Source organism: Deltaproteobacteria bacterium (assembly GCA_013151235.1).
Taxonomy (GTDB): domain Bacteria; phylum CG2-30-53-67; class CG2-30-53-67; order CG2-30-53-67; family CG2-30-53-67; genus JAADIO01.
This window is the reverse complement of record JAADIO010000035.1, coordinates 1-57,671: the sequence shown is the minus strand read 5'-3', so window position 1 is coordinate 57,671 and position 57,671 is coordinate 1. Positions and strand designations below refer to the sequence as shown.

Genomic DNA, 57,671 nt, shown 5'->3' with positions numbered 1-57,671 from the left:
CGAACAGGAGTGAAATGTAGAGAAGCCCCCGGAGAAAGGGCCGCCGGGAAAAGAGACGGCCGGCTGCGGTGCCCCAGAAAATTACGTTGCTCAAGAGAAAGATCCGGACCATTTCCGGAAACGACATCCGGTAATACCAGAAGAAGAGTTCCCGCAGTATGCCGCCCGTCGCTTCGATCCGGTCTTTCCGTTCTTCCCGGGCGTAGCGGAGGTTGGCCTCCAGGTCTTCCGATCGCGGGATCCATTCCCTGGCCGAAAGGTAGTTCTCGATAGCTTTGCCGGTCCGGCCCAGCCGGTAATAGGTGTTTCCCAGGTTATAGTAAAGAATCCCATTCCGTATCCCCTGATCGAGAATTCGGGTATAGAGATCCCGGGCCGATTCGTAATCGCCTTTCTGATAGGATTCGTTTGCCTTGAGAAAGAGGGCGAGTGCGTTTTTATGCTCCGGACTTGCCGTCTGCGGAGTCAGCAGCAGAAGGGGCAGGAGAAGGATCAGCAGGAAAGGAATCTTCTTCATAGTTTTTTCTCCACCTTTTTGCAAACCTTTACGACCCGATCAAGGTCGGATGTGCCATCGTGGCTCCCCTCTTTTTCAGGTGCAAACTGCCGGTACTCCAGTTCCCGCAGCAGCCGATGAATCTCCTCCGGCAGGGACGGATCGTTCAGGCGGGAGGCCAGGGCCTCCTTCAGCTCGGCCGGCGTCCGGGCCTCTCCGGCAAGATTCATCTTGGCACCGAGATAGGACTGGAGGGTTCGGGCGAGATGGGCATGAAGCTTTCGGGAATTACCCTGACGGATCAAGGTCCGGGCTTCCTTGATACCTGCTTCAAAATGGCTCCAGGCCCGCTTGCTCCGGGCATAGCCGATATCCGTGGTTCGCCGCTCTTGTTCCCGCTTGATTCGGAAAATGACGAGAAACGCAAAGGGGGGGATAAAACAGAGACCCATCACTCCCGGAGAGGTCAGGGAAAACGAGCGGTCTTTGAAGGTGTCGAGGCCGGTGACGATTGGGAGGATGTCCCGACCGACGATTTTGATCCCTTTCCGGATGGGCACCGCCGGGGTCGCATCGGTCAGGTTGATTTCCTCCTTCGTCGCAGCCGGTCGGACTTTCAGGATAAAGGGGCCGGCTTTCCGTTTCTGGTACTGTCCGGCATCGGGGTTGAAGAAGGAAATCGAGACGCCTGGGATGGTGATCGTCCCCGGTTCCATCGGAACGAGAGCGGTTTTAAAGACCTTCCGGGAAAGGACCCGGTCCTGACGGGTCTCCCGGGTGAGGGTCGGTTGATCATCATAAGTTTTGAAATGCTGCAGGCCTTCGATCTTGGGTCTCGGTGCACCGGTAAGATCTCCCGTTCCCATCACCGTCATGGTCAGCGTTGCCGATCCTCCTTCCTCAATCTCTTCTTTCCCTAATTGGGCAATCAGACTGAAGTTACCGACCAGCCCGGAAAAGTTTTTCGGTTTCCCCTGTTCCGGCAGGGGACGGACCTGAAGGGTGATTGGTTTCGACCGGAGAATCTTCGTTCGGGAACGTTCCGTGCCGAAATTGAAAATATCGTAGGGACTGGGCTGTCCATAAGGAATATCGCACTTTAGCGTTGCGGTCGGAAGGGTCAAGGACCCTGCATGGACGGGATAAAGAATCCTGCGAAACTCCGTGACCTGGTAACGGATTCCATTTTTAACCGTTGTGTAGGATTTTTCCTTGCCGAGGTCTTCCACCTGAAGACCGTTGAAATCCAATTTTTCCAGGGACGCGTTGTCCACCTGGACCCGGCGGAAGAAGCGGAAGGTATAGATTACCTGTTGCCCCACGTAAGGTTTGGCGGTATCGACTTCCGTGGTGATAAAAAGATCTCGGTTCTCGGTTTCCGACTGGCGGGTCTTTTCAACACGGATTGTAATCGGATCGGTTCGATAGATTTCTCCTTGAAAACGGATGATCGCCGGTCCGATGGTGAGTCTCCCCGTTTTTTGCGGTGCAAGAAGATAGGTATAATCCATCCGGGAGGAGTAGGACCCGTTGATGATCTGAACCTGGGAGGAACGCCCCCGGGAAGCAATCTCAAAGTCGGGCAGGTCGGGCAGCTCCGGTTCAGGCGTTTTGCGGCTCCCCGAGACGCTGATGGTCAGACGAACCATGTCTTCCAGGGTGATCCTGTTCCGGTCGACGCCGGCCGTGACGGAGAGCTCCCCGGCTTGCGCCGGTTGATAGAGGAGCAGAAGCGACACCATGAGGAGTAAAATTTCCCCCATCTTTTTGAAATCGTTTTCTTTCATGCTTACCAGTCTTCCACGACGTTTTTCCTGTTGGGGGCTTCCCGTGCCGCCTGCTTCCGGAAGTAGGCCCGTTGATCATCACTCAGGGAATTGAGCAGCCGTTCCGCCTCCTCCGGGGAGAGGGGATGCCCCTCAACGGGATGGTCCGGACGAGCGTTGGTCCCGGTCCCTTTCAGCCCCTTCTTTTTTCCCCCTCCGGTTTCATGAATTTTCCCTTCCGGAGGTTTTTGTTCCTTGTTCTTCCCGGTTGTTGGTTGCGGTGATTTTTTCCCCGTTCCTTCTTTCTGCGCGGAATTCCGTGTCTCTTGTGTCGGTTCTGTTTTTTGATCTTCTTTCGGTTTTGCCTGATTCTTGGTTGTTTTCCCATTCTGCTTCCGTTTCTGCTGCTTCTGCTGTTTGATCGCTTTCAGGACGAACTCGAGATTTTCCTTGGCCTGACGGTCTTCAGGGTCAATGGAGAGTGCTTTACGATAGAATCCGGAGGAGGCCTTCAGGTCTTTTTCTCGGAAGGCCGTGTTGCCGAGGTTGTAGTAGGCCTTTGCCCGGAGTTTCGGGTCTTCGGTTTTCGAAAGGACTTGTCCGAATTCTTTTGCTGCGGATGCAAAGTCACCGGTGCGGTATCGGGCGGCAGCGGCATTGTAGCGGATCTTCGGATCGTCCGGTGCTTCGACTTCCGCTGCTTCAAAGTGGGTGAGAGCCTCTTTGTATTTTTTCGCGTGATAGGCCCGTATCCCCTCTTTCATCGCCCGGGTGGGGGATGCGGCCCAGAGGGAGTGCCCGGTGAGAAGCAGGGTACTCAGACAGCCAAAGATTACCAGAAAATGCCGGATCATGCCTCCTCCCGTCCCCCTTCCCGGAGAAACCCCTCTGCGATCAGGAGAAAAACCGCCGCCATGAGGGGCCATTCAAATCGCTCCGTCCATCGTTTCTTACGACGGGTCGCCAATTCGGTCTGTTTCATTCCCATTCGGATCCCCTTCAGATAAATCGACTGCAGGTCCATATCACCCGTGACAGAATGAACGTAGGCACCGCCCGTTGTCAAGGCGATCTTTTTCAGGGTTTCCTCATCAAGACGGGTCAGGATGAGATTGCCGGAATGATCCTTCTTAAATCCCCCGCCGGGACCGGCCAGGGGAATCGGGGCGCCTTCCCGTTTGCCGATGCCGATGGTAAAAATTTTCACCCCGGCTTCCTTCGCTTTCTTCGCAGCGCTGAGGGGATTGCCGCCGTGATCTTCGCCGTCGGTGATCAGGATGATGGCTTTGGAAGTCCTGAGTTTCGGATCGAAGGCGGTCAGGGAAGTCTCGATGGCCCGGGCGACAGCCGTACCCGGTACGGGGATCAGGTCCGGGGAGAGCCCATCGAGGAAGATCCGGAAGGCGCCGTAGTCGAGGGTCAGGGGGCACTGAATGAAACTGCTCCCGGCAAAGGCGACCAGCCCGATTCGGTCTCCCCTGAGCATGGTCAGAAGGTCCTGAATCTTCCGTTTTGCCCGTTCCAGGCGGTTCGGATCGACGTCGGTCGCCATCATGCTCTGTGAGACGTCGAGGGCTACGACGATATCGACACCCCGTCGCCTGATCTCTTCCCACCGGAATCCCCAGCGTGGGCGTGCCAAGGCTACGATGGAGAGTGCAATAGCGACGACGATAAGGGCCGCCTTCATCCGCTGCCGCTTCCGGTGGACGCCGTGCAGGAGGCGGGGCAGCAGGGCGGGATTATTGCAGAAGGTCCGAAGGCACCGGTCCCGACTCTTGAAGGACCAGAGATAGAAGAGCCCCAAGAGGGGAACGAGCCACAGGAGGAGCAGGAGTTGTGCGTTTTTAAAATGCATCGGTTTTTTTCTCTCTTTCAATCCCCCTTCAAAAGGGGGAGGTTATAAGGAGTAGAGGTTTTTTGGTGTCCCTGATTCTCTTCTCCCCTTTGGAAAAGGGGGGATGTACATATCTTTTTTCCCGATCCCATCGAAAGATGGAAGCGGGAAAAAGATCAGGGGATCTTCCTCCAAAATGTGTTTTCCAGTACGACCTCGAGTCCCAGAAAGAAAAGTCCCGGGATCAGGAACCAGGCGAACTCCTCCGTATATTCGCTGTATTCCTTGACCTTCACCTTCGTTTTCTCCATACTGTCGATCTTTTTGTAGATTGCCTCAAGTCCCTTGGTATCGGTGGCCCGGAAGTACCGGCCCCCTGTGGTTGCGGCGATCATTTTCAGGGTTTTCTCGTCGATGTCCACATTCTGATAGACATAGCGTTTCCCGAAGAAGGAATCGACCAGGAAAGGGGCCGGGCCTTTCGTGCCCGCGCCGATGCAGTAGACCTTGATGTTGTAGTTTTTGGCCAGTTCGGCTGCCGTCTCGGGATCGATCTTTCCGGTGTTGTTCCGGCCGTCGGTGAGGAGGATCACCACCTTCGATTTTGCCTTTGAGTCCTTGAGTCGTTTGACCGCCGTGGCCAGGGCGGATCCGATGGCCGTCCCGTCCCCGGCCGGTCCGATCTCGACGCGGTCGAGGAGGGTCAGAAGAACGCCCCGGTCGAGGGTCAGAGGACACTGGGTGTAGGCATTCCCGGCAAAGACCACCATTCCCATCCGGTCATGTTCTCTTCCTTTGATGAATTTTGCCACGACCTTTTTGACCACGGCGAGACGGTTGATCCGTTTTCCTTTAATTTCGAAATCGAGGGCCTTCATGCTCCCCGAGGTGTCGAGGGTGAGCATGATGTCGATCCCCTTGGTCAGGACCTCCGTGGTGGTTCGACCCGACTGGGGCCGGGCGAGGGCGACGATCAGAAAAAGCAGAGCAGCCGATCGCAGCAGCAAAGGCCCCCATGAGGCGGAAACCGTCCCCGTCCGGGGGAGAGATTTGGCGGTCTGCAGACCGGAGAAAAGGAGTGCTCCCCTCTGCCGTCGCTGATGGAAAAAGATCCGGATGGGGATGATCAGGAGGAGAATCAGATTCCAGGGATCGTCAAAACGCCACATGCTCTGCCTCCTTCTCCGAAGTCCCTTCCTGCGATGTGAGGGCCACAAAGGTTCGGACCCGTTCCGTTTCCCCGTCGATCTCTTCCCGCTCCGCCTGATGGCCGGCGTATTTTACCCGGTCTGTGTTGCGGAGAAAAAGACGCACCTCTTCTTTTAACTTCTCTTCCGCAGGGAGGGTGTTCAGGTTGTGCCGGATCTCCTCGGAGGTTGACTCCACGGCGGGAAATCGGAACCTTCGTTCCAGGTATCGCCGAAAGATCTCTGAGAGGCGGAAACAGTATTTTTTAAATTCCCCCTTCTCGATCAGGCCTGAAGCTGCCAGTTTGTTCAACGCCTCTTCCGCCTCTTCTCGGGGAGAGCGGACCGCTTCGACGAAGGGAAGATCGGCCCGTTTCTTTCGCCGCTGCCTCAGGAAGACGACAACGAGGAGGGCGAGGAGGAGAAGGCCTGCTGCGATGAGAAAAGGGATGGGAAGATAGAACCCCGCCGGTTCAAGCGGCTTGATCTCGTGGATGTCCTTCATCTTTGCCGGCAGCAGGGAGCGGACCGTCAGGGTCAGCGCCCGGGTTGCCACGGTGATTTCCTTGCCGTCGGAAAGACAGGTTCCTTTCAGTGCAGGGAATACGATCGTCCCCGTCCGGTCAACGCGGTAGAGGTAACTTCTGCTTTCGACGATCCGGTCCCCCTCCTTCTTCGGCGCCTTTTTCTCGACCTTGAGGAGAGTGACCCCGTCTATGGAACGGGGAGGCTCCGGCAATTCCATCAGAACCTTGTGCGCGCGGGTGAGGGTCAGGGAATAAGCAATCCGGTCGCCGATGGTCGCCTCTTCGGGAGAGAGGCGGGCTTTTAGCGTGACCGGGGCGGAAGGAGTCCGGGGAGCATCGGTTTCCGCCGGCGATCCGGCTGCTGTTGTTATTAGCAGGAGAACCAGCAGCAGGAAGAGCCGCCGAATCGGAATGTCCGACAGCAGGTTCTTCATTTTATCCTTGTCCTCCGTTTTTCCCGGAGACGGAAGAATCGCATGATATCTTCTACATAGGGACGGTCGGTGCGGATCTCGATGTGGTCGATCCCGAGGGAACGAAAGATCTTCACCGTTTTTTCCCGCGCTGCCCGCCACCGGTCGGTGTAGGTCCGCCTTGTTTCGGGATCCCGGGTGTTCACGATGAGGATCTCACCCGTTTCTGCGTCCAGCAGTTTCAGGTAACCCACGGCGGGGAGGACCGTTTCCCGCGGGTCGGTCAGGGTGACGGCAATCATATCGTGCCGTCGGCAGGCGACCCGGAGGGGGCGTTCAAAACCGGCGGCGAGAAAGTCTGAGAGGAGGAAGCAGATTGTCTTACGGTTCAGGACCCGGTTGATATATTCCAGGGGCGCCGAAAGATCGGTTCCCCGGTACTCCGGGCGGTACTCGAGGACTTCTTCAATGACGCGCCAGACATGGCTCCGTCCCTTCCGAGGGGGGATGTATTTCTCCACGCGGTCGGTAAAGAGGAGAAGACCCACCTTGTCCTGGTTCTTGATGGCCGAAAAGGAGAGCGTTGCGGCGATCTCGGCGGCGACTTCATTCTTCGTCCGGAAGGTTCCGAAGGAACCTGAGGCGGAGATGTCCACTAAGAGCATGACCGTCAGTTCCCGTTCCTCCTGGAAGGATTTGACGAAGGGGCGGCCCGTCCGGGCCGTCACGTTCCAGTCAATGGTTCGAATGTCGTCTCCCGGCTGGTATTCCCGGACCTCGGCAAACTCCATCCCTAATCCCTTGAAGGCGGAATGGTATTCTCCTGTCATAATGTCATTGACAAGGTAATTGGTGATGATGTGAATCTTCCGGATCTTCCGGATGGTTTCCGCATCGAGAGACATCGCAACCTCCCTGACTGCCGGCTGTTCAGAAGAGAAGGAGTAACGGTTCTTAAGGGACTTCAACTTTGTCCAGAATTTGCTGAATTACTTCATCCGGGGTCATCTCTTCCGCCTCGGCCTCGTAGGAGAGGATGACCCTGTGGCGGAGCACGTCGTGAGCGACGGACTTGATGTCCTCGGGTGTTGCATACCCCCGTCCCCGGAGGAAGGCGTGAGCACGGGCGGCGAGGTTCAGGTAGATCGAGGCACGGGGGGAGGCCCCGTACTGAATCATGGAACCGAGGGGGAGACCATGATCCCCGGGGTTCCTCGTTGCCTGGACGAGGTCGACGATGTAGTCGGAGAGCCGTTCATCGAGGTAAATCTTCGTGGTGGCCTCCTTCAGGTCGAGAATCTCCTCGGGGGTTAGGACGGGCTGGACGGTATATTCCGGCCGACCGGCAAAGCGTTTCACAATCTCCCGTTCCTCTTCCCGGCCGGGGTAGGTGATGGTGATTTTCAACATGAACCGGTCGACCTGAGCTTCGGGCAGGGGATAGGTTCCTTCCTGTTCAATCGGATTCTGTGTGGCCATGACCAGAAAGGGGCGGGGGAGTGCAAAGGTCTCTTCGCCGATGGTGACCTGCCGCTCCTGCATTGCCTCCAAAAGGGCGCTTTGCACCTTTGCCGGCGCTCTGTTGATCTCGTCGGCCAGGATGATGTTTGCGAAAAGAGGCCCTTTCTTGGTGGTGAACTCGCCTGTTTTCGGCAGGTAGATCCGGGTGCCGATCAGGTCGGCCGGGAGGAGGTCCGGTGTGAACTGGATTCGCTGGAAGGTCGTCCGGATGGCCGCTGCCAGGGTCTTGACTGCGGTGGTCTTCGCCAGGCCGGGGACCCCTTCCACGAGGATATGCCCGTCGGCCAGCAGCCCGATCAGGAGCCGGTCCAGCAGGTCACGCTGGCCCACGAGGACCTTCGAGATTTCTCCTTCAAGTCGTTTGACCAGCAGGGTTTTCTCTTCCAGCCGTGCGTTGGCTTCCTGTGCTTTTGCGTCCACGGTGTTGTTCTCCTTTTCAGTGGGTGATGTCGAAAAATTTTTGTCCTCTACTCATTCGGCATTCCGAATTTCATGAAACCAGTCGTGATGAAAGATCCTTCCAGGTTCGCCCGGACCCTTCCATGTGAAATTTCACCCCTGTAACGAATTCTTCCAGATCGACGGGTTTCAGGAAAAAGGCGGCGCGGCCGTCTGCTTCCAGTTCTCTTGCAAAGCCCGCATCCCACAGGCCGGAAACCACGAAGACGGGCAGTGAGCGGGTGTAGAGTCGGATTTCCTGAAACAGTTCGCGACCGGACATCTCCGGCATCTGGTTATCCGTGATCAGAAGATCATAAGGAATTCTTCTCCGCTGTGCTCCGAGAAGTTTCCGGAGTGCCTCCCGTCCGTTGGCGGCCTGAGATACTTCAAATCCGGCCTGCTTGAGGAAAAAAGTTGTACTCAGCAGGATGCCGGGATCGTCATCCACGACCATTATGCGTCGATTCATTTTATATTCCTCCCGTTGTTGTTCGGATCTGTAAAGCGCTTCCTGTTTGACTTGCCGACAGGGATCGGTTCTTTTCAGAAAAGGTTACTCAACCCCGGTTGCGTCCACTTGGTCCTCAACCGTCTTTGCCGGAAAAGGGCCTGACGGCCGGTACAGGAAGAGGGAAAATGGAAGATATGGATCCGGCAGGGAGATTTTAAATTCGAAAGGCCTGATTAAAAAGAAAGATTGCATTGGAACGGGCGGATATACAAAACAACGTCGGAAGGGCGCTTGTCTTTTCCCCGGGGAAAGTCCGGAAAGCCCGATGTGTTCTGGCAGAGGTCGGAAGATCATCCAGATTATCCGGGTCCCTTGAGGGAAAGGGAATCTCTGCGTCTCCCGAAAGAGCCGACGGTCTGGCGGCCTGATCATGCAGAAGAGGAAACTGCAAGAGCGTAAAGGCCGAAAAATCTTGTGCCGAGTCCGAAAGTCGGGAAGAGGAAAGTAAGGATTCCGGTGCTGATCTTCTCTCGCCGAAGACGGCTGCAGAAACCGCACCTACACCCATTTCTCCCGGAAAAGACATTCCAAGGAGAGCAGGCAGGGTCTGAATAAGAAAGAAAATGCAGACCCACGTCAGTGCCTTGCGAAACGTTTTGTTGTGTCCCTGTGTCACAGCCATTTTTTCCGCTCGCTACTGCAATGAAATATAACAAAGAACATCAGATTTGTCAATCTGCAACCTGATGATTTTTCGTCGGGGCATCCGGAACGAGTTTTCGGGAAAGTGCCAGCGTGGGGATCACGACGAGTGTGCCGAATGTGGCGGTGATCAGCCCGCCGATCACCGAGACCGCGAAGGGTTGAAAGATTCTGGAACCGGCGGAGAGACCGGCCGCGGAGGGGAGCAGCGCGGCGATGGTGGTCAGGCTCGTCAGGAGGATCGGCCGGAGACGCACGGAGGCGGCAGCGATGATGGCCCCGGCCATATCCTTGCCCGAGGCCGCTTCCCGGTTGGCGGTGTCGATCAGGAGAATGCCGTTGTTGACGGCTATCCCTGCCAGCGTGAGGGCCCCCATGCCGACGGACAGGTCGATTGCGTGTCCCGTGAGAAAGACCGCGGCCAGCGCGCCGGCCAGCGACAGGGGAACGGCCGCAAGGATGATCAGCGGCTGGAGCCATGACTTGAACTGCATGACCATGATGAGGTAGATAAGGAGAACCGCCGTGACAAGCGCCAGGATGATGTCGTGCATCGTTTTCATGAGTACCCGGTACTGTCCCGTGAAGCCGATGCTGTACCCTTCCGGCAGGGGGATGGAGCGGAACCGTTTGCGCAGCCGCCGGACCGCAGCGGGGATGTTCCCCTCCACCTCGGCGACGAGGGTGATCTCCCGGCGGCCGTTCAGTCGTGTGACGGCGGCCGGGGCGTGGTCGATGGTGATCTCCGCGAGTCGTTTCAGCGGGACCCAGCCGCCGCCGGCGGTTCCGACCGGCAGATCCCGGAGTTTCCGGAGATCCAGCGGACCGTGCGTCCTGATCCGGACCCTTACGGAGACCACCTCCTTCTGCCGGATGATCCGTGTTCCCTCTATGCCGAAGCGGGCGGCCCGGATCGTGTCCAGCAGAGGACCGGTGCTGACTCCGTACTGTTCGAGACGGCGGGGTTCGATCCGGACATGGATCTCCGGGACCTTGATCTTCGTGTTGTTTACGACATTCGAGATCCCCGGTTCTCCGGCGAGGATCTCTTCCACCCGTCCGGCCAGTCCGGTCAGGGTCTCCATGTCGTCCCCGTAGACCGTGACACCGAAGAGCGCCGGTAGTCCTGAAAAGCTTTCGTCGATCTTCTCCTGCGTCGGCTGGTGGTAGATGAAGACGGCTCCCCGCAGTTTCGAATAGGAGCCCTTCAGGGAACGGATGATCTCCGTGACCCGCCGGGTCCGTGCGGATTTCGGCTTCAGCTTGATCAGCAGCTCCCCGCGGTTGACCCCTTCGATCTGGTAGCCGATGCCGGGGGAACCCGTCCTCCGGTAGACGGACGAGACGTCCGGGTCCGCCAGGGCGATCCGTTCGGCGATTCCCCCGATCCGGTTGCTTTCGGAAAGGGACGTGCCCGGCGGCATGGTGTATTCCGCGAGGATGGCCCCCTCGTCGACGGGCGGCAGAAGGGAGACCTTGCTGTGGCAGGCGAGAAGCCCTGCGATGGCGAGAGAAAGAACGGCAAGGGCCGGGACCGTCACTCTGTGCCGGAAGGAGAACCTCAGGACGGTCTGGAGCATCCCGTCGAGCCGGGCGATCAGCCGGGCGCCGGGAAAGCCGTTCCGCCGGAAGACGGTCGAGGGGCTGCGGCCGGCAAGAACCGGCACCAGGGTCAGGGATAGAGCGAGGGAGACGAGGAGGGCGGCGCTGACCGTGATTCCGAAGGGCCGGAGGAAAAGCGCCGTGATCCCGGTGACGATCACCATCGGCAGGAACGCCGCCACGGTGGTCAGTGTCCCCGAGGCGTCGGGACCCGCGATCTGAAGCGTTCCCTCGATACTCGCATCCCGTGCCGAGGATGTCAGGCTGCCGTGCCGGCAGATGCTCTCCATCACGACGATGGCATCGTCCACGATCATGCCGACGGCGAGCGCCAGCGCCGTCATGGTGATCATGTTGAGTCCTTCCCCCGCCGCGCCGAGGACGGCGAGGGTGGCAAGAAAGGTGACGGGGATGGTCAGTGCCACGATCCAGGTCGGCCGGAACGATCCGAGGAAGAGGTAGAGGACCAGGATGACCAGCCCGGCCCCGATCAGGAGATCCCGCAGGATCTCCCCCTGCGACTCCCGGATGATCTCCGATTGATCGTAGAACTTCTTCACCCGGGTCCCCGGCGGCAGGAGATGAGCCAGGGCACGGATCGTTCTTTCAACACCCTCCGCCACCCGGACCGTGCTTGCCCCCGGCTGTTTGCGCACGATCATTGCAACTGCCGGGACACCGTCTCCGTGGACCGTGTAGTGTCTCGGCACGCGGCCTTCCCGGATCTTCGCGATCGACCCCAGCCGCACGGATCGTCCCCCCGGAAGCGGGACCGGGAGGGAGCGGATATCGCCGAGTGTCCGGATGCGCGCGTCGCCGCGGATCAAGTATTCCCGGCCGGACCGGTCGATATACCCGGCGATCACCGACCGGTTCGATCTTTTCAGGAGGGCGAGGATATCGTCGATGCCGATACGGAGACGGATCAGCGTCCCGGGTTCGATCTCCACATCGAAGGCCCGCCGGTCCCCTCCGAGGACCTCCACCGAGGAGACCCCGTCCACTTCCATGATCCTGCTCGACAGTTCGTGGCGGACGATACTTCGCAGGGTGACCGGGTCGCCGGCCCCGTAGAGGATGTAACCGCAGACCTCCTGGAGGGTGGTGCCGATGCTTTCGAGCCGCGGGATGACACCCGCCGGGAGGGCTGCGCCGACCCGTCCCAGCCGGGCCTGGATCAGCTGCCGGGCATCGCGGACCGTGGTTCCCCGCGTGAATTCCACGGTGACCCGGGAGATCCCCTGCACGGAGATGGAGGCCACACGTTTCACGCCTACGATGGACCGGACCGCGTCCTCGATCGGCCGGGAGACGAGCCGTTCCATCTCTTCCGGCGCCGCCCCGGGATCGTGGGTGATGATGTTGACGACGGGGATGTTGAGGTCGGGGAAGAGATCGACCGGCATGTGCCGGGCCGAGTAGATGCCGCCGAGACTCATGGCGGCGGCCGCCAGGATCACGGCCATGGGATTTCTGATTATGAAACGCAGGAAACTCCGCATCGGTTGCACCTCACGGACGGACTCATCCCGAATCCGTCAGTCCTCGACCTTGTAGATACGGTTGAAGTCACGGTAGAAGAGTTCATAGGCCCCCTCCACGACCACCCGGTCCTTCTCCCCGACCCCCTCTTTGATCTCCACCCAGCCGCCTTCTGTCTCACCCGTCTTCACCGGCTGCCGGTGATATCCATCCGGTCTCTTCACGAAGACGAAGGGCCGTTCCCTGTCGTCGTAGACGACGGCAGGGCGGGGGATGGCGAGGGCCTTTTCATGCCGGGCAAGGATCAGATGACCCGACACGGACTCCCCCGGGGCGAAGTGCCCGTCAACATCCGGGCCTTCCAGCCAGACCGTGGAGGCGCCTTCCTTCGTGCGTTGCGGCAATACCTTCGTGACGGTCACGGAGACGGACCCGCCGGATGCGGGCTCCGCAACGGCGGAAAGCCCGGTGAGAGCGACATTCCCGGGTGGAAACAGGGTGGCCGCGATCCTCAGGGATCCCGCCGGGACCAGTTCGGCCAGGACCGCTCCCTTCCCTACCTCCTGGCCGGGGTTGACGCGGCGCCTTGTCATCACCCCCTCCCGGGGCGCCCGGATCCGGATCATCCGCCGCAGGGCGGCCCGTTCTTCTTCGGCTGCCTTCAGCCTTGATCTGATGCGTGCGAGGGATTCCTCCGCGGAGAGGAGCTCTTCCCTGCGGGCCATCTTCCCGGCGACCGCCTCCCGTTTCAGGGTCACGATCTCTCCCGCCAGGGCGGCCTGCCTGCGGAGGGAGGCGATCCTTGCCCGCAGGGTCGCGGAACGCGCCCGGATCCGCGGTCCGCCGAGAGTGAACAGGACCGTTCCCTTCATTACGGTTGATTCATCGGGGGCATCCACGGAAACGATCCGTCCCCTCTCCGGTGCGATGATGGAAACGGCGGTCTTGCTCTCCACCTTTCCGAACCACGGGATCCGGACGGTGAAACTCCTCCGTCCGGGGGTGACCGTCCGGATCCGGCCCGGTCCGGCCCTCCGGTGGGGAGGGGCGTTTCCGCCGGGAGAGAGGCGGCTGTTGCATCTGTACCCCGTCACGGCGGCGGTGGCGAGGAGGATCATCGCGGCGACGGCCGGAAGGACCGAGATCTTCTTCTTCAATTTCATTCTCCTCTTTTCTTTCCCTCCATGAGAACCCGGACCGGTACCGGGAGAACCATCAGGACCAGGAACATCTGTACCGTAAGGTCTGAAATAGGGGCATCAGCGCCAGGATCGCCGCTGCGGTGGTCCTGGCGATGGGGCGCATACGGTTCTTCCCCGCCTGGATCAGTGCCTCCTCGGGGGAAAATCCTGCCCGGCCGTACCCGGCAAGAAGCGTTCTCATGGTTTCACCCCCTGTGCGGGACGGTGTTTCCTGAAGAGGGGAACAGGCCTGCCCAATGCAGATTCGAGGGCGACACCGAGATCGGTCATCTTCTCCTGCAGGTCCGCCAGTTCCAACTCCTTTTCCCTGAGCCTGTTTGCGGCCCCGTAGTAACTGAGGATATCGGCGTTCCCCTGGTTGAGCGCTGCTCCGTAGGTCCTGACAAGGTGCCTCTGGACCCGTATGGCCTCTCTTCCCAGTTCGATCATGGTCCGCAGGTTCTTCGCCATCTTCATGATCCCGGCGATCTCGGAGCGGGCCTCAAAGACCCGGGCCGTATATTCGTCGAAGAGTTTCTTCCGCGTGGCCTGCTCCAGCGCGATCCGTCCCCGGTTCCGGTCGAAGAGGGGGAACTCGAAGGTGACGGCCGGGCCGGTGGTGATCACGTCCCCCGTGTCCCGGGCGTGGATCAGGCCGATTCCGATCTTCGGGAACTGGGAGAGTACCGCCGCCCTCAACTCCGCCTCCCGGCTTTCGTATCCCATCCTCAGCGCGATCAGGTCAAGACGGCTCCGCTCCGGGCGTGGCTGCGCTGTCCCGTACTTCTCCAGCCATACGGTGGAGGGCGATACGTCCTCGATGGGGAGGACCCGCCCCGGCGGGAATCCCGCGGCCCGGTTCAGGGCGAGTCGCTCCTTCTCACGTTCCCCCTCCATCCGCGCCAGGCGGGTTTTGGTCCCGTTCAGCTCGGCCTTCGCCGCGGCGAGGTCCACCCCGGTCTTTGCCCCTATTGCCACCGCCGTCTCAACCGTTTTCACGGTCCTGAGAAGATCTTTGCGTGATGCTTCAAGCAGGGAGATCTTCTTCCCGGTCCAGTGGAGCCTCAGGCAGTGAAGCCTGGCCGCCTGGGCGACCTGCCATTCCCGCCACGCCACGGAAAGATCGACGGCCTTCGCCTTCGCCGCGGCGGCCTTCTTCCTGGAGGCGTAGGTGATGAGCGACGTGATCTCCCAGTCGAGCTGCGAGCCGTAGGCGTCCGTGGTTCCCGCCGTCAGACCGCCTGTCGGGTGCTCCATGCTGAGGGAAAGGACGGGGTTGGGCAGGATCCCGGCCTGGATGAGCTGTGCCGCGGCGATACCCCGTTCGTCCCGGACAGCGCGAAGGCCCGGGTTGGCGATCACGGCGAGGACGGCGGCCTCGTCTGGTGAGAGCCCGTCCCGTTCATCGAAAGCAATCGGTTTCAGGATCGGGTGTTTCAGTCTCTTTGCCAGGATGCGGACCTTGCCCATCTCCGGCGGGGCCAGCGCAGCCGATACACTCGCCGGGGTCAGCGGCAGCGGGTGGTAGAGGGCGCAGCCGGAGAGGATGAGCAGGACAGGCGCAATGTTCTTCAGCAGGCAGTTCATGATTTCACATCTTTCCGGAAAGGGCCCCGCCCGTCATGGGTCAGAACCCGGCGATGATGAATGTCCCCGTCACATCTTTCTCTTCACTGACCGGTTCGGGAAGGACCTTCCTCCAGGATTCGTACAGACGGGTCCTGCCGACCAGGACGACCCGGCGGCCCGTCCCGGAGGTTTCGCGCACGAGTTCGGCGAGCCGCCCGAGGCTTATTCCATGGTCTTCGGCATCGGGGTAACCAAGACCGTACTTCAGCTCACCCGCCTCGTCTTCGAGGATGAGGACATCGTTCCTTTTGTAGTACCAGCAAAGGGCCGGTGCGAGCCCTCCCTCCGAGACCAGGATGGTCCTGCCCGTTGCCTCCTTCTTGTGACTCAGCAGGAAAGGCCCCGGAGACCTGGCCTGCAGGATCCGGTCCGGGACCGAAAAATATATGGAAGCCAGCATGAGACAGGCGGCGATAGTGTAAAGCGCCGGCCGGTTCTCCCGCTGCCCTGATCGCGCCGAAAAGAGAAAGAAGAGGGCTGCGCCCAGTAGAAGAAGGGATGCGGCCGCCCATTTCATGGCCTCCCCGGGTCCGTAACCCGGCACTCCGGGAAGCCGGGTCCACCGGATGAAGACCGGGAACGCTGCAAGGAGTGCTGCAAGGCCTGCCGCGGCCGGTGCCGCCGCGGTGAATGCTTTTTTTTCTTCCTTTGCGGGATATGCGTGCAGTCCGGACGCTAACAGTACGGCGAGGGGCGGATAGCAGGGGAGGATGTAGGTGATCAGTTTGCCGTGCGAGGCGGAGAGGAGAATGAAGGGGAACAGGAGCCAGCACAGGGCGAACCGGGTGAGCGGATCCATGGGGCGTCTTCCCTTCAGTCCGCGGAAGGCGGCCGGGAAAAGCAAGGACCACGGGAGCGCTCCCGCCAGGAGTACGGGCACGAAGAACCAGAACGGCTGGGGATGTTGCGGGTCGCCGGAAAAGAATCGCCTTATGTGTTCCACCCAGAAGAAGTGCCTCCAGAAATCGGGCGCCCTGCGGAAGACGGCCAGGGACCAGGGGAGTGCGACCAGCAGGGCAGAAACGGCGGGAATCAGGAAAACCCGGAGCAGCTCTTTCGTCCTGCGTTCCATGATCATGTATGGAACGACAGCCGCGACCGGGATGGCGAATGCCAGGAAGCCCTTGGTCAGGAAGGCCAGCCCGCAGGATGCGCCGGAGAGGGCGAGAAGGCGGCCTTTCTTCCATGGGCCGGTTTCTCTGTGGGCGAAGAAAAATAAGACCATGGCCGCCGTAAGGAAGAGGCTGAAAAGACCGTCCAGGACATTGAAGGTTCCCAACAGGAAGACCTCCAGGCTGGTCAGGCAGATGAAGAATGCCGTGATTCCCGGCAACCTTCCCCCGCCGAACCTGCGGACAAGGATGAAAAGCATCCAGGCGGTCAGGAGGGCGGAGAGGGCCGAAGGAAAACGGGCGGCGAACCGGTTCTGCCCGAAGAGCGACTGTGCTCCCGCTTCGATCCAGTATCCCAGGACCGGTTTCTCGAAATAACGGAGACCGTCAAGGCGGGGGACCACCCAGTCCCCGGTTTGCAGCATTTCCCGGGGGATCTCCGCGTAGCGTGTTTCATCAGGAATCATGAGGGGACGGATTCCCAGGGGCAGGATGTAAAACATGATTAAGGCCGACAGGGCGACCGGGACCGCGCGTTTCACAGGCTCTTTCCCTCCGGATTATTCATCAAGGCCGTATCATAACAGTCTTCTTTGCTCCCGCCGTGACCCCAACATGACAATCCGGTCATACTGGATCATGATTTTCAGGATGATCCTTCCGTGCGGGGAGCCGGATGGTGAAGGTGCTTCCCATTCCGGGTGTGCTGGTGACGGAGATCTCCCCGTGGTGTCTCCTGATAACGGATCGCGCGAGGCTCAGGCCGAGCCCGTTCCCGGGAGTGGTGCGGGCCGGGGCGATGCGGTAGAAACGGTCGAATATGCGGGATTGCTTGTCCGGGTCTATCCCGATTCCGGTGTCGGTTATGTCGATCCTGACCGATCCATCCTCCCGGCGGGCCGATACGTTGATCCTCCCCCCCGGGGAGGTGTACTTTATGGCGTTGTCGAGCAGGTTTGCCACGGCCCGCTGGAGACGGCGCGGGTCGCCGTCGATAAGCACCGGTTCGCCGGAGATATTTGCTTCCAGCCCTATCCGCCTGTCTTCGGCCGGCGCCTCGAAAAGTTCGACGGCATCCTTCAGCAGGCCGGCCATGTCGACCCCGGCCATGGGGATCTCCGCAGCGCCGGCATCGTTTTCGGCTATCTCCAGCAGGGTCTGGATAAGACCGACCAGGCGGTCACACTCTTCCACGACCGTTCCGGCCATCTCCCGGTATGCTGCCGGGTCATCCGGGCCGGTCAGGGTCGTCTCGGCGATGCCGCGGATTCTCGTCAGCGGGCTCCTCAGATCGTGGGCGATGTTGTGTATGACCTCTTCCAGGCCTGAGACGAGGGAGTCGATACGTTCCAGCATGGCATTGAAGGCGCTGGCCAGGGCCTCGATCTCCTCTCCTTCGTTGCCCGGCGGGACCCTGCGGGATAGATGGCCCCGGCCGATCCTGAGGGCTGTTTCCGTGACCCGTGACACCCCTGCCATGGCACGCCTCGCTGCCACACCGCCGCCCAGTCCGCCGAGGAGGATCAGTACGGTCAATGTGGTTCCGAATATCTCCCTCAGCTTGCGCACGAGGATTTCGTTTTCTTCGCGGGTCCTCCCTATGCGGAGGATCTTGCCGCCCGGGATCTCCTTGCATACGGTGCGGACGGGATCTTCCCGGTCCGGAAGCGTGAGTGTGCGGAACCGGATCCGCTCCTGTTTATCCTTCACCGCGGTGGGCCGTGGAGGGAGGGAACCCCAGGCCTCGAGGTCCGATGCGGCCAGTATCCTCCCGTCCCCGGAGATCAGCTCCATGAATACGCGGTTCCTGCCGTCCGATTCCGATTCCCGGTCGAACTCCTTCTGCAGGGCGCCGAGTCCCTTTTCCATGTAGAGGGTTTCGAACTCTACGGTATCACCCTTCAGGTTGCGGTCTAACTGGTCGTTGAACCCGGATATGATCGCCATGTATGCCCAGCCGAAGGCGGCTACGGATAGGATGCTGAAAAGAAGCGCGTATCCCAAGGTGAGGCGGAAGGTTACGGTCCGGAAGGGTCTATGTTTTTTTCTCGAGGACATATCCGATACCCCGGATGGTGTGGATCAGCTTTTCCCTGAACGGACGGTCTATCTTGTCGCGCAGGCGGCAGATCCGGGATTCCACGACATTCGTCTGGGGATCGAAATTGTAATCCCAGACATGCTCCATGATCATGGTTTTGGAGATCACCCTTCCCGTGTTCCGCATCAGGTATTCGAGCAGGGCCATCTCCTTTGGCTGAAGTTCGATGGAAACTCCCCCGCGGAAGATCTTGCGACGTACCAGGTCCATTGTGAGGTCTCCGACGCTCAGGGTCATCGGAGTATTGACGGGTGCGGATCGGCGAAGAAGCGCCTGGATCCGGGCTGTTAATTCCGAAAAGGCAAAGGGCTTGACAAGGTAGTCATCTCCTCCTGCCTGCAGACCGCAAACACGGTCATGCACTGTACTTCGGGCGCTGAGAATGATCACCGGGGTTTGTACCCCCCGGTTGCGCATCTTCCGGATGACTTCCAATCCGTCCAGCTTCGGAAGCATGACGTCAACAACCGCTGCATCGTAGGGAGTGGTGCAGGCCTGGTGGAGCCCGTCCTCTCCGTTTGTTGTATGATCGACAGCATAATTTTCCTGACGCAATCCCTTCAGGATAAACTCTGCCGTTTTTGCGTCATCTTCGATCAGCAGGATACGCATTAACAGTGTATGTCTCCTTCCTTGAGGCAGGATACAGTCGGACCTCCTCCACGTCAACCTCCAATTTTTTCCGGGGCTTCCCCCGATTTTGCCGGAAACAGATGCAGCACTGTTCCGGTTTTTCCTGGCCGGGGAAGGTTCTTCTTTTTTTGTTGAACATCTGACGGTTGTCAGAATATTGATCCGACACGAGGGTTCTTCCCCGTTCGGTCGTGCCGGTACTCCGGGCTTTCTCTTTGATTCACAAGGCCTTCTTCCGGGTTTCTGGTTGCTGGAGAAGTTGGCATGTATTGTGCTTTTGAACGGATTGGAAGGAATCTGATTTCCGGTTCCGGAACCGTGGAGCGAATCCCTCTTTTCTCAATCATTCTTTATGAAAGGAGCCGATGATGAAAAAGATCCTCTCTATCCTTCTCCTGATGCCCTGCATTCTCTTTGCCTGGCAGCCCGTGGGTGCTGCACCGATTGATGGACCGGTGGCTTACTTTCCCTTTGATGGAAACGCCATGGATGCCACGGGAAATGGTTATGACGGGACGGTGATGGGGGGGACCTTTGTTGCCGACCGTTTTGGCAACCCGGCGGGTGCTCTTTCCTTCGATGGTGTCGACGACTATGTCCATTTCGATGATGTCCTGCAGCCGGCGGTCTTTACCTTCGCTACCTGGTTTCAGACCACTCAGACCTCGATCGGGACGATCTTCAGCTCCGATCCTGATGCCTGGTACGGGACCAATCATGGTTTCTCCGTCAGGATGGTCGACGGCAAGGCTCATGTGGCCCTGGACGAGAGCCCTCGTGCAGGTACGAAAGTGGCCGTCATAGAGTCTCCCTTTGCCGTCAATGACGGTCAATGGCACCATTTGACAACGGCCTTTCAGTTCGGGAACATGTACCTCTACATCGATGGGGTGCCGGTCGGCAGCCAGGGGTATGTCTTCAACTACAGCAGGACCGGTTCCCCGATGATCATGGGGATGACCCGCATGGAAGGGGGAAACAATCCCTGGTACTTCTCGGGGATGCTTGACGATCTTGAAATTTATGATTACTGTCTCTCCCCTGCGGAGATACATCAAATAAGTGCCGTTCCGGAACCGGCCAGTCTCTTCCTCCTGGGGATAGGTCTCGTCGGGATCTTCGGGATTCCCCGCCGGTCCCGACAACATAGATGAATGATTCTGTCTTCTGCTTGAACTTCCCCATGGAAAAAGATATAGTAGCATGCCGGAAACCGACGAAGGCGGGATGCCACCGAATCTTTTCCATGGAAGGGGAGCGAAATGGGATGCAGGATTGCAGAACTGGCGGAGGGACAAAAGGTCAGCGGAATCTATCTGGTACGGGCAAAGAGTTTGGCCACGACGCGGGCAGGCAAACCATTTTTAACGGTGAAATTAGGTGACCGTTCCGGCGAGATCGATGCCAAGGTTTGGGAGAAGGCCGACCGGGTGGCGCAGGAATTTTCGAAAGGGGACTTTCTTCAGGTGGCGGGGCAGGTTACGGAGTATAACGGAAAACTCCAGATGAGCCTGCAGTCCCTCGTCCGTGTGGAGGATGCAACGATTGATCCTGCTGATTTTCTTCCTTCTTCCGCCCGGGACCCGGAGGAAATGTGGACGGCGTTGACGGCGGCACGGGAGACGGTGGCGGATCCCGACTACCGGAAACTCCTGCAGTCTATCTTCGAGGACCCCTCCCTTGCAGACAAGATGCGCCGGGCGCCTGCCGCCAAGGCGATGCATCATGCCTACTTGGGCGGTCTTCTCGAACATACGCTCTCCCTCTTTGGATTAGGGGAACGGGTGGCCCCCCATTATCCCGAGCTGGACCGGGATCTCCTCCGGACCGGCATCCTTCTGCATGACCTGGGGAAGGTGGAAGAGCTTACCTATCTTCGCGGCTTCGATTATTCGGATCGAGGGCGGCTCCTCGGGCATATTTCCATCGAACTCGAGTGGATCTCCGAAGTGATCCGGTCTCTGCCCTCCTTTCCGGAAGAGAAGGCGCTCCTTTTAAAACATCTTCTGCTCTCCCATCACGGTCGGGAGGAGTTCGGTTCACCGGTTAAACCGATGACCCTGGAGGCCCTCGTACTCCACATGTTGGACGATCTTGATGCCAAGGTGCAAGTCTTCCGTCAGCTCATGGCCGATCCTTCCCCGGAACGATGGAGCAAGTATCATTCCCTTCTTGGTCAGTATGTTTTCAAGGGGTTTGACCGGAAACGGGAATCGGAGAAATCTCCACCGCTCTCGCTGGAGAAACCGGTGGAAGAAGAGAAGGCCCGGGCGGAGGACCCTCCGACCCTCTTCTAAGGGGCCCTATTCGTAAATACGGTGGCCTGTCTGCGTGCGGCCCGCCCGCACAGGCAGGCATTTGAGTGCCGCAGGACGGCTTCTTCCTCTACGTTGTGCTCTCTGCAGTACCACAGGGGTATGCCTTTGTTACACGCCCTGATGAGGCCATCCTGCAATCCTCTCGGTGCGTCACAGTATTTACGAACAGGACTACTAAGTTTTCACCGGACCTGAAACACATCTTTTCTCCCGGGAGAGGGGATTATGCCGGAACGTGAACGCTGCCGGATTGAGGCCCGCCTTACGGAACGGATCGGGAAAGCTTCGCTTCTGGGAAATCATTACCGGAAAAATCTTCACATCATTTCAAGGTTCCTCCCCCAACTGCTTGACCGAATGGAAAAAGGACGGGTTCTCTCCCTGGTTCGCCTCGACAGGATTTCTCCCTTCTGCGTGGAGGAAATGGAGCTGATCCGTCATCTTGCCCGGAGCCGTGAGGAAGCTTTAGATCTTCTCGGTTGTTATTACGCACTCCAGTTAATTTTCCTGAACCTTGACTGTCTCGCATTGCTGGAAAAAGATCGTCCCCGCGTGACGAACCGGACGGCTTCCTACAAGGAGGTATTGCTGCGAGCGGAAGCGAAGTTCTCCCTCCTCTATTCCGCTCTGATCCGGTCGTTTCTTGATATCCTTTCGGAAGGGGAGGAGAACCTTCCCGAGTTTGTGATCTGTCACGTGGGTGCCCGGCGGGACCAGGATGATATTGATGTCGGGATTATTCACCGTGCAGGCGGTGACCTGGCCGCGCTGAACCGCCTGGTGGGGAAGCTCAACCGGGAGATGTACCGCCGGGCGACGCAGATGCATTTCTATCTGTCGGAACACTCCGGCTCCAAGTGGTTTTCCGCCTGTATCGATGTCTATGAAGAACTCATGGATGTGGAACGGACGAACCTGGTTGTGATTACCCAGCTCTTCGGGGCCGTGCCGATTGCGGGAAGTATTTCTCTCTTCGAGGAGTTTCAGGAGCGGGTGGTGCGGAGGTATACTTACCGGGCCGGCCTGGATAACCGTTACTATGAAGGATTCATTCGGGGGGTGGTGGAAGAGATCCGCTCTCTGGCCGCCCACCGGACCCGCAGCGGGGAGATCGTCCCCAAGGTGGACGGTCTCCGGCTGGCCAAAATCCTGATTGCCGCCCGGCGGGCAAACCTTGGTATCGTGGGGGGACATTTCTGGAAGGTCTTCAAGAGCTTGCAGCGGATGGACCCTGCCATGCAGGAGGAGTATGCCTCCCTGGAAGAGTCTCTGGCCTTTATGGAACTCCTCCGTTTTCTTCTGCATCTGATCTATGCTCAGGAGGAGGGGGTCTTTTATACCGATGCACATTGCCGGGCGGCTCTGGACCGTGTGGCCCTCCTGATGGGGTACGGGGAACCGGAAGGGGTTCACCCCTCGACGGTCCTGCTCCGAAGCTATTTCCGCTATTCCAGGCGGATCCGGGAGGTTTCCGGCCTTTTTAAAGAGGAGTTCAAAAAGTATATTGAATTCATTCAGGTCTTTTGCAGGCGACGAATCGAAAGAAAGATCCTCCGTCTTGTCAAACGGGATGTTCTCCCCTCGGAAGGAATTCCCGATCCCGGGCGTTTTCGTCGGACTGCGGGAAGAATCTATGCCTCCCTTGCCGGGACCGTTGTCTTTCCCGATTGCTATGAAACCCTTCATGACTGTCATGACCTGTCGTTTTTGAGCTATGCCCTGCATGCCGTTCGGACGAAGCGTTTTGCCCGCGCCGGCTATATGGATCGATATGTCCGGTACCTGGTGCGGTTTGCCTGCCGGGAGGCGGGAATTACCGGGCGTTCCGGTTTCGCGATCTATGCAACGGGGGGCAATGCCGAGGGACGTGCTCTTGACAATGATTACGACATGTTCGTTCTCTGTGATCCCGACCGTCTGGACCCGGCGTCCCTGCAGGGCGCCGTTCACCGGATGCACCGGGAACTGACCCGTGTCGGGAATTTCCCTCATCATCGGATTGCGGAAAAGATCGGAACTTTTGTGATCCCCTTCAATGCGCTTGCGGCCTATCTCGATCGGCGTGAACCCGAGGACTATATTGAAAGGACCGAATTGTTGGGGGCCCGACGGGTCTTCGGAGATTCGGTGTTGCACCGGCGCTTTGAAGAGGAGATCATTGCGGGAAGGGTTTTCCGGGACAAGGAACGGCTGGTCCGCGATCTTGTCCGGGAATTGCAGGAACGGCATGACTATGCAGATACCCTGGCGGGGGAGTGTGACCTCAAGCAGGGCAAGGGCGGGATCTTTGATATTTCTCTGGTGATCTGTCTGTTGAAGGCCCGATTTGAGATTTATGAAACATCTCCGATCCGAACGCTTTTGCTCCTGAAAGAGAAGGACCCGGTGCATGCCGGATTGTATGATGTCCTCTTTTCGACAAAGCGTTTTTTCAATGATCTTAGGGGGATGCTCTGTCTTATCGGTTTGCCGGAAGAGGTTGGAACGTCCCTCGACGTTCCTTTGTCATTCTTGGAGAAAGGTTGGAGCGATTCTGCCGCTCTGGTTCGCCAAGTGGAAACGAAGATGGAACGAGTACGGGAGATTTCGGAGGTGTTGATCTCTTCCGGGAAATGCTGATCCGGAGTGATCGGACGATCTATTTTTTCATCCCTTCCATGATTTCTTTCAGCCGGGAGATGACGAAGGTCTCCTCCGTCGCACCGAGGGACTCCCGTGTGGCTGAAAGTTCCGCCGCCAGAAGGGCCTTCAGGCCGGCGAGGAGTCTTTCATTCCTTCCCCTTTCTTCCAACTGGCCAAAGTTTTCTTTCAGGACCTCCGTCGCCAGGGTTCCGTCGGGCATCAGAAAAATTCCTTTGAAGAGGACCGGATAGTCGCCCTTGATTTCCTCCAGATAGTGGGAGAGATTCTTGTCGCCTAGTTTTCCGACCTTTTCGCCGAGATAACGGTAGGTATAAGAGAAGAGACGGTTGTAGCAGTGGACGGTTTTTTCAAAGAAACGGCTTGTTTTCTTTTCCTCGACCACGGCGATCTCGGTATCGGAGATCTTCCGAATCAGGTTGGCACAGAGAAAGGCCATCAGGGTCCGGCAGGTCTCAAAGTCGTTACCATCTACAGCGGCACAGATCTCCGCGACACTTTTTTCTCGATCCACAAGTTGGAGGATCTTCTGCTCATCTTCCGAGAGTGGAACGTCGATCCGTTTTTGCTCCGCATTGGCCGACGGCTCAAGGATGGCATCGATGCCGGTCAGGGTCTGCAAAATCAGATCCCAGTCGGTAATCCGTTGGACCCCCCTGACGATCAATTCCTGTGTATTGATGTCGAGGGTGATTACCTCCTTCGGCAGTTTTTCCTGTTCCAGAAATGTATATTCCCCCTGGGACTCGTTGAAGAGACTGTCGATGATCTCCCGCACCTGTGCAATGATCCCTTCCTTGATCTCTTCCTTGTTCAGGACCCCCATCTCGATCAGGATCTGCCCGAGCCGTTTCGTTTCCGTGATCCGGCTGGAGGCCTGGATAAAATCGACGGCCCGAATCCGTCCCTGCCGGAAGAGGGATTCGCCGAGGCGTTCGCTGAGCCGGTTGGAGGTAGCGAAGACGATCCGCCCTTGGTGGATATATACCTTCTTTTCGACCAGGCCGAAGGACCATTGGAAAATCCCTGTGGTCCCGGAGATGGAGAGGGCGTGAAAGACCTGGGCAACGGAGATTTCGGAGAGATTCCCCCGCAGTTTTATTTCTTTGATCATGGAATGGTGTTCCCGGAAATGTTTTCGGTTTTGGACCGGGGAAGGGGGCTTCTCCCGGTTCTTGAATACCCTGGTTATTTATTCTAAAATATCACAGGAGAAGGAAGCTTGGCAACAGAATCCACTTGACAAATGTTTTTCGGGAGACTAATATAGACCAAACGGTCGGTTTTTGGTGTGGGAGGCGAGATGCAAACCAAAGGGGGGGTGACGCGGGAAAAAATACTTTCCGAGGCGACCCGTCTTTTTCATCAGAAGGGATTTGGAGCCACCAGCATCAATGATCTGGTTGCGGCCACGGGGCTGAAAAAAGGGAGTCTCTATTTTCATTTTGAAGGGAAAGATGCCCTGGCTCTTGCCATCCTGAAAAAGGCCAGGGAAGAATTCCTGGAGTTTCTCAACCGCTCCCTCTCCGGTACAACACCGGGTGCATCACTCCGCCGTTTCTTTCAATGTGTATTCAAAAAGCATAAAAGCAATGGTTTCGTGGGAGGGTGTATCTTCGGAAATACCGCCCTGGAAATGAGTGACAAGGAGCCTTTCTTCGCAAACTTTATCAGAGGGATCTTTGAAGAATGGGTAGAAAAACTTCAGGACGTTATCAAAAACGCACAGGTTTCAGGCGAAGTACGGAACGATCTTTCCGCCCACCTGCTAGCCCGTCATGTGGTTTCAACGCTGGAAGGCTGCATCATGATGGCTAGACTTGAAAAGGATGAAAGATTGTTCCAAAACTGTTTGAAATCCCTTGAGGTATTGATTGGTTTGAAGGAATAATCTCTTTTTTTTGCACATTATTATACCGGACGTTCGGTTTATAATTTGGGCGGTTATTTTGTTAACCTGTATTATAGGAGGTGTTCATCATGTCTAGGATTCAGCCGCCGGAAGCGCAAAACCTTTCCAGTCAAGTCCAGGAAATATTCAAGGAAGTTGAAGCAGAGTTTGGTATGGTGCCCAATCTGTTCAGGACCTACGCCCACTATCCCCCCCTTTTGGAAGCCAACTGGAACAAGGTCAAGGCGGTGATGGTGCAGGGAGATCTGAACCAGAAGGTCAAGCAGACCATCGCCGTTCTCGTCTCCAAGGACAACAGCTGTGCCTATTGTGTCGCGGCCCATACGGGTGCGCTGAAATCGATCGGCGTTTCGGAGGAAGAGATCCAAAACATCACGGAACAGATCGACAAGGCTGATTTTAATGCCCAAGAACAGGCCTTGATCCGCTTTGCACGGAAGGCGAGCCGGGAACCGTTGAAGATCACGGGGGACGAATTTGATGCCCTTCGCAAGACCGGCGTCAGCGATGCGGAAATCATTGAGGCCCTTGGTGTCATGGAACTCTTCACCTCTTTTAATAGATTTCTGGATGCCTTGCAGGTGGACATCGATTTTTAATCTTTACCTGACCGGATGATAGGAAGGAGACCGCAACCATGTCCAATCACTCCAAACCGCTAACCGGGCTTCTCACATGGGAACGGGCAGACGAACTGGTTACGAGAATCCAAACCCGAGGCCCCTGGTATATCCACTCCCCGGAGAAAGGGATGGAGACACTCTTTGTAGCCGAGGCAGGGGAGGCTTCAACCTTTCTGGCGGCAAGAATTGAGGATGTCAAAAACCGCAAGCGGGGCGCGGGCTGGGTCTATGTACATATACCGGATCAGCCGAGTTGGATCAAAATCTACGACCCCTATCAGTGTGCTTCCTGCGGCACCAGAAGCCCGAAGGCATGGTGGGAAATGAAGCTTGATGACCCGAGGGAAAAGCCGCCTACCATAGCTCCGGTTCAGGGAAGCAAGGGTCTGTTCCATTGGTTGAAGAACAGAAAAGAATAGGGGACAATTTCCGAGGTAGAGAACGATTTTTGAGAACACAAAGGGAAACATCCATAAAAATATTTCTTCGGGCAACGCGTGTTTCTTTGATCGTGGGGATCATGCTCGTGCTGATTAATCACACTGATCTTCTATTTGGAGAAGCCCTTACAAAAAGAAGTTTCATTCAAGTGGTCCTCTGTTTCATCGTGCCCTTTGGAGTTTCATTGCACTCACAAATCACAGCCCTCCGGGAACAACAATCTGATGATCCCAAGAGGTCCTGTTCGCAAATACTGTGACGCACCGAGAGGGTCGCAGGACGGTCTCATCAAGGCACGCGACTGAAGCGTACCCCCTGTGGTACGGTGTAGGGAGCGCAACGAAGACGAGGCCTGCCTGTGCGGGCGGGCCGCACGCAGACAGGCCACCGTATTTACGAATAGGGCCACTAAGCCTTCCGGAGAGGCTCTCGGTCGCGACGAAAGGAAAAGGAGTCAGTGAGTTTGAACTTCGCAGAGGTTGAAAGAGACTATATCCGAAGCCGTATCCTGCCTGATTTTGAATGGATGTACTTCAGCCGGCCGACCGATCACCATCCCGTTGGAAAACCGGTTGATCAATGCCGGGTTGCACTGGTCACCACATCAGGAGCCTATTTGCGCAATCGTCAGGGGCCGTTTTCCACCCGCAATAAGCTGGGAGATGACAGCTTTCGGGTTATCCCGAACGATATCGATCCGGAAGAGATCGCTTTAGCCCATCCCGGCTACGACACGAAGCGCGCATTGAAAGACCTGGACTGCGTTTTCCCCTTGGGACTGTTGAAACAGCTGCGGATCGAAGGGGCGATCCGTGAGGCGGCTCCGAGACATTTCTCTTTCATGGGGTATGTTCCTTTTCCGGAAAAACTGATCGCGGAACGGGTGCCTTTGGTTGGCGGCGCGCTTCTCGATGACGGAGTCGATCTCGTGATCCTGGTGCCCTCCTGACCGGTCTGTAGCCAGTCCGTGGGACTGATTCAGAGAGTTCTCGACCGGATGGGCCTGTGCACGGTCTCGATCTCCCTGGTGCGGGAGATCACCCTGCAGGTGAAGCCCTCCCTGGCCCTCTATCTTCGTCATCCCTTCGGCCTGACCCTCGGCGATGTGGGAGATTCCATTACACACGAAAATATCTTGCTCGACTGTTTGCGCTATGCGGCCGAAAAACTTCCTGCGGGAACGGTGATTGATCTTCCCTATGTATGGACCAAGGATGATCTGCGCGAACGTCAACGCCGCAAGGAAGCGCTTTAAGTCTCAGGGGCACCGTCCATCCATTTATTGGGGATTCTTAGAGAAGCCGGGAAGTCTCTGTAGGCGGTTCTGATGGTCTGTTGCTGGATGACCGAGGCAATCCCCATTCCGGTCACGGCGCTGGCGCCGCTGTTGTTGTTTCCGCTCCTGGGGATCATGAACAGCGTCGCCATTGCGCGACCCTACGCCAACGAGAACATCTTTCTCTTTCTGGGGGGGCTTTTGCATTGCACTCGCCATGGAGCGTTGGAACCTGCACCGCCGGCTTGCCCTGCATCTGATTCGCCGAATCGGCGGTCGGTTCCGGCGTATGATCCTTCCCCGGAAAGTGGTTGCCTGATTTCATTTCTAATTGAATCTCAAACGTTTCAGAGTGCCCATCCGATTGCTTCTTGGGGTCTCACTCTTGGTCTGCCCCTTCCATCAGAGCGTGGCCTTGATCGGGTGGGGAGGGGGTCAGGGGGGATGGTTTCCCGAGGTATTTTGAAAAGACCGGATAGAGCTCCCTGGAATTCCGGATGGAGTGGAAGGCGTACTTGATCCGGCTGGGATAGAGGATGAAGGGGGTGTTCTGCATCCCGCCGATTCCCCCGTGACCGCCCATCTGTTCTTCGAAGTTGATGATCCGCCCTTCCTTGAAGGCGCCGTAGAGGACGAGGTCTCCGGCGTTCGGCATGGAGAATTGCTGAAGGATTTCCGCTTCGATTAATTCCGCATCCTCGAATCCGCTCAGGGGATCGTCTCCGTCAATCCGTTTTTTGCCGTGATGGTAGAAGACCCGACCTGCCCGGGAGAGGATCATCGGATCACCGTCCGACCGGGCGAGGATGAGGCCGATCCCCTTGTGGCGGACGAGGGCTCCCACCAGACCGGGATAGACCCGTTCAATCTGTTCCAAATCGACTCGTCCACGGTCGATATTAAAATAGAGATTGGACATGGGGCTGGAGTTAACGATGGAGATGTTCCCGGTGATCTTTCGGGTTTCTTCCGGAAGGATGTTCCGCTCGATGTATTTTGCGATCCGTTTGAAGATTCTCCGCATGAAAAAAAGGTTCTGATCTGCAAAGTTGTAAAGAGTGGAACTCAGGGCGAGCATGAGGTAATCCTTGACATCCCCGCCGGAATCGTACTGGGCAATTCGTCCTTCCTTGACCTTGGAGTAGATGAAGTTTTCCAGGGTTTCCCCGAACTCGTAGCGGAAGGGAATGGAGGGGTGTTGTCCATGATCGGAGAGAATGTAAACATCGTAGTGCATTCCCCGACGTTTTTTCCGGATCTGGCGAACGATTTTCCGAATCCCCCGATCAATCACGCGAAGGGTTTTGAGCGCATATTTGGTTTCCGGCCCACGCTGGTGTGCGGCCTCGTCGTATCCGTTGTAGGTCAGCCAGATGGAGGGTCTTCCCTGATTGATGTCGATGAGTGCCCCAACGGTGGCGACTTCAAAAAACAGGACATTAGAGAAGATCCGGACCATCGGGAAGAATCCTTCACTTTTTTGTACGCCTCCCTTCAGGCGGATCTCCAGGTATTCATAGAGTTCCCGAAACAGTTCCAGTACGGAAGAAAGAAGGGAGCGGAAGACGGGAATGATGTTGAAAAAGAAAAGGAAGAAAATGGCGAGTCCGGAGATCCGTTTCTGCATGTCCTGCGTCAGAAAGGTGCTCAAGGTTAGTACGGAGCGTTTGGCGCCTCCCGAGAGGAGATTGATGTAACTGCTCCCGTTCTCCAGGATCCCCCGTTTTCCCTGGGAAATGCTCTGTTCCACGGTTTGTGCCGAGAGGGGGTTCTTGAAACTTACAAGGCTGTCGTTCTGTTTGTCGAGCCATCGGAAGGCCGGGATCCCGAAATTTTCACCGTACATGATCCCGCTCTGCGAGGCCGGGGTGTTGCCGGGGATTCCGCAACGGTAACGACTGACATTAAAATCTCCCGATGCAAGGAGCCCTTGTACAAAGGGCATGTAGCCTTCGGACAAGGCCTGCATCAGGATCGGATGGGGGAGCCCGTCGATCTGGATGATGACGAAACCATCTCCTCGTTCCTTCCCCTGCCATTCCTTCTTCCTGTTTGCGATGGAGGAACGGATGACCTTCAGTGTTTTTTCTTTGGGGATGGACGGCTGTTTTCTGGCGGTTTTTTTTCTCATCTGCAGGAGAACTCGGTTAGGGCGCCGTGTTAAATTCCACGACCTGCCCGTCAAAGGCGAGCGCCATGTTGCCGGGAAGAGACCGGTTGGACTCCTCGTGTTCGAGCTGGTGTGCCATGTGGGTAAACAGCGTCCGTTCGGGATCGATGCGTTGGGCTGTCTCCACCGACTCCTGTAGACAAAAATGGGTCGGATGAGGCCGATGCCGCAGGGCGTCGAGGATAAGGAGATCCAGGCCCTTCAGGAGTTCGATGCTTTCCCTGGGGATTCCGTTGCAGTCGCTCAGGTATGCGAAGGGCCCGACCCGATACCCCAGGATGGTTTGACTGCCGTGCCGGATCGGGATCGGAATAATCTCCTGACCGAAGAGTTCAAAAGCACCATGAATGATATGAGTGTTGATGCGGGGGATAAAACTTTGCCGTTCTTCCTCGGGTACGAAAATGTAGGGGAATTGCCGGTGAATGGTTTTGATCGTCTCTTCATTCCCGTAGCAGGAAATCGGTTCTCCGCTGTGGAAACTGTAGATGCGGATCTCGTCGATGCCGTGAACATGGTCGGCGTGGGGGTGCGTAAAAAGAATGGCATCGATCCTCGGGATCCGGTAACGCAGCGCCTGCTCCCGCAGGTCCGTTGCCGTATCGACCAGGATGTTTTTCTCTCCGATACTGATGAGGATGGAGGAACGGAGCCGTTTGTTCTTCGGGTTCGCAGACCGACAGACCGGACAGGAACAGAGGATTGCGGGAACGCCGGAGGATGTCCCGGTTCCCAGGAAAAGAACCTTGATTGTCATGGTACCGGATGACTCCCTTCGGGGTATCGTTTGCGGCTCCAAACGGCGAACCGTTCGTTTACTCTATCGCAGAAACCCTTCTAAAGTCAATGTTTTCCTATGGATAGAGCTTGAAATATCCGTTGAAGGCCATTATACTTCCCCCATTTGGAGGAATCATGATTCGCACACTCTGGGTTTGGACCGTCGGAATCTTCATGACGGTCCTCTGCGGCAGTCTGATTGTTGTCTTTTCCTTTCTGGATTCCAGCGGGAAGTGCCTCCATTTTTTCGCCAGGCTCTGGGCTCGGACGATTATTGCCGCTTCCGGGGTCCGGGTCAAGGTCCGGGGGGAACGGAATCTGCCTGTGGACTCCGCGATAATCGTTACCTCCAACCACCAGGGTTATTTTGACATCTTTGTTCTGATGGGCTATCTTCCCCGTCATCTCGGCTGGATCGCGAAGAAGGAGTTGTACCGGATTCCGGTCTTCAGCTTTGCCATGCGGCGCTATGGAAACATCATGATCGATCGGTCCAACCGGGAGCGGGCCCGTCGAAGTCTCAAAGCCGCTGCCGACAAGATTCGTGAGGGACAGTCGGTCCTGATCTTTCCCGAGGGGACCCGTTCTCCGGACGGCAAGGTTCATGCCTTCAAGAAAGGTTGCTATTACCTGGCCGAGGCCTCGGGGGCACCGATCATCCCCGTAAGCATCTCCGGCAGCTTCGAGGTGATGCCGAAAAAAACATTCCGTCTTCATCCGGGAACCGTCCATGTGGTTATTGGTGAGCCGGTCTATGTTCAGCCTTCAGACGGTGCGGACCGGAACGGATTTCTTGATCGTCTTCGCCGAACCATTATCAGAAATCAGGTCTGCTGATTCGGGGTTTCTTTGTGCGTACGGGTACGAAACTCTTTCATGCATTTCCGGCTGCAGAAGTAGTGTGTTTTGCCGCCGATTTTTCTGGAGAGGGCTTCGGGGCGGGGGATGAAGGTGTTGCAGTTCGGATCATGCACCATGATCTCCATCGTTGTTTCCGGGGTCTCCTCGCTGTGCGGATGTCTGCTGCCCGGAAAGAGAACCTTCCATAACAGGTAGACAAACAATCCCCAGAGAAGAAAGACAAAAAACCGTCCCATTATCATCCCTCCGTTTCCTCCGGCTCCGTGCCGGCCTCTCTTTCTAGGACATCGAGGGTGAGATGCTCTCTCCAGAGGAGGATGAGCCCGTAGAGGATGACCGGGAGGAAGATCAGAAAATGTGAGAGGAGGGCGAAGCTGAGCCGGACGGCTTCATCGGCATGGAAAGGTGCCAGCCCGGCTACGACGGCTGCATCGTAGGTGCCGACAAACCCCGGTGAGGAAGGAATCCCGACGGCAAAGGCCTGTACGATCACCAGGTAAAAAGGAACATAAACCGGTGTTCGAATGCCGAAAGAACGAAGCATAAAAAGATTTCCTATTCCGTAGAGACTCCAGAGAAGGACGGAGTAAAAGATGATCCAGAGAAGGTCTCTTCCCATCCGGATCGTGGTCAGACCGGCGACAAAGGAGTCCATCAATTCCAGTGTCTTTGTCTGCAATGAGTGGGGAAAGGGGCGCAGGCAGAACCGGACGAAGTTCAGAGCGACACCGGTATTGAAGCGGAGGAAGACGAGAAACAAGAGGACCCCGACGAAGAGTGCCGCCATCATGGTCCCCCCTGCCTTGAGCGTACGGATATAGACCGGGGGAAGTGTGGAGTGCGACATGGCAAAGAGGACCCAGACCAGCAGCAGAAGCAGGGTAAATATGTCAAAGAGTCGTTCCACGACAATGGTTGCCAGCGCACTGGTTTTCGAGATCGGTTCCTTTCTGCCGATCAGAACGGCTCGTGCAACTTCTCCGATACGGGCAGGGAGAATGTCAATCGCCATGAATCCGATCATCATGGCCGAAAAAAGATTTTTCCGGGAAGCCCGGTGCAGTGGGGCCAGGATATGACCCCAGCGGTATGCCCGGATCAGGATCCCGAGCAATGCGACGGCAATGACCGGCAGGCAGTAGAGATAATTTGCCTGACGGAAGGCGAGGGCAAGTTTGTGAATGTCGGTGCGTTGTACAAGAAGGATGATGAGGGCGAGACTGAGGATGATCCCGAACCAGAACATTTTACGTGATTTGATCATTTGGATGTTTCTTTCTTTCCGTGTGGTTGAAGGATCTCCCTGGTCTTCTTGATATCCTGATGGATCTGGCGGACCAGACTTTCCTTGCTACCGAAGGTCTGTTCATCCCGAAGGCGTTCCCGGTAGAGAACCCGGACGAATTGTCCATAGATCTCTTCCTGAAAATCAAAGATGTGCACCTCGATGGTGACCTGCCCTTCGCCGAAAGTGGGGTGGGTCCCGATGTTGGCCACGCCGTCAAAGAGACGGTCTTTGTATTCGACTTGTACGGCATAGACCCCCCGTTTCGGGAAGATTTCATTATGGGATTCGAGGTTTGCCGTGGGAAAGCCCAGGCCTTTGCCTCGGTGGTCGCCGGCGGTGACAATCCCCTCGCTGGCGTAGCAACGTCCAAGGAGAGTACAGACCTTCCGGATCTCTCCCCGGCGCACGAGCTCCCGGATTCGAGTCGTACTGACCACTTCTTCATGCAGGGTAAATGCCGGGATGACCTCTACCTGAAAACCGTAACGTCTTCCCATCTCCGCCATGGCGTCGGTGTTTCCCTGTTTGCCCCGGCCGAAGGCGTAGTCATATCCCACGAGAATTTCTTTTACTCCGACTTGATCGACAAGAATGTTTTTGATGAAGTCCTCCGGTGGTGTGGCGGCTAATTCCCGGGTGAATTCAGCGCAAATGACGACCTCGATGCCGTAGGCCTCAAAGAGTTCCATTTTCCGTCGAAAGGTATTCAGAAGCGGTGGGGCCGTGGAAGGGGAAAGTACTTTGAGAGGGTGCGGTTCGAAGGTGAAGATGATTGAGGTCCCGGACATCTTCCGGGCTCTTGCCATCACCTGTTCAAAGATCTTCTGATGCCCCAGATGCACCCCGTCATAGTTGCCGAGGGTGACGACAGGATAAGTAAACCGATGTTCCAGCTGGACAAGGTCGCGAATGATTTGCATGATGATATTCCGGATCAGGAGTTCGAATCTACTCTGATATCATTCTCATACTCTCCGTGGCCTTGTCAACAGAAGATCTTGGCAAATACAGCGACAGAAAAAAATTATTCCGTAAGAATCGTTCTCTTTCTCTCGTTGATTCATGAAGATGATTCGGCAGGGGGATGTTCCTGCATCTTGTTTTTCGTCTGTTGGGCGAGGTAGGAGAAGGTTGTTTCACCAAGGGTCGTAATCACCTGTTCCTGAATGCGGCACCACACATCATGCAGGGAGCAGAGCGTTCCACGCCCGCAGTCGCCGTATCCGTTGAGACAGCGGTTCAGGTGAATCGGTCCCTCCATGGTCTCAATCACTTTCCGCATATTGATCTCTTCCGCCGGAAGAGCCAGGGAGAAGCCCCCTTTTTTGCCCCGGTGGGAACGGATGATGCCGGATTTGGCCAAGGTCTGGAAGATTCGCGCAAGGAACCCTTCGGGGATATCCATCTGTTCGGCAATTTCGCTGATGACGGAAAGGGTCCCTTCCGGTTGCAAGGAGAGATATAGAACACCCCGCAAGGCGTAATCCGCAGCCCGAGTCAATTCCATGAAGGATTCCGGAAATAGTTAAATGAATCAATTGAATTCAATTACTAAATTAAACATTCTGCCGCCGTGATGTCAAGGGAAAAGATATCTGGACTTCCCCCGATTTTGCAGGAAGCAGGTCAAGCGGCGAAAAGCGGGATCCGGCAAAGGCAAGATCAACGTCAAAGGCAATGCGGAACGTACGTCATTCCTCGACTTCATCCTCGCACGCTTCATCAAGGTCGATGATCTTGTCGCCGAGGAGATACTCCTTGGTTCTGTACTTCGTAATGTTCCCGATCTTCCGGATGATCTCCGTCATCTTCCGTACCGATTCATAGATGATTTCGATCTCCCGGCTGCCGGGAAAAACCCCCTCTTCTTCGAGGGCTTCTTCAAGGAGTTTAACCTGACAGTTAATGACGGTGAGGGGTTGGTTGAGTTCATGGGCGGCGGCCCCGGCCAGCTCCATGACGGCGATCTTTTTTTCCTGTACCACCAGTTTGTCCTGGGCGGCCTTCAGGCGAAGGGCGGTCTTGACTCGTGCCATCAGTTCGGCCATCAGGAAGGGTTTTTTGACGTAGTCCACGGCCCCTGCTTCGAGTCCCCGCTGCAAGTCCTCCGGTTCATTTTTTGCCGTCAGCATGATGACCGGAATCCCCTGCGTCTTGTCATGGGTATGCAACGTCCGGCAGGTCGTGATCCCGTCCATCCCCGGCATGATGACATCCATCAGGATCAGGTCCGGAGAAATCTCGACGGCAAGGCGGATTGCTTCTTCGCCGCTCTCAGCGGAGATGACCTCATAGTCCTGGTGTTCCAGGACGGCGCGCAGTACCTCGCGATTGTCCTCGGAATCGTCAACAATCAAAATCTTTCCCACCGGTATAATCCTTTCGAGAAGCAGACCTATCATTTTTATAACGTTTTCGGGGCGGGTGTCAAGACGATTCAGGTCTTGATGAGGGAATATTCCTTGTTCCCCAGGCCCAGCGCACAGGCCGCATCGATATGTTTCCGGCCGTCGATTCTGTGAAGCTTGAGCATGATGTCGTCCCCTGGCTTCAGCCCCCGGTCCTCGGCCATGGATCCGGGGAGAGGCGGGTTCTGGAGGATCAGGTCGCAGGATGCCTGGTCGATCGCCACGATATCGTCGGAGAGCAGAATCCCGAGGTCCTGAACTACCGGTACATCGGCGCCGGGCATGCAGTCGCATTCCGGCTGGATTTCAAGCAGAAAGTTAATGTAGAGGACGCGGTGTTCTTTAAATGTGGAAAGAACGGCCTTTGTCGATTCCGCCATCCCCTGGTGAAAGCGGTCCTCATCCATCGGCATATCAAGGGCCCCCTCGGGGCAGACCCGGGCGCAGCGCCCGCAGCGCCAGCATTTTTTTGCATTGTATTCCCACAGTTCGTTTTCAAAAGAGCATGCGTCGAGAGGGCAGATCTCCACGCACTGGTTGCAGAGACTGCACTGTTCCCGTTCCCACTCGATCTTGCCGGCCGTGTGGTGGGTATGCATTCCCCCCCTGCCGTGCTTCCAGTCGTGGTTGCGGTCGGAGCCGGAGAGCCCCCCCATGGCGAGGTTCTTGATTGCCCCGCCGATTCCGGCATTGACATGCCCCTTGAAGTGGGAGAGGACGATCATGGACGGCGCGTCATGAAGGGCGGAAGCGACGAAGACCTCCCCCTGTTCCGAACCTGAGGGTACGGAGACGTGATCATTGCCGAAGATTCCGTCGGCCAGGATCACCGGCGCCCCGCAGGCCTGTTCGTTGATTCCGTTTTCGTTCGCTACCTTCAGGTAGTCAAGTCCCTTGATCCGGACGGTGTCGGTGACAAAGGGTTTTCCCCCCGCCCGGCGAACGGTCTCAACCACCTTTCGGACGAAGAGGGGCCGGATGATCCTGTGCGCCCCTTCGGAGCCGAAGTGCATCTTCAGCGCCACAGGGTCTTTTTTCTTGAGGTACTTCCCGACCTGGAACTCTTTCAGAAGTGTCTCGAAACGGCCCGCCAGGCTCTCCCGGTAGGACCACTTGGTCGCCCGGGCGGAGACGTAATAGACTTTGCTCGGTTCCATCGATTTTCTCCTTTGTATGAATTCATCGAGGTGATGATGGTAAGTGCGAATCCTTGTCCGTTAGGCTTGCCCGGTAAACCACCTTTTTCGGGAGGCCGAACCGTTCCGCGACGATCCGCACCGCCTCCTTCCGGTTCACTCCTGCTCCCTCCATGGCTCGGGTGATTTCATCCGGAAGGTTCAGGTCGACCGGTAGAGCCGGGTCTTTTTTCGCCCCTTCGACAACGAGGGTAAACTCCCCCCGGATCTTTTCCCGCGTGGAGAAGTTTTGCAGGGCTTCTTCCAGGTTCCCCCGGAAGATCTCCTCGTGGAGCTTGGTCATCTCCCGGCAGACGGCGATTCGCCGGTTGCCGAGCAGGTCTTTCATGTCGGAAAGCGAGGCCGTGATCCGGTGGGGTGCCTCATAGAGGACCAGGGTTTCCCGCCGTTCCGCCAGGGATCGGAGCACCTTACGGCGGGCGGCGGCCCGGTTCGGGAGATAACCATTGAAATAGAAGGCATCCGTGGGAAGACCGGCTGCGGAGAGCGCCGCCGTCAGGACCGATGGACCGGGCACGGCCGTCACTTCGATCCCTCCGGCAACCGCCTCGGAAATCAACCGGTAGCCGGGATCGGAGATCCCCGGTGTGCCGGCGTCGCTGATGAGAGCGATCTTGTCACCCGTCGCCAGTCGGCGCATCAGAGAGGCACGTTTCTTCGAATCCGTATAGTCGTGATAGCTGGTTGTGGGGGTTGTGATCCCGTAATGTTTCAGAAGCCGGGAGGAGTGACGTGTATCCTCAGCGGCGATGAGATCCACCTCCTTGAGGATTCGGACGGCCCGGAAGGTTATATCCTCCAGATTGCCGATTGGTGTGGCCACGATGTAGAGGATCCCTGTTGCCATCATATTAATGAATATTTTTCAGAAAAAGCAAAAGCGCCATCTGTGCCAGACCGATGAGAAAACCGAGGACCGCCCCCACCAGCTCGATATAGGACAGTTCTTTCGCGATCAGGTTCATCAGGAGGGATTCCAGTTTTTCCATGTTGAAGCCTTCCACTTTCCTGGAAATGATCTTTTCCAGTTCCAGGGCATCCTGGAACTTTTCCACCAGGGGACCTTTGTGTTCCCGGACTTTTTCAATGATGGTCCGGCTCAAGATTCCCTTCAGTTGACGAATCACTTCCTGCCCGATCAGGCCGAAGATCGGTGCCCTGAGCAGGAGCCTGACCCTCCCGCTCTTGAGGCGGCTCTCCAGGCTTTCTTCCACGGCCCGTTCCACCTCCTCCTCCCAGTGAACATCTTCGAGGAAACGGGTGATATCCTCGGCCGTGAGCAGGTCCCGTTCCACCGTCTTCGCAATGCTGAGGGCAAACTCTTTGCGCCGGCGGGGGAGCAACCCCTGGAAGGTCATGCCGAGAATCTTGACCGGCCGGTAGGGGCGGAAGAGCATCTTGATGGCGATCAGGTTGGTGATCCATCCGATGACGGCACCGATCACCGGAAGAGTCAGATAACGCCAGTCGATCATGATCAGGTCTCCCGTTCGAGAGTGGTACTATAACAATAATATAATGGGGAGGCAAACCGATTTTCCCGCGTGGTCTATTTTTGAAAAAGGGGGATCAGTACCGGTATTTGTCCTGCGACTTTGACCGTTCCGGAGGGGGGGAGAGGGGTGGAAGACCATTCTCCGTCCCACTGGAATGGGACGCCCGGCGGGACGGACCAGGTCAGGCGTGAGGTGTTGATCTGCCTGAGGGCTTCGGGAATGTGGTGAGAGGGGGAAATCCGGGAGGAGAGGATACGGAGGATATCCGGAAGACCTTTTATCAGCGTGACCGTAAAAAGACCGCCGGAGGGATCGGTTTCTGGCGCGAGCGGAAAACCGCCGGCGTAGTAGGGGATATTGCTGATGACGACACCCTGAAGGGAATGCTCTTTCCCTGTATGGACGGGTTCATCCCCGTCGCCGGTGCGGATCTCGATGTTCGGCGGGAGTCGGTATGCAAGGTGACGCAAGAGGAACAGACCGTAGAGGAGAAGACGGAGAAGCCGTGCCGGCCGCAACAGCCGATAGAAACGGTTCTTCTGAAACGCTGTGTAGCTCTTCAGTACGGTTCCGTCGAGTCCTATCCCGGCGTAATCGATGAAGTATCCGACCCCATCCATGGCGAGGAGGTTGAAGGGGCGTGTCCCTGCGCGGGCCATGGAATCGACGGCGTCGGCAAGGCCTTGTTCCGTCTCCCGGAGGGCAGGGGGGAAGAGCCCCAGTGTGCGAGCAAGGTCGTTCCCGGTTCCGAGAGGGAGGAGTCCGAGCGCTGCTTTCCCTCCGCTTCTGAAGATTCCCTCCGCGATCCGGGAGACCGTGCCGTCTCCCCCCGCGGCGATGATCCGGGAATAGCGGAGCGCAGCTTCACCGGCTTGTGAAACCAGGTTGATCCGGTCGGTGAGGACGGCATCAATCCTTTCCCCGCGGGCCGGATCATGCAGTGATGAACGGATCAACGAATGGATCCGGCTGCCTGCGCCGTTTCCCGCCGCCGGGTTGATGAGAATGAGGATGCGGTTTTTCATTGGTTCCTTCCCGTGATTCACAGATTTCCTCATGCAATTATACAGGAAGGTGTCTTTGCCGGAAACGGGAAAACGTACGATCCGGCAAAGTATTTGACACGGATACTTTCTTTCTGCTATAGTCCCATCATCAAACCGTAGGGGAGCCGGAACGGCTGAGAGTCCCGTGCAGACGGGCGACCCTTCGAACCTGATCCGGGTCATGCCGGCGTAGGGAAACGGTTTGGAGTCTTTTTTGCGGGGTCTCCCCGCTCCCTCCGAATCCTCCTTCTTTACTCTCATCCGGTTCGTGGGTCCTGGATTGCCGCTGCGATCCTGCGGGTGGAGTTCTGCCATGCGGATCAAAGTCAATGAAAGGTTTCTCGCCCTGCCGGAGCAACTAACTCTCCATGCCCTTCGTGAAGCCGAAAAGCCGAACGCCGATCTCCTCATTCTCAACGGTTTTCCCGTGTCCGACGACCGGCTTCTTTCAGAGGGGGATGAGGTGGTCCTGATCCGGCGCGGGGAGGTTCCTTCCCGGGAAGAACTGGAAATTCTCATGGCGGCCCGTCATACGCCCGGTGTCCATGATAAGGTGAAAAGGGGGGTCGTCGGGATTGCCGGACTGGGAGGGCTCGGTTCCTCCGTGGCGGTGGCGCTTGCCCGGCTCGGCGTCGGGCGGCTGATCCTTGCCGATTACGATGTGGTGGAACCTTCCAACCTGAACCGTCAGCAGTATTTCACCGACCAGATCGGGATGACCAAAGCGGCGGCAATGACTGCGAACCTCCATCGGATCAACCCCTATGTGGAAGTTTCGAGTCATGAAGTCTGTCTGACCCCGGAGAACCTGACGGAGATCTTTGCCGGGGTCTCCGTAATCGTAGAGGCCTTCGATACGGCCGAAGCCAAGTCGATGATGATCAATACCGTCCTCCGGAAGATGGACGGGACCTTTGTCGTCTGCGCCTCGGGCCTCGCCGGGTACGGTCCCTCTGGGGAAATCCGGATCACTCCCTTCGGAAAACGGTGCTTCATCGTCGGCGATGGGACGACGGCCGCTGCGCCGGGAACGGGACTCATGTCCCCCCGGGTGGGAGTGGCGGCGCATCACCAGGCGAATGTTGTTTTACGTTTATTACTGGAGAAAAAATGAAAACAGAGGAAGAGAAAGTCAAGAGTGCATTCCGGATTCCGGAAGAAGAAATTCAGAACCTTTTGCAGCCGGGGCATCGTGGCGGGGCTTTCGCGGAGACCATTCTGGAGCAGTCCCGGCAGGGAAAGCCGCTCGACCTCTTGGAAGCAGCGGTGCTGCTGTCGATCGAAGAACCCGCCCTGATCGACCGCCTCTACGAGACGGCCCGGGAGGTCAAGGAGCGGGTTTTCGGTAAAAGGATCGTCCTCTTCGCACCGCTCTACATCTCCAACCGCTGTGTCAACAACTGTCTCTACTGCGGCTTCCGGAGGGAGAACAGGGAGGCGGAACGGAAGACCCTCCCGATCCCCGGGATCGTGGAGGAGGCGCGGGCGTTGTATGACGGAGGCTACCGGCGGGTTCTCCTCGTGGCCGGGGAGGGGAGCGGCTCCTCCATCGATTACCTCTGCGACGCAGTCTCGGCCATCTACCGGGAAACGCCGATCCGGATCGTTCATGTCAACGCCGCCCCGATGGATGAAGATGACTTCAGACGCCTGAAGGGGGCTGGCGCGGGGGTCTATCAATGTTTTCAGGAGACCTATCACCCGGAAACCTATGCCCGGATGCATCCCTCCGGTCCGAAGAGCGACTATGAACGGCGTCTCTCCGTCATGGACCGGGCCGTGGCCGCGGGATTCGGCGATGTCGGGATGGGGGCACTTTTCGGCCTTTACGACGATCGTTTCGAGGTCCTGGCCCTGATCGCCCATGCGCGCTATCTCGAAGAGCGCTTCGGCGTCGGTCCCCACACGGTTTCGGTCCCCCGTCTCCAGCCGGCGGCAGGCTCCGCTCTTCAATCGGTTCCCTGTCCGGTCTCCGACGAAGCATTCAAAAAAATCGTCGCGGTCTTCCGGTTGGCCGTGCCTTACGCCGGGGTGGTCGTTTCCACCCGGGAAGGTGCGGCACTGCGGGACGAGGTGATCCGGATCGGCGTTTCCCAGATCAGCGCCGGGTCCCGGACCGACATCGGCGGCTATGCCCATGCGAAAGAGGAGACGGGGACCGCTCAGTTTTCCCTGAGCGATGGCAGGAACCTGGATGAGGTGATTGCAGCCATCCTTGATCACGGCCTGGAGCCGAGCCTCTGCACTGCCTGCTACCGTTCCGGCCGGACGGGGGAGGCCTTTCGTGCCGTTGCGGAGTCGGGCAGGGTCCGGGATTTTTGCGAGGCCAATGCACTCTTCTCCCTCATGGAGTATTTTAAGGACCACGGAACGGAAAAGACGCGTGCCGCCGTGCACGAACAGATTGTCGCCCGCGTAACACAGCTCAAAGATGATGCCTTCCGGCGGGAAGTAGAGAAGGGCCTCGATCGGGTCGCCCGGGGGGAAGAAGACGTCCACTTCTGAAAAAGACAGAGGCGAAAAACGATCACCGCAGAGACGCTGAGGGCGCAGAGAAAATCAAAATGTGGAAAAGGCGGATTAAAGACAAAAACGAAAAACACAAACCTTGAGGGCACGGAGATGAAGATCAAACTCAACGGGGAAGAACGGGAGATTGCGGAGGGGATGGCTCTCTCCGGATTATTGCAGGAATTGCGGTTCTCCACGGCCCGGGTGGCGGTGGAGCTGAACCGGGAGATCATCCCCCCCGAGGTCTACGGGGAGACGACCCTGGCTGATGGGGATGTGCTGGAGGTGGTGGGGTTCGTGGGGGGAGGATGATCCCGCATGCACAAGGACAATCATGAAAAAAACAATATCAAAGGCAAAAACAAGATCAAGGACAAAAGGCATTCACCGCAGAGACGCGGAGAGCGCAGAGAAAAGCAATAACCTTTCTGGCTGGATCTACAGGATAAAAAGATAAGAACAAAGGACCCGTAGCGCCGGGGTTTACCCCCGGCGGATGTAGCGTCCCGGTTTATCCGGGATGGCGATTCCTGGAACAGGCCGCTGACCGCTCTATAAGGAGTTCACAATGGAAGAGAAACTGATGATCGCCGGCATTGAGTTTAGATCTCGTCTCTGGATCGGGACGGGGAAGTACAAAGACTTCGACGAGACACGCCGGGCGGTGGAGGCCTCCGGGGCGGACGTGGTGACGGTCTCGGTACGGCGGGTCAACATTACCGACCCGACGAAGGAGAACCTGCTGGAACACATTGATCCGAAGAAGTACAAGATCCTCCCGAACACGGCGGGGTGCAGCACGGCCGACGAGGCGATTCGAACGGCGCGCCTTGCCCGCGCGGCCGGGATTTCCGACATGGTCAAACTCGAAGTGATCGCAGAGCACAAGAGTCTTTTCCCCGACACCGAGGGGCTTCTCGAGGCGACCCGGGTTCTCGTGAAAGAAGGGTTCATTGTCCTTCCCTATACCACGGACGATCCGATCCTGGCGATGAAACTGGAGGATGCCGGCGCCTCGGCGGTCATGCCGCTCGGCGCCCCGATCGGCTCGGGCCTCGGAATTTGCAATCCCTACAATCTCAGGATACTCATGGAATCGGTGTCGGTGCCGGTTGTGGTCGATGCCGGCGTGGGGACTGCCTCGGACGCCGTGGTGGCGATGGAGTTAGGGGCGGAGGCGGTCCTGATGAACACGGGGATCGCAGGCGCCGGGGACCCGATCGCCATGGCGGAAGCGATGAACCATGCCGTCCGGGCGGGAAGGCTGGCCTACCGGGCGGGTCGTATCCCGAGGAAGCTCTACGCCACGGCGAGCAGCCCGATTGAGGGAATGATTCAATAATGATCGACTTCACCCTCTACCTTATCACCGACCGTCAACAGGTTCCGGGCGGAGATCTTTTGTCCGCCCTGGAGGAGGCCCTCGAAGGCGGTGTGCGTGCGGTGCAGCTTCGGGAGCGCGACCTTACCGACCGGGAACTCTATGACCTGGGCATGACGGTCCGAGTACTGACCCGGGAATATGGGGCGAAGCTCTTGATCAATGATCGGGCCGACATCGCCGCGGCTGTCGAGGCCGACGGGGTTCACCTGCGGCAGTCGAGTTACTCCGCCCGGGAGGCCCGTCGGATCGTGGGGAAGGATGCCCTGATCGGAGTTTCCACCCACTCATTGGAGCAGGCGAAGGCGGCGGAGGCGGAAGGCGGCGATTTCGTGACCTTCGGACCCGTCTTCGACACTCCTTCAAAGAGGTCTTACGGCCCCCCTCTCGGGCTTGACCGACTTGATGCGGCTTGCCGTGAATTGACGGTCCCCGTCTTTGCCGTCGGCGGGATAGGGGAGCGGGAAGTGGCGCCGGTGCTTCGGGCCGGGGCTTTCGGAGTTGCACTGATCTCCGCCGTTCTGGCCGGTGGGGACATCCGGGAAACCGCTGCGGGTATAATGACGGAACTTCAACGAAGAGGCGGGACTCCCCGCCGGGAAGGGATGAGATGATGACGCAGATGAGATCGGCCTGCAAGGGTGTTGTGACCGAAGAGATCCGGCAGGTGGCCCGGAACGAGAGAATCCCGCCGGAGGCGCTGGCCCGGAAGGTGGCGGAAGGGAGGGCGGTGGTCCTTCGGAACCGGAACCGGAGGGAGAGCATTCCCATCGGAATTGGAGAGGGGCTTTCGACCAAGATCAACGCCAATATCGGGACCTCGAGGGATCATCTTGATGCCGACGGAGAGATCGAAAAGGCCCGAGCCGCCGTGGCCGCCGGGGCCGACACGATCATGGACCTCTCCACCGGCGGTGATCTTCCGGGGATCCGCCGCCGGATCCTGCGGGAGGTCGCCGTTCCACTCGGAACGGTTCCGATCTACGAGGCGGCGCTGCATGCGGTAGAGAAGCGGCAGGGGGTCGTGCGGATGGACCCGGAGGATTTCTTCGATGTGATCGAGCGGCAGGGAGCGGAGGGGGTGGACTACATGACGGTCCATTGCGGCGTCACCCTCGGGACCATCGAGCGGCTGAGGCGGGAGGGGCGGCTCTTAAACGTGGTAAGCCGCGGCGGCTCCTTCCTTCTGGAATGGATGATCCATAACGGCCGTGAGAATCCTCTCTACGAACAGTTCGACCGGCTCCTTGAGATCGCGGTCCGTTACGATATCTGTCTCAGCCTGGGGGACGGGATGCGTCCCGGGTGTCTGGCCGACGCCACCGACCGGGGACAGGTCCAGGAACTGATCGTTCTGGGGGAGCTGACGAAGCGGGCACGGGAGGCGGGAGTGCAGGTGATGATCGAGGGGCCGGGGCATGTCCCGATCAATCAGGTGGAAATGAATATCAAGTTGGAGAAGGAACTCTGTGACGGGGCCCCTTTTTATGTGCTGGGGCCGTTGGTGACCGACATTGCCCCCGGTTATGATCACATTACCTCCGCCATCGGCGGGGCGATCGCCGGGGCGGCTGGCGCCGACTTCCTCTGCTACGTGACACCGGCGGAGCATCTCCGCCTTCCCACGGTCGGCGATGTACGGGAAGGGGTGATCGCAGCGAAGATCGCCGCTCATGCCGCCGATATCGCCAAGGGGATCCCGGGGGCGATGGAACGGGACCGGGAGATGGCCCGCGCCCGGCGGGATCTCGACTGGGATGCCCAGATCCGTCTCTCCCTCGACCCGGAACATGCGCGGAAAATCCGGGAGTCCTCGCCGCCGCAGGATGAGGCGGTCTGTTCCATGTGCGGGGAGTTCTGCGCCATCAAGGGGGTGAACGAGTTTCTGGGAGAAACTTCTTCTAATAAAAGTTGATGACTTACGAGGTTTAAAATTGGCAAAAGGATCGCTTCTGCAGGATCGGGACTGCCTGACATTAGATATAATTCGAATGGTTTGTTGTCCGGAGGTGGTTGCGGGATTATCATGAAAGGAAACACCCTTGGGGGAGCCGGCTGATGAAAAAGATCGTTTAGATCTATTCCTTGACACTCTCCGGAAATTTTCATATCCTTTTCAACACTCAACCTCTCATCGGGAACGTGCCCCAATGAATGAACTTAAATCCGATGTCATCAAAGAGCTGAACCGGAAAATCCTCGACCTGAAGCGGAAACGGAACGCCGTGATCCTGGCCCACAACTACCAGGTAGACGAGGTCCAGGCGATTGCCGATCATACCGGCGATTCCCTGGAACTCTCCAGGCTTGCCGTTGATTCCGATGCCGAGGTGATCGTCTTCTGCGGGGTCCACTTCATGGCGGAGAGCGCCGCCATTCTCAATCCGGGAAAGACGGTCCTCCTCCCGGCGAGCTACGCCGGATGCCCCATGGCCGACATGGTGACGGTCGAAAAGCTGCGGGCGCTGAAGGCCGAACATCCGGGGGTTCCCGTCGTGGCCTACGTGAACACTTCGGCCGCGGTGAAGGCGGAGAGCGATATCTGCTGCACGTCGGCGAACGTGGTCCGTGTCATCAACTCCCTGGATACGGACCGGGTGATCTGCATCCCCGACAAGAATCTCTCCGCCTACGCGCAGCAGTTTACAGAGAAGAAAATCATTCCCTGGAAGGGATTCTGTATCGTCCACAATCTCCTTACGGCGGAGATGGTGCGGGAGGCGAAGGCCGGGCATCCCGGCGCACTCGTGCTGGCCCATCCGGAATGTCCGATGGAGGTGCTGGAACTTGCCGACCATGTGACGAGCACCTCGGGGATGCTCCGCTACGCGGAAGCGTCCGAGGCCGGGGAGTTTATCGTCTGCACGGAGCGGGGCCTTCTGTACAACCTGCGGAACCGGAATCCGGGCAAGGTGTTTCATATTGTCTCCGACGCCCCCACCCCGTGGGACCTTCCCATGATGACCTGCCAGAACATGAAACGGACCACCCTCGAACTGGTCGCCCGCTCGCTGGAAGAGATGGAGACGGTCATCACGGTCCCCGAGGAGATCCGGCTCCGCTCCGTGGCCGCCTTAGAGCGCATGCTGGCCATTCCCTGAGCATTCCTGATGAAACATGCCCTCTTCGCGTTCCTTTTCTTCCTCCTCTGGATCGGCTGTCTTCCTCCGTCCCGTCTCGGAGTTCATCTCCGGCCGGGGGATTTCGGTATCCTTGAACAAAACGGCGACTCTCCTGCGCTTCTGCGGAAGACAGCGGAGGATACCCTTACCGCCATGAACGCTTTAGATCCGAAGGCGCCGGTGAGACTCGCCGGTCGTACCGTGACCGTCGCGGATCTCATCAAGACGCTGACCGTTTTCCGCTCCGCCCTCGACGGGGCGCGGGGCGGGGGGGATTGGGTGGAGCGTCTCCGCGGGGGGTTCCATCTCTACGGGATCCCGGAGGAGGTCCTCTTTACCGGATACTATGAGCCGCTCCTGCGGGGGTCCTTGCATCGGACGAAACGCTTCCGATATCCTCTCTATCGCCGTCCGCCGGAACTGAAACCCGATCCCTTTGGGATCAACGGAACCGTTTCCTCCGCCCCGCCTCCCTACTACACACGAAAAGAGATTGACAGCGGTCATGTCCTCGCCGGCCGGGGGCTGGAACAGGTCTGGCTCGACGATCCGGTGGAGCGGTTCTTCCTACAGATCCAGGGGGCGGGGAGCATCCGGCTTACCGACGGGTCGGTCATCCGGGTCCAGTACGACGGGAGCAACGGCCGTCCCTACCGTTCGATCGGACGGTTGCTGATCCGGGAGGGGAAGCTCACTCCGAAAGAGGGGTCGGTGCAGGGGATTTCCACCTGGCTCCGCGGCCATCCGTCGGAGGCGGAGAGGATCATGAACGCCGATCCCCGCTATATCTTCTTCAAGGTGGCTGGAAAAGGGGCGCACGGGGTTCTCGATATCCCGCTCACCCCTTTGCATTCGCTGGCGACCGATCCCCGCGTCATCCCGGCGGGAACCCTTCTCTATTATACGACGAAGCTTCCGGTCCTTGACGAAAAAGGCGATGTGTCGGACTGGCGATACGAGGGACACTTCGCCGTCAGCCAGGATATCGGCAAGGCGATCGAAGGACCGTTCCGGGCCGATATCTATTTCGGGGAAGGAAAGAAGGCCGGGGCCATGGCCGGTGTGATGATGGTGCGCGGGAGGCTCTATATACTCATACGGAAGCGATAGAGCCAATAAAATGTTCTTATCCATTTGTCTTTTTCCTTCTTTCTGTGCTATAATCCTTTTTATTTTCAATACGTTTCCAATCCATTCAGATCCCGGTATGAAATATGATTCTCAGTTTCGGAGAGATCCTCTATGATATTTTCCCCGCGTACGAGCGGCTGGGAGGGGCGCCTTTCAATTTCGTCTTTCACCTCCATTCCTTCGGCTTCGACAGCCGCCTGGTGAGCCGGGTTGGTGACGATGAGCGGGGACGGGCCGTCGAAGCGTTTTTCCTGCGGAATCATATCACTTCCGATCTGCTCCAGAGGGATCCCCGCCACCCGAGCGGTACGGTACGGGTCAGGGTGGATCCGGCGGGGGTGCCTGATTTCACCATCGTGGAGGATGTGGCCTACGATCATATCGAGGCCGGGGACAGGCTGCTCCGTGTCCTCGACGAGGGACCGGCTTTGATCTATTTCGGGACCCTTGCGCAGCGGCATCCGCATTCCCGGAGTACGCTTCATGCCATTTTGGACCGGGTCGGCTCCGCCCTTCTTTTGTACGACATGAATCTGAGGAAGAACACCTTTTCCCGGGAAGTGATTGAACGTTCTCTTGCAGCCTGTCATGTTGTGAAACTGAACGATGAGGAACTGAAGATCTGTCGTGGACTGCTGGGTGGGGAGGAAAACGACGATCTGTTTGTGAAAGAGATGATGGAACGCTACCGTCTGGAATGGGTCTGCCTGACCCGGGGGGCCAAGGGGAGCGCTCTCTATCATGGGGACGAATCTTTTCGGACGGGATCGGCGCGGGTCCCGGTCATGGTTGATACCGTGGGGGCGGGGGATGCCTATACCGCGATCCTGGCGATGGGGATCCTGCGAGGCTGGGCGCCGGAGCTTATTCTCGATCGGGCCGCCGAGTTCGCCGGCGCGGTCTGCGGACTGCCGGGCGCCGTCCCGGATAACGGTGCATTTTATCGACCCTATCTCACATGGAAGGAGGCGGATAAACGATGAGCCGGCATGGGAAGCATATCCTGATGATCAGCCTGCATGGCCTGATTCGGGAACACAATCTGGAGATGGGCCGCGATGCCGATACCGGGGGGCAGATCAAGTATGTCCTGGAACTGGCCCGGGCGCTGGGAAAGCATCCGGGGGTGCGGCAGGTCGATCTATTTACACGCCTGATCCGGGACAAGCGTGTCTCTCCCGATTACAGCCGCCCCATCGAGCCGTTGGCGGAGAATGTACGAATCGTCCGCATCCAGTGCGGTGGGACCCGGTACATCCGCAAAGAGCTTCTCTGGCCCTTCCTCGATGAATATGTGGACAAGACCCTACGCTTCCTGAAGAGCGAAGGGGCGCTCCCCGACATTATTCACGGCCATTACGCCGATGCGGGCAAGATCGCCATGGATCTTGCACACATTCTCGGGCTCCCCTTTGTCTTCACCGGCCACTCCCTCGGCCGGTCGAAGAAGGAAAGGCTTCTTGCGGGCGGAATGAGTGAAGATACCGTCAACAAGCGTTTCCGGATCGATCACCGGATCGCAGTGGAAGAGGAGATCCTGAAACATGTTGACCTTGTGGTCACTTCGACCCACCAGGAGGTGGAGGTACAGTACGACCTCTATGAAAACCATGAACTGCCCCGGTATCGCGTGATTCCGCCGGGGATCGACCTGACGAAATTCCATCCCTATTATGACGATATTTTCTCCGACGAGAAGGTCGATGAAGTCCATAAGCAGGCGATCGTATCGATCTCGTCGAACCTGGAGCGTTTCTTCCTTCAACCTGAAAAACCGCTGATTCTTGCCCTGAGCCGTCCGGAAAAACGGAAGAATATCGACGGATTGATCTCCGCCTACGGCATGAACAAGGAGTTGCAGGCCCTTGCGAACCTAGCCGTTTTTGCGGGGATCCGGAAGGATATTTCGAAGATGGAGGAGAACGAACGGGAGGTCCTGACGGAGATTCTTCTGCTCATGGACAAGTACGATCTGTACGGCAAACTGGCCATTCCGAAGAAACATGATTTCGAATACGAGGTTCCTGAACTCTACCGGATTGCCGCCGGCAAGAAGGGGATCTTTATCAATACGGCACTGACGGAACCCTTCGGTTTGACCCTCCTTGAGGCGGCCTCCTGCGGACTTCCGATCGTGGCGACTGATGACGGGGGTCCCCGGGATATTATCAAAAACTGCCGGAACGGGATCCTCGTGGATGTAACGAACGGCAAGGAGATTGCCCGGGCCATCAAGAAGATCCTCGTCAACCCCGACCTGTGGCAGAAATTCTCCACGAACGGGATCAACAACGTCCGGAAGCATTATGCCTGGGATGCCCATTGCAAGACCTATCTGACGAAGGGTGTACTCCCGCTCTGCGGCGGCGAAGAGGAAAAAAAGATCGAGCCGGCCGGGGCGGATGCTTTCGGACGGCGTATGAGCCGGGTCAACAAGTTTATTATTTCCGATATTGATAATACCCTCATCGGGAACGAAGAGGCACTGGAAGTCCTCCTGGAACGGCTGAACAAGAATAACGAAAGCGTCGGTTTCGGAATTGCCACGGGCCGGACCATTGATTCCGCCATGGAGGTACTGCAGGAGAATGATGTTCCCGTACCCGATCTGATCATCTCTTCCGTCGGCGCGGAGATCTACTATGGTCCAGACCTGGTCCCCGACAAGGGGTGGGAGAGCCACATCTCTGCTCGCTGGAACCGGGAAAAGATCAAGCAGCTCTTAACGGAGTTCGACTTCCTGGAGATTCAGGAAGGGGAGACCCAGCGGCAGTTCAAGCTGAGTTACTACATCGACGGAACTCATCTGAATATGTCCGATACCCTGGCCCGGATCCATGCCCTGCTGGTGGAAAACAAGTGTCGTTACAACCTGATCTTTTCCCATAGGCAGTTTATCGACATTCTGCCTTACCGTGCCTCGAAAGGGAAGGCGATCCGTTATCTTGCCTACAAATGGAATACCCCCCTGAAGAATATTCTCGTCTGCGGAGACTCGGGCAATGATGAAGAGATGTTGCGGGGGGAGATGCCGGCCATTGTTGTGGGGAACCACAGTGATGAACTGGACCACCTCAAGGGGAGCCGGAATATCTATTTCTCCCGGGACGGCTTTACGGCGGGAATCCTCGAGGGGATTGAAAATTACCGTTTTCTGGAGATGCAGGGATGAGAAAAACTCAATGGATTGATCTGGTTCCGGAGGAATCCGTCCGGGATTTTCATGCCTTTCTCCATCAACTCTTCCGGGGAGAAAAACGGTACCTCCTGAGGAATGACCTTCTTCTGGCCTGGGAGGATTTTCGGGGAAAGGGAAAAGCGTTGCGGGACTTGTCGTCCCTGGATTCCTTCTTAGGCAAGGTCCCCGAGATGATCCTTTTTGACGGATTTGCCGTCCTTATCCACCGCTACCAGATGGGCAAGGACCGAATCTATAAGTTTTCCCATACCGACACGGAGTTCGGGGAACCCGAGCAGATTTCCGTCGGAGAACTCCTCGATTTACGGGACAGTTGTATCCGGGAGGAAAACGGTGCCACTCCCATGAAACTGAAGATCGACTTCACCCCCTTTTACGACTATTCTCCCCTGATCCGGGACCCACGCAATGTCGGCAAGGGGATCGAATTTCTGAATCGCCACATGTCGAGCAGTCTCTTCCAGAACCCGGATACGTGGCACCGGAAACTCTTTGAGTTTTTGAAGATTCATTGCCTGGGGGGAAAACAGCTCCTGGTCAACGGGGAGAAAATCCGGAACGAGGACCAACTGCTCGATATGCTCGACCGGGCCGTGGCATGGCTGGAAGAGGTGGATGGGGCGCTCTCCTTTGCCGAGGTCACGCAGAAACTGCAGATCTTCGGTTTTGAGCCGGGGTGGGGCAATTCCCCGGAACGGGTCCTCGAATCGATGCAGCTTCTCCTGGATCTCTTTGAGGCGCCGGACAGTCTGGCGCTGGAGAGTTTTATCTCCCGGATTCCCATGGTCTCCCGAGTCGCTATCATCTCCCCCCATGGTTTTTTCGGGCAGGAAAATGTCCTGGGCAAACCCGACACGGGGGGGCAGGTGGTCTACATCCTTGATCAGGTTCATGCCCTGGAGACCGCCCTTGCGGAGAACCTTCTCCTTTCCGGCCTCGACTTTGAACCGAAGATCATGGTGGTGACCCGGCTCATCCCGGAGAGTGAAAATACCACCTGCCACGAGCGGCTGGAGAAGATCAAAAACACCCGGAACTGCTGGATTCTCCGGGTTCCCTTCCGTGACCGGGAGAAAAATGTCATCCCCTACTGGATCTCCCGTTTCTGGGTCTGGCCCTACCTGGAACAGTTCGCCTACGAGGCCCTCGATGAATTGAAGGTCGAGCTGGGGAGGCACCCTGACCTGATCATCGGGAACTACTCCGACGGGAACCTCGTCGCTTCCCTGCTCTCCGAGGAGACCGGCGTGATCCAGTGCAATATCGCCCATGCCCTGGAGAAATCGAAATACCTTTTCTCCGATCTCTACTGGGAGGAGATGGAGCCGGAGTACCATTTTTCCCTTCAGTTTACCGCCGATCTGCTGTCGATGAACATGGCCGACTTCATTATTACCAGCACCTTCCAGGAGATCGCCGGAACGGCCTCCGTCATGGGGCAGTACGAGTCCTACCAGCACTACACCATGCCGGGCTTCTGCCAGGTGCTGGGAGGGATCAATCTCTTCCACCCGAAATTCAATGTCATTTCGCCCGGTGTGGATGAATCGGTCTACTATCCCTATTCCGAAAAAGACCGGCGTGACAAGAAACGCTGTAGTGAACTCACTTCCTTCATCTTTGAACGGGAAGGGGAAGAGATCTTCGGATGTCTTGACGACCCGGGGAAGACACCGATTTTTACCATGGCTCGCCTCGACAAGATCAAAAATGTTACCGGCCTTGTGGAATGTTTCGGAAAGTATCCCGAAATTCAGGACCGGGCCAACCTGATCATTATTGCCGGGAAGATCGACCCCGAGGCCACCGACGACCCGGAAGAAAAAGAAGAGGTTCTCCGGATGCACCGATTGATCGAAGAGTATCACCTGGAGGGAAAGATCCGATGGATCGGGATGCAGCTTAAAAAGGAGGATACGGGGGAGATTTACCGGGTTATCGCCGATCACAGCGGTTTTTTTGTTCAGCCGGCCCTCTTCGAAGCGTTTGGCCTGACCGTTCTGGAGGCGATGTCCTGCGGATTGCCGGTCTTTGCCACCCAGTTCGGCGGACCCTCGGAGATCATTCGGAATGGAGTGAATGGCTTCCTCATCAACCCGACTCGACACGATCTCCTGCGGGACCAACTGATCGATTTCCTGAAGAAGGGAGGGGAGGGTCCGCTGACCTGGAATCATATCTCCAACAATGCCATTCAACGGATCGAGGAAAAATACACCTGGCGGCACTACAGCGAGAAACTGCTGAAACAGACCAAGCTCTATGGCTTCTGGCGGTATGCCGTAACCAACATCGAGAAACGGAAGATGAAAATCTATTCGCGGACGTTGTATCATCTGCTTTATAAGAAGCGCGTCGAAGAGATGTAACGGCCCATATCACCCCTGTTTTTCCGCAGGACTGCGTTTGTTCCGGTGCTCGAATCCTTTTAACGTATGGGAAAATAAACATTATGGGATCGTGCTTGGGATGAGTTTCAAGTTACGTATTCTCATCGTTTGCCACTGTTTTCGAGACAGTGAGGAAGTTGTGCGGCTTATATCGGCCAGGAAGGCAATAAAAACTGAACAAAAAGAATACCGGAGGAGAAGAAAATGAGAGATTATTATGATTTTTCAAAAACGAAAGGGCGCAAAAATACGGCTCTAAGCGTTTAAAACACCGATTATTGGGGCATGAATCAATCAATAACAATAGGGTACCGTGGTCCGACCCCGGCAATGGAAAACTCCTTGCACAATCAACAGGATTCATTATAAGATATGGATAGTTGCAATCACGCCGAAAAAGACAGCCGTGTCCAACGAGCCATGATGCTGTTAGCATATGCAACAGGCGTGACCATTACGGAAATCGTACGTCAACATTCCACCAACCGTCCAAAATTGGAGCGATGTATTGATAAGGCCCTTGCTTTGGGAGCGTTGACGGCGCTGGACGGTCTGCCGAGATCGGCCCCCCCTGAGATTACTCTGGAAGCTCGGATCTGGCTGACCAGTCTTGTCTGTCGGAAGCCGAAAGAATTCGGTTATTCCTCTGAATTGTGGACGAACAAACTGTTGGCTCGACATGCACGAACCTATTGCCGGGGAGCCGGGCATCCCTCTCTTGCAAGAATCCGGAGGGGCACGATCTCCAAGATCCTGCACAAGAGCGGAGTCCGACCTCACAAGATCACTTATTATCTGGAACGCCGAGATCCTGAAATGGAAGGTGATTCAAATCTTGCATATCTACGAAGGAGTCGCATTGAGCCAGCAAAGAGAGAGCGGTCCGCCTCCCGTGTCGATTCTGTCCTATGATGAAGAACCGGGTATTCAAGCAATTGCTAATGTTGCCTCGGGTTTACCTCCGCTTCCGGAGGTACATTCTTTGGCTTCCAGAGATTCCGAGTATAAGTGTCTGGGAACTGTGAGTCTTCCGGCGGAGATTGATCTTCTAAATGGCCAAATACACGAAATGGTGGCCGACCCTCACCGCAGTCGTGAGTTCGTGACCTGGCTGCGAATGCTGGATGATTTCTCTCCGGAAGAAACAACGACCCGGATCATTCCGGACAACCATTCCGCCCATATCTCCCCAAAAACCCGGCAGTGCTTGGGGCCACGGTTCCGGAACGGTTTGAGTTTACCTTTACCCCCAAGCACGAGTCCTGGTTGAATATTATTGAAAGCCTCTTGGCTAAAATGGCCAAGACTTTTCTGCGCTGTATTCGTGTCGGAACCAAAGACGAGTTGAAGTGCCGGATTCAACAATGGATCAAAGAGCTGAATGAAAATCCTGTTGTCTTCCGCTGGGAATATGGCCTTGAATCCATCTCGGTTGCATGATGGGATGTAATATTAATTTGGAAACGATCGACTAAACAGTTTTGTGTGGGTAACCCATTTATGATAATTAATCTTTGAGGCCCTTGTATTGCATTTAGCTGAACAGATGCCCGTTTTGCCATTGTCGAGAGAACTTTGCATACATCCGAACAGTGTCTGGCGAATTCTCGAACATTATGTGAAGCAAGCGCGCCAGGATCTGGATCTTTCCAAGGTTGTCGCCGCAGGAATCGACGAATGCTCCAAACAAAAGGGCCATAAATACGTCACGACCTTTTGTGACCTGGAGAGATCCCGGGTGCTTTATGTAGCTGAGCATCGTCATGCCGAAGTTCTTCAGGAATTTGCCCAGGATTTCAAGGACCCCAAAGGAAACGTCGAGCAGATTCAGCAAGTCTGCTGCGACATGTGGCCGGCCTACATTTCAGGGGTTCATGAGTACCTGCCGAATGCTGCAAACACCTTCGATCATTACCATGTCATGTCCATGATGAATCGCGCCATCGATGAGGTTCGCTGCTCTAAAACCAAGGAGCAACCCGAACTCCTGAAACGTTCTCGCTATCTTTGGCTTAAAAATCCTGGAAACCTGAGTGGTGCTCAGACAGAACGGATCGCCTACCTCAAATCCCTGGACCTTAAGACATCACGTGCCTATTACATCAAATTAGCGCTGCAACGACTTTGGAGCTTTCAATATCCGAAAGTGGCTGAACGTTATTTGAAGAAATTGTATTACTGGGCAACACACAGTCGCCTTGAACAGGTCGTTGTTTTTGCCAAAACCCTTAAAAACCATTGGGACGGCGTGCTCAACTACACGCGATCCCGGATCACCAACGGCATTGTAGAAGGTATTAACAGCAAGATTAAAACCGCCTTAAAAAGGGCCTATGGCTTCAAGAGTTTTCAATATTATCGAACCATTATTTATCTCGTTGCAGGAAAACCGGACTTACCCACACGATCTTGTTGAGAACCAAAAAGATTATCCAGTGCGACCCCCCCGAGACCATCATAATTGATAAGAAGGAGGACAAAGGGATCGGGGAATGCACCTTTCTCTGAAATCAGGCAATATGGTATTCAGTTCTCTTCTTTTCCTCTTTATCTTCCTTCCAGTAGTGCTGGCAGGGAATCTTCTTCTTCCTCTACGGTGGAGAAACCTTTTTCTGCTGGCTGCCAGTTTGGTTTTCTACGCGTGGGGGGAGACCCTATATGTAGTTGTCATGCTGGTTTCTATCGGGCTTAATTACGCTTTTGGCCTGTTGATCTCCCGCAGCCAGTCACTTCATGCACGACGCTGGACCATCGCTCTGGCGGTAACAGCCAATCTTTCCCTCCTGGGGTTTTTCAAGTATGCCAACTTCATGGTTGATTCCCTCGCTCTTCTGTTCCAGAGCATTTCCCTGTCACCTCCGCATTTGGCAGCGATCCATCTTCCCATCGGGATATCCTTTTTTACCTTTCAGGGGATCTCCTACTTGGTGGATGTCTACCGTAATGACGTACCGGCACAGGAAAGTCTGCTTGATCTCGGACTCTATATTTCACTCTTCCCTCAGCTCATCGCCGGTCCCATTATTCGATACCATGACGTGGCCCGTGAACTCCGGGACAGACGGATAACCGCGGCGGATTTTTCTTACGGAATTGGACGTTTTATTCAGGGACTAGGGAAAAAGGTCCTGATTGCAAACGTAATGGCCGGTGTGGTGGACCGGATTTTCGCTCTCCCGTTGGAACGGCTCACAGTCCCGTTGGCATGGCTGGGGGTGATCGGTTATGCATTGCAGATCTATTATGACTTTTCCGGCTACTCCGATATGGCCATTGGGCTGGGGCGGATGTTCGGTTTCCATTATCTGGAAAATTTTGACCATCCCTACATTGCCGGTTCCGTACGGGAATTCTGGCGGAGGTGGCACATCTCACTCTCCAACTGGTTCCGGGACTATCTCTATATTCCTCTCGGAGGAAACAAAAAGGGCCGAATACGGACCTACGCAAACCTTTTTACAGTCTTCCTGCTTTGCGGTCTCTGGCATGGAGCAGATTGGCATTTCGTTATCTGGGGAGCCCTGCACGGAGTTTTTATGGTTTTCGAACGAATCGGGCTGGGCCGCATCTTAAAACGTCTTTGGGCACCCCTGCGGCACCTCTACCTCCTCCTGTTCCTTTCATTCAGTTGGGTAATATTTAGGGCCGACTCAATGGCAGCCGCAATACATTATCTTACTGCACTAATAGGGAGAAATTCTCCGGGTCTCTCTCTACCCCTTGCATACCTTCTTAATCCTGAGGTTTTTCTTGCGGGACTTGCCGGGATCCTCTTTGCCGTACCATGGCCCTTAAAAGGTTTGGCCGCCCTCTGGCGGGGAGAGAAAGGCAATCTGCCCGGACCCGAAGGTATGTGGAGGCTGGCCATGATCGCAGGCCACGGCACAATATTTCTGATCGCTCTGCTCGATCTTTCAGTTAATGCCTATAACCCATTTATCTATTTCAGGTTCTGACCCCCATGGCCCTTTTATACCAAAGAGTGACTGTCCTGATATTCTGCATTCTGCTCCTCCTTCCTATGGCTGGAATGATCTCAGGACATCGTGAAACGGTGAGCATGGGAGAAAAACGCAGACTTGCTTCTTTACCTTCCTTCCCCACTGATTTGAAGTCGGTCCAGTCCTTTCCGTCATCTTTCGAAACCTACTTTAACGACCATTTCGGCTTCCGCACCCCACTCATCAAACTCCACAGCCTATACAAAGTTTTCCTACTGCATACCTCGCCGATAAAAAAGGTCGTTATAGGCCGGAAAGGATGGCTCTTTTTCAACGTCAATCGAATGATCGAAGACTATCTCGGCGTTGTTCCCTATCGTCGGGGAGAGTTGGAGGAGGTGTGGAAGCTTTTTCAGAAACGGATGGGAATATCCCATTATATCGGCAGTCGTTATCTCTT

At 56.7% G+C, this 57,671-nt stretch carries 53 protein-coding genes, 1 pseudogene and 1 riboswitch (1 of these 55 running past the window's edge); of the genes and pseudogenes, 26 read left to right on the top strand and 28 right to left on the bottom strand.

Translation table 11 applies throughout. The features are described from left to right. The 16 genes from GXP58_07180 to GXP58_07105 all read right to left on the bottom strand — a co-directional run. On the bottom strand, positions 1 to 517 hold the 5' portion of the coding sequence (locus tag GXP58_07180; protein ID NOY53391.1) for a tetratricopeptide repeat protein. It extends 338 nt beyond the left edge of the window; only the first 517 of its 855 coding nucleotides appear in the window; it begins with the start codon at positions 515 to 517; the stop codon falls past the left edge of the window. Then, the gene (locus GXP58_07175; protein ID NOY53390.1) at positions 514 to 2,283 is read right to left on the bottom strand and encodes a protein BatD; all 1,770 of its coding nucleotides are present in this window, start codon (positions 2,281 to 2,283) and stop codon (positions 514 to 516) included. The genes GXP58_07180 and GXP58_07175 overlap by 4 nt, the downstream gene beginning before the upstream one ends. A gap of 2 nt (positions 2,284 to 2,285) precedes the next feature. Next, positions 2,286 to 3,116, bottom strand: a complete 831-nt coding sequence (locus tag GXP58_07170; protein NOY53389.1) for a tetratricopeptide repeat protein — start codon at positions 3,114 to 3,116, stop codon at positions 2,286 to 2,288. Then, positions 3,113 to 3,937, bottom strand: coding sequence for a VWA domain-containing protein (locus GXP58_07165; protein ID NOY53388.1), 825 nt, complete (start codon positions 3,935 to 3,937; stop codon positions 3,113 to 3,115). The genes GXP58_07170 and GXP58_07165 overlap by 4 nt, the downstream gene beginning before the upstream one ends. Positions 3,938 to 4,275: 338 nt before the next feature. Beyond that, positions 4,276 to 5,268 (bottom strand): VWA domain-containing protein, encoded by a 993-nt coding sequence (locus GXP58_07160; protein ID NOY53387.1) that lies wholly within the window; start codon positions 5,266 to 5,268, stop codon positions 4,276 to 4,278. Continuing rightward, entirely contained in the window at positions 5,255 to 6,247 is a 993-nt protein-coding gene (locus tag GXP58_07155) for a hypothetical protein (protein NOY53386.1), read from the bottom strand. Before GXP58_07155 ends, GXP58_07160 begins: the two co-directional genes overlap by 14 nt. Beyond that, positions 6,244 to 7,131 carry a DUF58 domain-containing protein gene (locus GXP58_07150; protein ID NOY53385.1) on the bottom strand — a complete coding sequence of 296 codons (888 nt, stop codon included), beginning with the start codon at positions 7,129 to 7,131 and terminating at the stop codon, positions 6,244 to 6,246. The genes GXP58_07155 and GXP58_07150 overlap by 4 nt, the downstream gene beginning before the upstream one ends. A gap of 49 nt (positions 7,132 to 7,180) precedes the next feature. After that, positions 7,181 to 8,167: a MoxR family ATPase gene (locus tag GXP58_07145; protein ID NOY53384.1), complete on the bottom strand. Its 987-nt coding sequence runs from the start codon at positions 8,165 to 8,167 to the stop codon at positions 7,181 to 7,183. A gap of 70 nt (positions 8,168 to 8,237) precedes the next feature. Beyond that, positions 8,238 to 8,657, bottom strand: coding sequence for a response regulator (locus GXP58_07140; GenBank protein NOY53383.1), 420 nt, complete (start codon positions 8,655 to 8,657; stop codon positions 8,238 to 8,240). A gap of 713 nt (positions 8,658 to 9,370) precedes the next feature. Next, the gene (locus GXP58_07135; GenBank protein NOY53382.1) at positions 9,371 to 12,445 is read right to left on the bottom strand and encodes an efflux RND transporter permease subunit; all 3,075 of its coding nucleotides are present in this window, start codon (positions 12,443 to 12,445) and stop codon (positions 9,371 to 9,373) included. A 36-nt stretch (positions 12,446 to 12,481) separates the two neighbouring features. Beyond that, positions 12,482 to 13,588 (bottom strand): efflux RND transporter periplasmic adaptor subunit, encoded by a 1,107-nt coding sequence (locus tag GXP58_07130; protein ID NOY53381.1) that lies wholly within the window; start codon positions 13,586 to 13,588, stop codon positions 12,482 to 12,484. A 52-nt stretch (positions 13,589 to 13,640) separates the two neighbouring features. Then, positions 13,641 to 13,808, bottom strand: a complete 168-nt coding sequence (locus GXP58_07125; protein ID NOY53380.1) for an efflux RND transporter permease subunit — start codon at positions 13,806 to 13,808, stop codon at positions 13,641 to 13,643. Next, positions 13,805 to 15,193, bottom strand: coding sequence for a TolC family protein (locus tag GXP58_07120; protein NOY53379.1), 1,389 nt, complete (start codon positions 15,191 to 15,193; stop codon positions 13,805 to 13,807). The genes GXP58_07125 and GXP58_07120 overlap by 4 nt, the downstream gene beginning before the upstream one ends. 40 nt (positions 15,194 to 15,233) lie before the next feature. Beyond that, on the bottom strand, positions 15,234 to 16,889 hold the full coding sequence (locus tag GXP58_07115) for a phospholipid carrier-dependent glycosyltransferase (GenBank protein ID NOY53378.1): 1,656 nt from the start codon (positions 16,887 to 16,889) through the stop codon (positions 15,234 to 15,236). An 85-nt stretch (positions 16,890 to 16,974) separates the two neighbouring features. Next, positions 16,975 to 18,405, bottom strand: a complete 1,431-nt coding sequence (locus GXP58_07110) for a HAMP domain-containing histidine kinase (protein ID NOY53377.1) — start codon at positions 18,403 to 18,405, stop codon at positions 16,975 to 16,977. Further along, positions 18,383 to 19,060 carry a response regulator transcription factor gene (locus tag GXP58_07105; protein NOY53376.1) on the bottom strand — a complete coding sequence of 226 codons (678 nt, stop codon included), beginning with the start codon at positions 19,058 to 19,060 and terminating at the stop codon, positions 18,383 to 18,385. The genes GXP58_07110 and GXP58_07105 overlap by 23 nt, the downstream gene beginning before the upstream one ends. 386 nt (positions 19,061 to 19,446) lie before the next feature. Here GXP58_07105 and GXP58_07100 point away from each other — a divergent pair, with 386 nt between their 5' ends. The 3 genes from GXP58_07100 to GXP58_07090 all read left to right on the top strand — a co-directional run bounded on the left by GXP58_07100 (position 19,447) and on the right by GXP58_07090 (position 24,018). After that, entirely contained in the window at positions 19,447 to 20,235 is a 789-nt protein-coding gene (locus GXP58_07100) for a PEP-CTERM sorting domain-containing protein (GenBank protein ID NOY53375.1), read from the top strand. A gap of 108 nt (positions 20,236 to 20,343) precedes the next feature. Then, positions 20,344 to 21,378, top strand: a complete 1,035-nt coding sequence (locus GXP58_07095) for an HD domain-containing protein (GenBank protein NOY53374.1) — start codon at positions 20,344 to 20,346, stop codon at positions 21,376 to 21,378. Positions 21,379 to 21,624: 246 nt separating this feature from the next. After that, positions 21,625 to 24,018: a hypothetical protein gene (locus GXP58_07090; GenBank protein ID NOY53373.1), complete on the top strand. Its 2,394-nt coding sequence runs from the start codon at positions 21,625 to 21,627 to the stop codon at positions 24,016 to 24,018. A 19-nt stretch (positions 24,019 to 24,037) separates the two neighbouring features. Here the strand turns inward: GXP58_07090 and GXP58_07085 are convergent, their stop codons facing one another. Further along, on the bottom strand, positions 24,038 to 25,153 hold the full coding sequence (locus GXP58_07085) for a DUF4388 domain-containing protein (GenBank protein ID NOY53372.1): 1,116 nt from the start codon (positions 25,151 to 25,153) through the stop codon (positions 24,038 to 24,040). A 189-nt stretch (positions 25,154 to 25,342) separates the two neighbouring features. On the opposite strand from GXP58_07085, the gene GXP58_07080 reads away from it, so the two are divergent. The 6 genes and pseudogenes from GXP58_07080 to GXP58_07055 all read left to right on the top strand — a co-directional run bounded on the left by GXP58_07080 (position 25,343) and on the right by GXP58_07055 (position 28,610). Next, positions 25,343 to 25,930 carry a TetR/AcrR family transcriptional regulator gene (locus GXP58_07080; GenBank protein ID NOY53371.1) on the top strand — a complete coding sequence of 196 codons (588 nt, stop codon included), beginning with the start codon at positions 25,343 to 25,345 and terminating at the stop codon, positions 25,928 to 25,930. A gap of 89 nt (positions 25,931 to 26,019) precedes the next feature. Next, positions 26,020 to 26,550: a peroxidase-related enzyme gene (locus GXP58_07075; GenBank protein ID NOY53370.1), complete on the top strand. Its 531-nt coding sequence runs from the start codon at positions 26,020 to 26,022 to the stop codon at positions 26,548 to 26,550. A gap of 38 nt (positions 26,551 to 26,588) precedes the next feature. After that, on the top strand, positions 26,589 to 26,993 hold the full coding sequence (locus tag GXP58_07070; protein NOY53369.1) for a hypothetical protein: 405 nt from the start codon (positions 26,589 to 26,591) through the stop codon (positions 26,991 to 26,993). Positions 26,994 to 27,478: 485 nt separating this feature from the next. Beyond that, positions 27,479 to 27,964 carry a hypothetical protein gene (locus tag GXP58_07065; protein NOY53368.1) on the top strand — a complete coding sequence of 162 codons (486 nt, stop codon included), beginning with the start codon at positions 27,479 to 27,481 and terminating at the stop codon, positions 27,962 to 27,964. A 48-nt stretch (positions 27,965 to 28,012) separates the two neighbouring features. Continuing rightward, on the top strand, positions 28,013 to 28,270 hold the full coding sequence (locus GXP58_07060; GenBank protein ID NOY53367.1) for a hypothetical protein: 258 nt from the start codon (positions 28,013 to 28,015) through the stop codon (positions 28,268 to 28,270). Between the two features lie 72 nt (positions 28,271 to 28,342). Then, positions 28,343 to 28,610 (top strand): annotated as a pseudogene (locus GXP58_07055) (hypothetical protein). Positions 28,611 to 28,670: 60 nt separating this feature from the next. Here the strand turns inward: GXP58_07055 and GXP58_07050 are convergent. After that, positions 28,671 to 30,422, bottom strand: coding sequence for an alkaline phosphatase family protein (locus GXP58_07050; protein NOY53366.1), 1,752 nt, complete (start codon positions 30,420 to 30,422; stop codon positions 28,671 to 28,673). A 16-nt stretch (positions 30,423 to 30,438) separates the two neighbouring features. Continuing rightward, positions 30,439 to 31,212 (bottom strand): MBL fold metallo-hydrolase, encoded by a 774-nt coding sequence (locus GXP58_07045; protein NOY53365.1) that lies wholly within the window; start codon positions 31,210 to 31,212, stop codon positions 30,439 to 30,441. Between the two features lie 164 nt (positions 31,213 to 31,376). Between GXP58_07045 and GXP58_07040 the strand changes: the two genes are divergently transcribed. Continuing rightward, positions 31,377 to 32,078, top strand: a complete 702-nt coding sequence (locus GXP58_07040) for a 1-acyl-sn-glycerol-3-phosphate acyltransferase (GenBank protein NOY53364.1) — start codon at positions 31,377 to 31,379, stop codon at positions 32,076 to 32,078. On the opposite strand, the gene GXP58_07035 is transcribed toward GXP58_07040, so the two are convergent. The 9 genes from GXP58_07035 to GXP58_06995 all read right to left on the bottom strand — a co-directional run bounded on the left by GXP58_07035 (position 32,066) and on the right by GXP58_06995 (position 39,515). Beyond that, entirely contained in the window at positions 32,066 to 32,338 is a 273-nt protein-coding gene (locus GXP58_07035; protein ID NOY53363.1) for a hypothetical protein, read from the bottom strand. The two genes, GXP58_07040 and GXP58_07035, sit on opposite strands and share 13 nt — an antisense overlap. A 2-nt stretch (positions 32,339 to 32,340) precedes the next feature. Then, complete coding sequence (locus GXP58_07030) at positions 32,341 to 33,366, bottom strand: flippase-like domain-containing protein (GenBank protein ID NOY53362.1); 1,026 nt, start codon at positions 33,364 to 33,366, stop codon at positions 32,341 to 32,343. Next, complete coding sequence (locus tag GXP58_07025) at positions 33,363 to 34,310, bottom strand: bifunctional riboflavin kinase/FAD synthetase (protein NOY53361.1); 948 nt, start codon at positions 34,308 to 34,310, stop codon at positions 33,363 to 33,365. The genes GXP58_07030 and GXP58_07025 overlap by 4 nt, the downstream gene beginning before the upstream one ends. Before the next feature lie 140 nt (positions 34,311 to 34,450). Beyond that, positions 34,451 to 34,897, bottom strand: a complete 447-nt coding sequence (locus GXP58_07020) for an Rrf2 family transcriptional regulator (GenBank protein ID NOY53360.1) — start codon at positions 34,895 to 34,897, stop codon at positions 34,451 to 34,453. Between the two features lie 184 nt (positions 34,898 to 35,081). Beyond that, positions 35,082 to 35,759 (bottom strand): response regulator, encoded by a 678-nt coding sequence (locus GXP58_07015; protein NOY53359.1) that lies wholly within the window; start codon positions 35,757 to 35,759, stop codon positions 35,082 to 35,084. 68 nt (positions 35,760 to 35,827) lie between these two features. Then, complete coding sequence (locus GXP58_07010) at positions 35,828 to 36,955, bottom strand: DUF362 domain-containing protein (GenBank protein ID NOY53358.1); 1,128 nt, start codon at positions 36,953 to 36,955, stop codon at positions 35,828 to 35,830. 22 nt (positions 36,956 to 36,977) lie between these two features. Then, positions 36,978 to 37,841, bottom strand: coding sequence for a 16S rRNA (cytidine(1402)-2'-O)-methyltransferase (rsmI, locus tag GXP58_07005; protein ID NOY53357.1), 864 nt, complete (start codon positions 37,839 to 37,841; stop codon positions 36,978 to 36,980). Positions 37,842 to 37,845: 4 nt separating this feature from the next. Continuing rightward, the gene (locus GXP58_07000; protein NOY53356.1) at positions 37,846 to 38,469 is read right to left on the bottom strand and encodes a DUF445 family protein; all 624 of its coding nucleotides are present in this window, start codon (positions 38,467 to 38,469) and stop codon (positions 37,846 to 37,848) included. Positions 38,470 to 38,543: 74 nt separating this feature from the next. Next, complete coding sequence (locus GXP58_06995) at positions 38,544 to 39,515, bottom strand: hypothetical protein (GenBank protein NOY53355.1); 972 nt, start codon at positions 39,513 to 39,515, stop codon at positions 38,544 to 38,546. Positions 39,516 to 39,644: 129 nt separating this feature from the next. Next, positions 39,645 to 39,750: riboswitch (TPP riboswitch) on the top strand. Positions 39,751 to 39,849: 99 nt separating this feature from the next. Here GXP58_06995 and thiF point away from each other — a divergent pair. The 16 genes from thiF (at position 39,850) to GXP58_06915 (ending at position 57,226) form a co-directional block, all read left to right on the top strand. Next, positions 39,850 to 40,650: a sulfur carrier protein ThiS adenylyltransferase ThiF gene (gene thiF / locus GXP58_06990; protein NOY53354.1), complete on the top strand. Its 801-nt coding sequence runs from the start codon at positions 39,850 to 39,852 to the stop codon at positions 40,648 to 40,650. Continuing rightward, positions 40,647 to 42,041, top strand: coding sequence for a [FeFe] hydrogenase H-cluster radical SAM maturase HydG (hydG, locus tag GXP58_06985; GenBank protein NOY53353.1), 1,395 nt, complete (start codon positions 40,647 to 40,649; stop codon positions 42,039 to 42,041). Before thiF ends, hydG begins: the two co-directional genes overlap by 4 nt. Positions 42,042 to 42,158: 117 nt before the next feature. Beyond that, the gene (gene thiS, locus GXP58_06980) at positions 42,159 to 42,359 is read left to right on the top strand and encodes a sulfur carrier protein ThiS (GenBank protein ID NOY53352.1); all 201 of its coding nucleotides are present in this window, start codon (positions 42,159 to 42,161) and stop codon (positions 42,357 to 42,359) included. A 256-nt stretch (positions 42,360 to 42,615) separates the two neighbouring features. After that, positions 42,616 to 43,389: a thiazole synthase gene (locus GXP58_06975; GenBank protein ID NOY53351.1), complete on the top strand. Its 774-nt coding sequence runs from the start codon at positions 42,616 to 42,618 to the stop codon at positions 43,387 to 43,389. Beyond that, on the top strand, positions 43,389 to 44,042 hold the full coding sequence (gene thiE, locus GXP58_06970) for a thiamine phosphate synthase (protein ID NOY53350.1): 654 nt from the start codon (positions 43,389 to 43,391) through the stop codon (positions 44,040 to 44,042). The genes GXP58_06975 and thiE overlap by 1 nt, the downstream gene beginning before the upstream one ends. Then, entirely contained in the window at positions 44,042 to 45,343 is a 1,302-nt protein-coding gene (thiC, locus tag GXP58_06965) for a phosphomethylpyrimidine synthase ThiC (GenBank protein NOY53349.1), read from the top strand. Before thiE ends, thiC begins: the two co-directional genes overlap by 1 nt. 235 nt (positions 45,344 to 45,578) lie before the next feature. Continuing rightward, positions 45,579 to 46,529: a quinolinate synthase NadA gene (gene nadA, locus GXP58_06960; GenBank protein ID NOY53348.1), complete on the top strand. Its 951-nt coding sequence runs from the start codon at positions 45,579 to 45,581 to the stop codon at positions 46,527 to 46,529. Positions 46,530 to 46,538: 9 nt separating this feature from the next. Continuing rightward, positions 46,539 to 47,660 carry a murein transglycosylase A gene (locus tag GXP58_06955; protein ID NOY53347.1) on the top strand — a complete coding sequence of 374 codons (1,122 nt, stop codon included), beginning with the start codon at positions 46,539 to 46,541 and terminating at the stop codon, positions 47,658 to 47,660. A gap of 104 nt (positions 47,661 to 47,764) precedes the next feature. Then, on the top strand, positions 47,765 to 48,664 hold the full coding sequence (locus GXP58_06950; GenBank protein NOY53346.1) for a carbohydrate kinase: 900 nt from the start codon (positions 47,765 to 47,767) through the stop codon (positions 48,662 to 48,664). Continuing rightward, entirely contained in the window at positions 48,661 to 50,853 is a 2,193-nt protein-coding gene (locus GXP58_06945) for an HAD-IIB family hydrolase (protein ID NOY53345.1), read from the top strand. The genes GXP58_06950 and GXP58_06945 overlap by 4 nt, the downstream gene beginning before the upstream one ends. Beyond that, positions 50,850 to 53,249, top strand: coding sequence for a sucrose synthase (locus GXP58_06940; protein ID NOY53344.1), 2,400 nt, complete (start codon positions 50,850 to 50,852; stop codon positions 53,247 to 53,249). Before GXP58_06945 ends, GXP58_06940 begins: the two co-directional genes overlap by 4 nt. 100 nt (positions 53,250 to 53,349) lie before the next feature. Next, a complete protein-coding gene (locus tag GXP58_06935) occupies positions 53,350 to 53,478 on the top strand; it encodes a BrnT family toxin (protein ID NOY53343.1) in 129 nt (42 codons plus the stop codon). Positions 53,479 to 53,690: 212 nt separating this feature from the next. Then, positions 53,691 to 54,182: a hypothetical protein gene (locus GXP58_06930; protein NOY53342.1), complete on the top strand. Its 492-nt coding sequence runs from the start codon at positions 53,691 to 53,693 to the stop codon at positions 54,180 to 54,182. A gap of 354 nt (positions 54,183 to 54,536) precedes the next feature. Beyond that, on the top strand, positions 54,537 to 54,710 hold the full coding sequence (locus GXP58_06925; protein NOY53341.1) for a hypothetical protein: 174 nt from the start codon (positions 54,537 to 54,539) through the stop codon (positions 54,708 to 54,710). A gap of 88 nt (positions 54,711 to 54,798) precedes the next feature. Further along, positions 54,799 to 55,686, top strand: coding sequence for an ISL3 family transposase (locus tag GXP58_06920; protein NOY53340.1), 888 nt, complete (start codon positions 54,799 to 54,801; stop codon positions 55,684 to 55,686). Between the two features lie 103 nt (positions 55,687 to 55,789). Then, positions 55,790 to 57,226, top strand: a complete 1,437-nt coding sequence (locus GXP58_06915; protein ID NOY53339.1) for an MBOAT family protein — start codon at positions 55,790 to 55,792, stop codon at positions 57,224 to 57,226. The last annotated feature ends 445 nt before the right edge of the window (positions 57,227 to 57,671 follow it).

Excerpts from the sequence above, each read along its gene's own strand:
- GXP58_07175 (NOY53390.1), bottom strand. The coding sequence starts at position 2,283 with ATGAAAGAAAACGATTTCAAAAAGATGGGGGAAATTTTACTCCTCATG.
- GXP58_07170 (NOY53389.1), bottom strand. The coding sequence starts at position 3,116 with ATGATCCGGCATTTTCTGGTAATCTTTGGCTGTCTGAGTACCCTGCTT.
- GXP58_07160 (NOY53387.1), bottom strand. The coding sequence starts at position 5,268 with ATGTGGCGTTTTGACGATCCCTGGAATCTGATTCTCCTCCTGATCATC.
- GXP58_07155 (NOY53386.1), bottom strand. The coding sequence starts at position 6,247 with ATGAAGAACCTGCTGTCGGACATTCCGATTCGGCGGCTCTTCCTGCTG.
- GXP58_07150 (NOY53385.1), bottom strand. The coding sequence starts at position 7,131 with ATGTCTCTCGATGCGGAAACCATCCGGAAGATCCGGAAGATTCACATC.
- GXP58_07140 (NOY53383.1), bottom strand. The coding sequence starts at position 8,657 with ATGAATCGACGCATAATGGTCGTGGATGACGATCCCGGCATCCTGCTG.
- GXP58_07135 (NOY53382.1), bottom strand. The coding sequence starts at position 12,445 with ATGCGGAGTTTCCTGCGTTTCATAATCAGAAATCCCATGGCCGTGATC.
- GXP58_07130 (NOY53381.1), bottom strand. The coding sequence starts at position 13,588 with ATGAAATTGAAGAAGAAGATCTCGGTCCTTCCGGCCGTCGCCGCGATG.
- GXP58_07125 (NOY53380.1), bottom strand. The coding sequence starts at position 13,808 with ATGAGAACGCTTCTTGCCGGGTACGGCCGGGCAGGATTTTCCCCCGAG.
- GXP58_07120 (NOY53379.1), bottom strand. The coding sequence starts at position 15,193 with ATGAACTGCCTGCTGAAGAACATTGCGCCTGTCCTGCTCATCCTCTCC.
- GXP58_07110 (NOY53377.1), bottom strand. The coding sequence starts at position 18,405 with ATGTCCTCGAGAAAAAAACATAGACCCTTCCGGACCGTAACCTTCCGC.
- GXP58_07105 (NOY53376.1), bottom strand. The coding sequence starts at position 19,060 with ATGCGTATCCTGCTGATCGAAGATGACGCAAAAACGGCAGAGTTTATC.
- GXP58_07100 (NOY53375.1), top strand. The coding sequence starts at position 19,447 with ATGATGAAAAAGATCCTCTCTATCCTTCTCCTGATGCCCTGCATTCTC.
- GXP58_07095 (NOY53374.1), top strand. The coding sequence starts at position 20,344 with ATGGGATGCAGGATTGCAGAACTGGCGGAGGGACAAAAGGTCAGCGGA.
- GXP58_07090 (NOY53373.1), top strand. The coding sequence starts at position 21,625 with ATGCCGGAACGTGAACGCTGCCGGATTGAGGCCCGCCTTACGGAACGG.
- GXP58_07085 (NOY53372.1), bottom strand. The coding sequence starts at position 25,153 with ATGATCAAAGAAATAAAACTGCGGGGGAATCTCTCCGAAATCTCCGTT.
- GXP58_07080 (NOY53371.1), top strand. The coding sequence starts at position 25,343 with ATGCAAACCAAAGGGGGGGTGACGCGGGAAAAAATACTTTCCGAGGCG.
- GXP58_07075 (NOY53370.1), top strand. The coding sequence starts at position 26,020 with ATGTCTAGGATTCAGCCGCCGGAAGCGCAAAACCTTTCCAGTCAAGTC.
- GXP58_07070 (NOY53369.1), top strand. The coding sequence starts at position 26,589 with ATGTCCAATCACTCCAAACCGCTAACCGGGCTTCTCACATGGGAACGG.
- GXP58_07060 (NOY53367.1), top strand. The coding sequence starts at position 28,013 with ATGGGCCTGTGCACGGTCTCGATCTCCCTGGTGCGGGAGATCACCCTG.
- GXP58_07050 (NOY53366.1), bottom strand. The coding sequence starts at position 30,422 with ATGAGAAAAAAAACCGCCAGAAAACAGCCGTCCATCCCCAAAGAAAAA.
- GXP58_07040 (NOY53364.1), top strand. The coding sequence starts at position 31,377 with ATGATTCGCACACTCTGGGTTTGGACCGTCGGAATCTTCATGACGGTC.
- GXP58_07035 (NOY53363.1), bottom strand. The coding sequence starts at position 32,338 with ATGGGACGGTTTTTTGTCTTTCTTCTCTGGGGATTGTTTGTCTACCTG.
- GXP58_07030 (NOY53362.1), bottom strand. The coding sequence starts at position 33,366 with ATGATCAAATCACGTAAAATGTTCTGGTTCGGGATCATCCTCAGTCTC.
- GXP58_07025 (NOY53361.1), bottom strand. The coding sequence starts at position 34,310 with ATGCAAATCATTCGCGACCTTGTCCAGCTGGAACATCGGTTTACTTAT.
- GXP58_07020 (NOY53360.1), bottom strand. The coding sequence starts at position 34,897 with ATGGAATTGACTCGGGCTGCGGATTACGCCTTGCGGGGTGTTCTATAT.
- GXP58_07010 (NOY53358.1), bottom strand. The coding sequence starts at position 36,955 with ATGGAACCGAGCAAAGTCTATTACGTCTCCGCCCGGGCGACCAAGTGG.
- rsmI (NOY53357.1), bottom strand. The coding sequence starts at position 37,841 with ATGGCAACAGGGATCCTCTACATCGTGGCCACACCAATCGGCAATCTG.
- GXP58_07000 (NOY53356.1), bottom strand. The coding sequence starts at position 38,469 with ATGATCGACTGGCGTTATCTGACTCTTCCGGTGATCGGTGCCGTCATC.
- GXP58_06995 (NOY53355.1), bottom strand. The coding sequence starts at position 39,515 with ATGAAAAACCGCATCCTCATTCTCATCAACCCGGCGGCGGGAAACGGC.
- thiF (NOY53354.1), top strand. The coding sequence starts at position 39,850 with ATGCGGATCAAAGTCAATGAAAGGTTTCTCGCCCTGCCGGAGCAACTA.
- hydG (NOY53353.1), top strand. The coding sequence starts at position 40,647 with ATGAAAACAGAGGAAGAGAAAGTCAAGAGTGCATTCCGGATTCCGGAA.
- thiS (NOY53352.1), top strand. The coding sequence starts at position 42,159 with ATGAAGATCAAACTCAACGGGGAAGAACGGGAGATTGCGGAGGGGATG.
- GXP58_06975 (NOY53351.1), top strand. The coding sequence starts at position 42,616 with ATGGAAGAGAAACTGATGATCGCCGGCATTGAGTTTAGATCTCGTCTC.
- thiE (NOY53350.1), top strand. The coding sequence starts at position 43,389 with ATGATCGACTTCACCCTCTACCTTATCACCGACCGTCAACAGGTTCCG.
- thiC (NOY53349.1), top strand. The coding sequence starts at position 44,042 with ATGACGCAGATGAGATCGGCCTGCAAGGGTGTTGTGACCGAAGAGATC.
- nadA (NOY53348.1), top strand. The coding sequence starts at position 45,579 with ATGAATGAACTTAAATCCGATGTCATCAAAGAGCTGAACCGGAAAATC.
- GXP58_06955 (NOY53347.1), top strand. The coding sequence starts at position 46,539 with ATGAAACATGCCCTCTTCGCGTTCCTTTTCTTCCTCCTCTGGATCGGC.
- GXP58_06950 (NOY53346.1), top strand. The coding sequence starts at position 47,765 with ATGATTCTCAGTTTCGGAGAGATCCTCTATGATATTTTCCCCGCGTAC.
- GXP58_06945 (NOY53345.1), top strand. The coding sequence starts at position 48,661 with ATGAGCCGGCATGGGAAGCATATCCTGATGATCAGCCTGCATGGCCTG.
- GXP58_06940 (NOY53344.1), top strand. The coding sequence starts at position 50,850 with ATGAGAAAAACTCAATGGATTGATCTGGTTCCGGAGGAATCCGTCCGG.
- GXP58_06935 (NOY53343.1), top strand. The coding sequence starts at position 53,350 with ATGAGTTTCAAGTTACGTATTCTCATCGTTTGCCACTGTTTTCGAGAC.
- GXP58_06930 (NOY53342.1), top strand. The coding sequence starts at position 53,691 with ATGATGCTGTTAGCATATGCAACAGGCGTGACCATTACGGAAATCGTA.
- GXP58_06915 (NOY53339.1), top strand. The coding sequence starts at position 55,790 with ATGGTATTCAGTTCTCTTCTTTTCCTCTTTATCTTCCTTCCAGTAGTG.